Raw genomic sequence first — 49,915 nt, 5'->3', positions numbered from 1 at the left:
ATCGAGGAACCCTGGTCGCGTGCGTGGGTTCTGGCTGGGGTGGCAGAGGCGCTGGCCGGGGCGGGGCATGTCGAGGAGGCCCTCGCCACGGCTGAGCGGATCGAGGAACCCTGGTCGCGTGCGTGGGTTCTGGCTGGGGTGGCAGAGGCGCTGGCCGGGGCGGGGCATGTCGAGGAGGCCCTCGCCACGGCTGAGCGGATCGAGGAACCCTGGTCGCTTGCGTGGGTTCTGGCCGAGGTGGCACAGGCGCTGGCCCAGGCGGGTTCCATTGATGGAGCCCTGAAGATTGTTTCGGTCATGAATGATCCGACTTCTCGAAGCCGTGCGTTATCCTCAGCAATTAAGGCACTTGTGTGCAAAGGCTCTTCTGATGACGCTGTCGAGGCGATGCGCGCTGAGCTCGGCTGGGTCAGAGGGGTTGCAGAGCGTCGGGATGCCGCTGGCTGTTACGCCACACTCGCAGAGGCGTGCGCCGATGCCTCCGATCTCGTGGATTCAGAATCCACAATGCGCGGGCAGTGGCTCGGCCTAGCTCGTTCAGCGCTCGCTTGTTCTTGGTTGTACGGAGCATCTGTCTGGGGTCACTTCGGCATCCTGATGCGTGTGGCGCCAGAACTGGCAGTACAGCTCGTTGACGAGCGGATTCTCGCCGAGCCTGAGGGCGGCACACCCCCAGAGTCCGACCTCAACCGTGGGTCCGAAGGACCTGGCGGGGACGCCGGGTCGTACCGTTAGGATGGCTCTGTCACTCCTCGTATCCAAGGAAAGGTTCCCGATGTCGATTCGTCGCGTCGCCCTGCTCACCGCTGGCGGTTTCGCCCCCTGTCTGTCCGCCGCCGTCGGCGACCTCATCGAGCGCTACACGCAGGTCGCTCCCGAGGTCGAGATCATCGCCTACCAGTACGGTTACCACGGCCTGCTCACCGGCAACTACATCGTCATCGACGACGAGGGCCGCAAGAACGCCGGCATCCTGCGTGACTTCGGCGGGTCCCCGATCGGCAACTCCCGCGTCAAGCTCACCAACGCCAAGAACCTCGTCGAGCGCGGCCTCGTCGAAGAGGGCGTCAACCCCCTGGAGTTCGCCGCCGAGCAGCTGCGCAAGGACGGCGTCGATGTCCTGCACACCATCGGTGGCGACGACACCAACACCACCGCCGCTGACCTGGCCGCCTACCTCCACGAGAACGACTACGAGCTCACGGTCGTCGGCCTGCCCAAGACCATCGACAACGACGTGGTCCCGATCCGCCAGTCCCTGGGCGCCTGGACCGCGGCCGACGAGGGCGCAGGATTCGCCTTCAACGTCATCGGCGAGCACCGTTCCAACCCCCGCATGCTCATCGTCCACGAGTGCATGGGCCGCAACTGCGGCTACCTCACCGCCGAGACCGCCCGCCGCTACCACGACCTGCTCCAGACCAAGCAGTGGGTCCCCTCCCTCGGCCTGACCAAGGAGCGCTGGGACGTCCACGCCGTCTTCGTCCCCGAGATGAAGCTCGACATCGCCGCCGAGGCCGAGCGCCTCAAGGCCATCATGGACGAGCAGGGCAACGTCAACATCTTCCTGTCCGAGGGCGCCGGCGTCCCCGAGATCATCGCGGAGATGGAGGCCGCCGGTCAGGAGGTCCAGCGCGACCCCTTCGGCCACGTCAAGCTCGACACCATCAACCCCGGCCAGTGGTTCGCCAAGCAGTTCGCCGAGCTCATCGGCGCTGAGAAGGTCATGGTCCAGAAGTCCGGCTACTACTCGCGCGCCGCCCACGCCAACGCCGAGGACCTCGCCCTCATCAAGAAGATGTGCGACCTGGCCGTCGACTGCGCCCTGCGCGGCGAGTCCGGCGTCATCGGCCAGGACGAGGAGAACAACGACGAGCTCACCGCGATCGCCTTCCCACGCATTGCCGGCGCCAAGCCCTTCGACATCACCCAGGCCTGGTTCACCGACCTCATGGCCGAGCTGGGCCAGAAGGTCGAGCCCGCCGAGGTCGCCCCCGAGCACTGAGGTTGAGCCCGCACCCTGCCGCGGCCGGTGCCGTCCTCGTGACGGCACCGGCCGCTCCTCTGTGCACGTCTGTGCCCTGGAGGGTGGTGCCGGAGGCCCCACGTGTCACGTTTGGCGACTATTCGACCGGCCTGCGGAGCTTCTGGGACGGCGGCCTTCGCATCCGTGCAGGTCAGGGCGTTGCAACCAGGAGCTGCGTGCTCTGCTGCAGCCCTAAAAGTCGCCCGTAGTGACAGAATTCGTCTCCCAGCCCCGTGTTTCGCCATGCGGCACCGATCACGGGCAGTATTCCGACTGGCTTATGCTGACAGGCGTGATGAACGAGCTCTCCGTCGCCCGCACGGACGTCCCGGTCCCCGCATGGCGCCACCTGCCCGCCCTCCAGCAGCCCGCCTATCCTGATGAGGCCGCCCTGGCCGACGTGGTGGCGGATCTGCGCCGCCGGCCCCCGCTCGTCTTCGCCGGGGAGGTCGACTCCCTGCGCGAGCTCATCGCCCGGGCCAGTGCCGGGGACGCCTTCGTCCTCATGGGCGGGGACTGCGCGGAGTCCTTCACCCACAACACGGCCGACAACATCCGCCTCAAGGTCCAGACCATCCTCCAGATGGCCGCGGTCCTCACCTACGGCGCCTCCACACCCGTGGTCAAGATCGGCCGCATGGCCGGCCAGTACGCCAAGCCCCGCAGCTCGGACACCGAGACCCGCGGCGAGGTCACCCTGCCCTCCTTCCGCGGCGACTCCGTCAACGGTCATGAGTTCACCCCCGAGGCCCGCATCCCCGACCCCACGCGAATGCTGGATGCCTACCTGCGCTCGGGCACCTCCCTCAACCTCATCCGCGCCTTCACAATGGGCGGCTACGCGGACCTGCGCGAGGTCCACTCCTGGAACCGCGGCTTCACCGCCAACCCCGCCTACAAGCGCTTCGAGTCCTTCGCCGACGAGATCGACCGGGCCATGCGGTTCATGGAGGCCGCCGGAGTCGACTTCGAGGCCCTGCGCCAGGTCGACTTCTACGCCGCCCACGAGGCCCTCCTCCTGGAGTACGAGGACGCCATGATCCGCGAGGACTCCCGCTCCGGGCGCCTCTACGACACCTCCGCCCACATGCTCTGGGTGGGGGAGCGCACCCGTGAGGCCGACGGCGCCCACGTCGCCATCCTCGCCGGCGTCCACAACCCCGTGGGCGTCAAGGTCGGCCCCACCACGTCCCCCGACGACATCGCCCGGCTCATGGACCGCCTCAACCCCGAGGGCCTCCCCGGGCGCCTGTCCCTCATCACCCGCATGGGCGCCGACCGCATCCGCGAGGCCCTGCCGCCGCTGGTGGAGGCGGTGCGCGCCGACGGGCGCCCCGTCACCTGGATCGCCGACCCCATGCACGGCAACACCATCACCTCGGACAACGGCTACAAGACCCGCCGCTTCGAGACGATCCTCGACGAGATCCGCGGCTTCTTCGAGGTGCACCGATCCCTGGGCACCGCCCCGGGCGGCATCCACGTCGAGCTCACCGGCGACGACGTCACCGAGGTCCTCGGCGGCGGCGAGCACATCGACGAGGCCGGCCTGGCCGAGCACTACGAGACCCTCGTCGACCCGCGCCTCAACCACCAGCAGTCCCTCGAGGTCGCCTTCGAGATCGCCGAGATGCTCAAGGGCTGAGAACCCGCTAAGAGCCAGCCCCGCGAGGGGGCGGTGAAGCCGTGGCCCGGTCCGCTGAAGCGGTACCCGGCCACGTTCGTCAGAAGATGTTGATGGTGACCTTGGAGTCCGGCTTGACGCTGGAGCCCGGTGCGGGGTCGGTGGAGCGCACCGTCCCGAAGGGGCCGCCCAGGCGCTTGTTGACCTCCACCTTGAGTCCGGCGTCCTCCAGGGCCTTCTTGGCCTCCTCCTGGCTCTTGCCGGTCACGTCGGGGACCTTCACCTTCTCCGGCCCCTTGGAGACGGTCAGGTCCACCGAGTCTCCCTTGTAGTAGCCCGAGGCCCCGGCGATGGGGGAGGAGGAGATGACGTTCCCCTTGGCCACGGAGTCGGAGTAGCCCTTGCTGACCTTGCCCTTCTTCAGTCCGGCGTCCTCCAGGGCCTTCTTGGCCTCGTCCTCGCTCATGCCGGTCACGTCGGGGATCGTGGCCGGCTCCTTGCCCTTGGAGACCACGAGCGAGACCTTCTCAGTGTGCTTGATGACCTTGCCGGCCTTGGGATCGGAGGAGATGACCTTGCCCGACTCCACGCTGGCGGAGTATTCCTCGGTGACGTCCCCCAGGGCCAGGCCGGTCGCCGTGATCGCGGCTGTGGCCTGGTCCTTGGTCTTCCCGACGACGTCGGGAACGGTCTTGGTCTCCACGCCTCGGGAGACGGTGGCGGTGACGGCCTGGCCCAGTCCCACCTTCTGGCCCGCCTTCGGCTGGCAGGAGACGATGCTGCCGGCCGGGACCGTGTCGGAGTAGACGCGCTCGGGCGTGCCCCAGTTGAGCCCCTGCTTCTCCAGGGCGAGCTGCGCCTGGTCCTCAGACATACCGACGATGTTCGGCACGGAGACTCTTCTGCCGGGACCGGCCGTCAGGTACCAAGTGACGCTCGCCCCGGTTCCGGCCACGGCCAGCAGTCCGATGATGACCGCACGACGGCGGCTGAAGCCTCCGGTGCCCTTCTTCGGGGTGGGGACGGCGGTGGTCTTCTGGGCGTCGGCCGCCAGGGCCTTGCGGGAGAGCGCACGTGTTCTCCCCTTGGAGTCCGGGCCGATGGAGCCGATGGGAAGGGAGACGGTGCGCATACCGGCGTGCGGCGAGGCGTCCTCGGCGGAGGAGTCGTCGGCGTCGTCCTGGGGCTCATTGCCGATGGCTGAGCGTGCGGCCTGAGCATTGGCCGTCATGACCTGCTGGGTCCGGATGGAGCCGGTCCCGCCCCCGCGGCGCACGGAGAGCTCGGACTCAGTGAGCTCGTCGACGACGTTGCGCAGCAGCGCCAGCGCCTCATCGGCGTCGGCCGGACGCTCCTGCGGCTCACGGCGCGTCATGGTGGCCACGAGCTCGTCGACATCGGCCGGCATGTCGGGCACCAGCTTGGAGGGCAGGGGCACGTCCTCGTGGACGTTGCGGAAGGCGATCTGAATGGGGGAGTCCGCGCTGAAGGGCTGCTGGCCGGTGAGGAGCTCGTAGAGGACCACCCCGGCGGAGAAGACGTCGGCGCGAGAGGTGGACTCCCCGGAGGTGATGAGCTCGGGCGCCAGGTAGGCGACCGTGCCCAGCACGTTGCCCGTCGTCGTCTGTGTCACCTCCGTGACCGCCCGGGCCAGGCCGAAGTCGGCGACCTTGGCCACGGAGCCGTCCGAGGGCAGCAGGACGTTCTCCGGCTTGATGTCGCGGTGGACCAGGCCGGCCCGGTGGGCGGCGCCGAGCGGGCGCAGCAGCTGGGCCACCAGGCCCAGGGCCTCCTTGACCGACAGCGGTCCTGCCGCGATGAGGTCGCGCAGCGTGGGCCCCTCGACGTACTCCATGACGAGGTAGGCGACCCCGTCGAGGCTGCCCTGGTCGAAGACGGCCACCACCCCCGGGTTGGACAGGCGTGCCGCCGCCCGCGCCTCACGGCGGAAGCGCGAGACGAAGTCGGGGGAGTCGGCCAGGTGGGCGTGCATGAGCTTGAGCGCCACGGTCCGGTCCAGGCGACGGTCATGGGCGCGGTAGACGGTGGCCATCCCGCCACGCGCTAGGCGGTCGACGATCTCGTAGCGAGAGTCGACCAACCGACCAATGAGGGGATCTGTGACCACGCCGCGATTCTACGATGCCGGTGGGGTGGTGACAGCCGCCGGCCGGATCAGGCGGGTAGTACTGCCCACCTGGCGGGGCACCCCGCTTCCTGCACCGGATCAGGAGACTCGGTGTGTCAGCAGGTCCGCCAGCGCCGCCAGGTCCTCCAGGGATGCGGTGCTCACCACGCCCTCGTTCCCGAGCTGTTCCAGCGCCCGGTTCCCGGCCTCGCGGTGCGCGGCGATGATCTTCTCGTGGGCGGCGCGCGCGCCGCAGCCCTCAATGAGGGCGGCGACCTCGCCGATCTGCTCCTCCGTGGCCTCGGGATTGGCCAGGACGCTGCCGAGCAGCCTCCGGCCGGCCTCGTCGCAGCGCCCCCAGGTCAGGGCCAGCAGCACCGTGCGCTTGCCCTCGCGCAGATCGTCTCCGGTCGGCTTGCCAGTGGACTGCGGCGAGCCGAAGACCCCCAGCTCGTCGTCGCGCAGCTGGAAGGCGATACCGACGTCCTCGCCGAAGGCGGCCAGGTGCTCGGCGGTGGTCCCGCTCGGGTCCAGGCCGGCCAGGAGGGCACCGATGAGCAGCGGGTGACGCACCGAGTAGCGGGCCGACTTGTGACGCACGACCGACAGGGCCTCGTCGTGCATGCGCCTGGCCGCAGCGCCCGGCTCCCGGTCCCAGGGCAGGGGCAGGTTCTCGCTGCGCACGTCGAGGAACTGGCCCAGGGCCACCTCGGTGGTCATGGCGTCGAATGCGGTCCGCGCGTACTGCACCGCACTGCTTCCGGTCTTACTGGAGGCGCGCGACGGCGCCAGGGCGCTCATCTCCTCACCGGCCAGGGACAGCAGGAGGTCGCCGAGCAGGATGGCGCCATTGGCTCCGAAGGCCTGCGGGCGCCCCAGCCAGCCCCGGTCCCCGTGGTCCCGGGCGAAGACGCGGTGCGCCGCGGGCAGGCCCCGCCGAGTGTCGGCGCCGTCCATGAGATCGTCGTGGACCAGGGCACTGGCCTGGTAGAGCTCCAGTGCCGCACCCAGGTGGACGGCGTCGGATCCGGTCAGGCACTCGGCTCGCTGCTCCGGGGCGCTCAGGATCGCGCAGCCGACGGCCCCCAGGACGGCGCGCATGCGCTTGCCTCCACTCAGGACGCTCCCGGCGGCCTCCAGCAGCTCCGGTGCGGCCTGGCCCAGGTCCTCCCAGCGCCGGTGGCAGTCCTCCAGGACCTGCCTCAGACGGTGCTCGACGGCGGGACGGACACGGCCCAGGGCCGCAGGCAGCGCACTCATGACCGCCAGAGTAGTCCCGGCTCAGACGTCAGGAGGGGCGGTGACGCTCCCGGTGGCGGGTTTGCCGCGGCGCGACGCGAGCGCGAGCAAGGTGAGGTCATACTAAGTCGTCTGTGCGGAGATCCTGGGGAATAAACGCTACAATTCTGGGGTTGTCTACTGCGCCGGATCGGGTTCCCATACCCCGTCGCCGGCTGTCCGCCCGCCCACGCGAAAGGAACTCCGTGGCTTCTTCCACAGTGACGCGCTCCAGCACCGAGCTCACTGACGACGTCGACGAGACCCCGCTCGACGACGAGGACTTCGACCTCGACGACGAAGGAGACGACGACGCCGACTACGACGACGAGGACTACGACGACTCTGACGAGGACTCCTCCGATGAGGACGAGGACCAGGATGACGACTCCGGGACGCAGACCGTCCAGGAGGATGACGGCCCGGCCCCCGAGCTGCGCGACTACTACCTGGATGTGAGCCTGGAGGAGAACGGCGACGGCTCCAAGCGCAGCCCCTTCAACAACCCCGCCTCGCTCAAGGGGATCCGCCTGGCCCCGGGGGCGACTCTCTTCGTGCGCTCGCGCACGGTCGTGGAGAACCTGGAGATCGCCGGTCACGGCACCCTGGAGGAGCCCATCACGCTGGCCCCCTACGGTCACGGCCCGGTTCCCCGGTTCGTCGTGGGAGACTCCGCCCCCATGGTGGCACGCGACTACCTCGCTCAGAACGGCTACATCTTCCGCGGCTGGGTCATCAAGGGCATTAAGATGCAGCCCTCCATCGCGGCCCTGACCGGTGAGCTCGAGCGCATGCGCCGGGAGGAGGCGGAGAAGGCCGCCTCCAAGAAGTCCGGTAAGCGCGGCAAGTCCCAGGACAAGGACGGTTCCTTCACCGTCTCCGACTCCGACGAGGGCGACGAGCCCGCCCAGCGGGTCGTCACCGCCGGTGCCACCGCGGACCCGGTCAAGGACTACCTCAAGCAGATCGGTAAGGTCGCGTTGCTGAACGCCGAGCAGGAGGTCGAGCTCGCCAAGCGCATCGAGGCCGGTCTCTACGCCGAGCACCGCCTGGCTGAGGAGGGCAACGACCTGCCTGCCAAGCTGCGTCGCGAGCTGCACTGGGTGGCTCAGGATGGTCAGAGGGCCAAGAACCACCTGCTGGAGGCCAACCTGCGACTGGTGGTCTCCCTGGCCAAGCGCTACACGGGGCGCGGCATGCTCTTCCTGGACCTCATCCAGGAGGGCAACCTGGGCCTCATCCGCGCCGTGGAGAAGTTCGACTACACCAAGGGCTTCAAGTTCTCCACCTACGCCACCTGGTGGATCCGCCAGGCCATCACCCGCGCGATGGCGGACCAGGCCCGCACCATCCGCATCCCGGTGCACATGGTCGAGGTCATCAACAAGCTCGCCCGCGTGCAGCGCCAGATGCTCCAGGACCTGGGACGTGAGCCCACCCCGGAGGAGCTGGCCGTCGAGCTGGACATGACCCCGGAGAAGGTGGTCGAGGTCCAGAAGTACGGGCGCGAGCCGATCTCCCTGCACACACCCCTGGGTGAGGACGGGGACTCCGAGTTCGGTGACCTCATTGAGGACTCTGAGGCCGTGGTCCCGGCTGACGCGGTGAGCTTCACCCTCCTGCAGGAGCAGCTTCACGCCGTGCTGGACACCCTCTCAGAGCGCGAGGCCGGCGTGGTCTCCATGCGCTTCGGTCTGACCGATGGCCAGCCCAAGACCCTCGATGAGATCGGCAAGGTCTACGGGGTCACCCGGGAGCGCATCCGCCAGATCGAGTCCAAGACCATGTCCAAGCTGCGCCACCCCTCGCGCAGTCAGGTCCTTCGCGACTACCTGGACTGAGCGGGCTGACCCTGGCGAAGGAGCCCTGCCGGTCCCGCGTGTCAACGGCGTCGGCCCCGGAACCCCTGCGGTTTCCGGGGCCGACGCCGTTATCTACTTCCTCGTGCTCAGACTCATCGGCTGACCGACCGGTAAGAACGGTGGTAGGTTACTGCTGCTGGAAAATAGGTGACAACCACGTCATGTCGGGAGCGTTCAATGAAGAGAAGTGCTCGTTTTCGCAGAGCAATGAGTACTGGTGCAGCACTCATGCTACTGGTGGCAGGAGTGATTCCACTGTCCCTGGCTGCCGCGTCAACCGCTGATGCTGAGCCGGGACGGGGTGGGGGAGCGGAAGACTCCTCGACGGCGGTGACCGCGCCCACCAGCTTCGGTAGGAGCGCCGAGCCGATTCCCGAGGAGCGGCCGGCGGCCGAGGTGAATCATGCGGCTGACCAGAGCGTTCTGAGTTACTGGACGCACGAGCGCATGGCTGCCGCCCAGCCCCTGGACACGGGTATGGCCGATGACCCCGCCCAGGAGCGGCCGGTCGCCGCAGGGGGCGACGGGGACAGCTCCAGCTCGACTGATCCGGATGGAATGACCGAGCCCGTTGCTCCGGTTGCTGATGGGGGAACGATCCTGCCCGCCAGGGCCAAGGGGAAGCTGTTCTTCAACGGCTATGCCTCTGACAATGCCTACTGCAGCGCCTCAGTTCTCAATACTCCGTCCAAGAGCGTGGTCATTACGGCGGCCCACTGTGTCTACAGTACTGAAAAAGGGTGGGTGAAGGATGCGGTGTTCGTTCCGGACTACGACCGCACCCAGGCAGACCCGGATCCGGTGGGCGTATGGACGGCCCGGTCTATACGCACTTTCAACAGCTGGCGGGCCGATCAGACTGACTACAGCAGCGACGTCGCCTACGTGACGCTCAACAACGGCGGAGATGCGAACAAACCTGTTGCCGATGTCGTGGGTGGCTACGGGCTGGCCTGGGGAGGCAGCTACGTTTTCCAGGCAACGATCTTCGGATACCCGACCAACAAGACCAACCCGGACGGTCGCGGCACCATCCACTCCTGTGTCCGAACCGCGCAGGAGTCGGAGGGCAAGGTTCGGGTCGAGGGCTGCGACTTCGGCTTCGGCGGCTCGGGAGGACCCTGGCTCTACCGCTACAACGAGTCCACCGGGCTCGGCCACGTGAGGTCGGTGACCTCCCTGTGGCGGCCCCTTGGCGGCATCAACCGAGGCCCTTACTTCACTGAGGCGATGAAGAATATGCTGGATGCCACCGCCGGGGACTGAGACGGTGGGTGGTGCACAGCCCGGGCTCGTAGACTGAGGACCGGAGATTTCCCTAGGCCAGGAGCACTGAGATGGTTCCCGCACGCACTGTCCTCGCCCAGTCCGACACCCTCCGTCTCGTCTGGCCCCAGTGGCAGGGGGCGGGAGAGGCCGCGGTGCGCAGCCTCCTGCCGGAGTTGCCCTACGGGGAGGCGCGGCGTGTCTATGCACTGGGAACCCGGGTGCTGACGGCTCTCCTGCCCGAGCACGCCGGTCCCACGGAGATCGTCCCCGTTAGTGATGAACCTGCCGGTGAGGAGGCGCTCGTCACCAACGGAATGGAGTCGCGTGCCCAGATCCTGGCCGGGATTCGTGACGCCCGCGAGGCGATCTCCCGGCACGATCCTCCCAGGATCCTCACCCTGGGTGGGGACTGCGCTGTTTCTGTCGTCCCCTTCACCGAGCTCGCCGCCCGTTACGGAGACGATCTGGCCGTCGTCTGGATCGACTCCCACCCCGACGTCGGCACCTCGCACTCCCAGTACCCCGGCTACCATGCCATGGCGGTCTCCCACATCATTGGTACCGGTGACGTTGAGGTGATGGAGGAGCTGGCGGCCTTCGTCTCCCCGAGTCGCCTGGCCCTGGCGGGTCTGCACTCCTGGACCGAGGACGACTATCCGAACATCGCCAAGTGGGGGCTGCGCACCTTTGCTCCGGCCGACCTGCGCGACTCGACGACGCCCCTGCTGAAGTGGTTGGAGACCACCGGGTGTAGCCGTGTGGCGATCCACCTGGACGTCGATACCGTGGACGCCGACGAGGTCCGGTTGGGGCTGGGCTATGACCGCGGCGGCTTGAGTGTGGCCCAGACCAACCGCGTGGCCAGGGACCTGGGACGGGCGGCCGACGTCGTCGGCCTGACGATCGCCGAGTACGTGCCCCAGCAGGTCGTCGTCCTCGCCCACCTCTTGGAGGGACTGCCTCTTTTATGAGTGATCAGGGCGAGGACATCCGAGCTCGCCGCCGGGGCACGGACGTCAGCCGGCGACGACGTTGGCCCCGGTGGTCTTCTTGGCGGCGTCGAGGGTTCCCAGCTCGGTGACGCCGGAGAAGCCTGCGTTGCGCATGACGGCACTGGCCATCTTGGGCTGGTCGGCGGAGCCGTAGAGCTGGTACTGGGAGCTGCGGTCCAGACTCGAGATCTGGCTGGAGAAATCACCCGAGGAGAAGTCGTAGTTAACGGCCCCCTCCAGGTGCCCCTTCTTGAACTCCTCAGCTGAACGCAGGTCGACGATGACGACGGGGCCGGTGGCCTTCGCGTCCGCCGGGGCGGTGTGCGCTGAGGGGGAGGCGCCGGAGCCGGTGGATCCGGAGCATCCTGAAAGCGCTAACGCGCCGCAGAAGACGAGCAGGGCAGAGGCGGTCATGGCGCGGAGAGGGCGTTTCACAGACAGTTCCTTGAGGGGTCACGCGGCTTCGTCGAGCCTGGATGAGGGGCGGGTTGCTTAATTCAGCGCAAGGCTCTGTGCCGGGGGACTCGGGGCGGGAACAGGAGCAGGGCCTCAGGAACGAGGATATGCGGCATCCGGTAGAAAAAGACTGTGATGCTCAGTGAGTCGCAGTGCCGATCTCGGTGAAGAAGTCCACGTCGGCTGGGTCGACAGGCGCCGTCAGCTGCCGGCGGCCAGGCTCGCGGTCTCGTCCTGGAACAGCAGGGCGACCTCCTTGAGCTTCTCTCCGTGCTTGCGGGCGTGGTGGCCGCAGAAGAAGAGCTCGCCGGTCAGCATGACGACTCGGACGTAGGCCTGTGCGTCGCAGACGTCGCAGCGGTCGGCTGTGGTCAGCGGGCGCTCGGCGGAGTCGGAGGTAGGGGTGGTCTGCTCGTCCAGGGTGGTCACCGCCTGCGCGGCGGTTGAGGTTCCGGTTGTGCTCATGGACGGCATTGCATCATGACGCAGGCGCTTCCACCCGTCCGAGACGGCCGTTTCCGCCTGAGGCGCACGCGCTTTCGCCCACGGCGCACCGGCGTCATGGCGCACGTCACCACGGAGCCGACCGATCGGGTGAATGCTGGAGGAGGGCAAGGCGGACCGTGGGATCGGCAGCGCCAGGGTGGCTCCCGCCCTCCCACTTGAGTGGGCGCCTCAACGATGGCATGGGGCCGGCGGTTGCATGAGGTATGACGCCACACGCCTGCCGCGGCGGGGCACAAGGCGCCAGCGGCACTGATCGGCTAGATTCCCAGCGTGCCCTCATCTGAGAACAAGACCAGCCGGGGCGACTACTCCGCCCGCCACCTCTCCGTCCTGGAGGGGCTCGAGGCCGTGCGCAAGCGCCCGGGAATGTACATCGGCTCCACCGACCAGCGCGGTCTCATGCACTGCGTGTGGGAGATCGTCGACAACGCCGTCGACGAGGCCCTCGAGGGACACGGCGACGACATCTCGGTGACCGTCCACGACGACGGCTCCATCGAGGTGCGCGACAACGGGCGTGGCGTGCCAGTGGACATCGAGCCCTCCTCCGGCCTGACCGGCGTCGAGCTCGTCTACACCAAGCTGCACGCCGGCGGGAAGTTCGGCGGAGGCTCCTACGGCGCCGCCGGCGGCCTGCACGGCGTGGGGGCGTCCGTCGTCAACGCCCTGGCCGAGCGCATGGACGTCGAGGTCGACCGCGGCGGCAAGACCTACGCCATGAGCTTCCACCGCGGCGAGCCCGGCATCTTCGATGACTCCGCCGGGCGCACCCCCTCCTCACCCTTCACCGGGTTCACGAAGGCCTCCGAGCTGCGCGTCATCGGCAAGGTGCGCCGCGGCGTGACCGGCACCCGGGTCCGCTACTGGGCCGACCCCCAGATCTTCCCCAGGCCCACCGAGTACGACGCCGCCGCCCTGCGCGCCCGCCTGCGTCAGACCAGCTTCCTCGTCCCGGGCCTCACCCTGCGCCTGGAGGACAAGCGCCCCGAGGCAGAGGCCGTCGCCGCCTCCACCACGCCGGCCGCCGACGCCGGCGAGACCGACGACGCCGTCCACGAGGTCACCCTGCGGGCGGCCGCCAAGAACGCCACCGAGAACCGCGGCGACCTGTTCGACACCGGCGACGACGAGGGCGTCGAGGTCTTCCAGGCCCTGGGCGGCACCGCCGACTTCGTCGACTTCCTGGCCTCCGACGGCTCGGTCACCGACACCTTCCGCCTCACCGGTGAGGGCACCTACACCGAGACCGTCCAGCAGCTCGACCGCGCCAGCGGGCACCTGCGGCCCGTCGAGGTCGAGCGCACCTGCATGGTCGACGTCGCCCTGCGATGGGGGATCGGCTACGACACCACGGAGCGCTCCTTCGTCAACATCATCGCCACCCCCATGGGCGGCACCCACCTGACCGGATTCGAGCAGGCCCTCACCAAGGTGCTGCGCAAGCGCATCGAGGCCGACTCCCGGGCCCTGAAGCTGACCTCCAAGGACGGCCGCGTCGAGAAGGACGACATCATGGCGGGCCTGACCGCCGTCATCACCGTGCGCGTGCCCGAGCCCCAGTTCGAAGGGCAGACCAAGGAGGTCCTGGGCACCGGGCCCGTGCGCCAGATCGTCTCCAAGGTGGTCGAGCGCGAGCTCACCGCCCTGCTGACCTCCTCCAAGCGGGACCTCAAGGCCCAGGCGCGCGCCCTGGAGGAGAAGATCGTCGGCGAGATGCGCGCCCGCGTCTCAGCGCGCCTGCACAAGGAGATCACCCGCCGCAAGACGGCCCTGGAGACCTCCTCCCTGCCGGCCAAGCTCGCCGACTGCCGCAGCGACGACGTCGCCGCCTCCGAGCTGTTCATCGTCGAGGGTGACTCCGCCCTGGGAACCGCCAAGAACGCGCGCAACTCCGAGTTTCAGGCGCTCCTGCCGATCCGCGGCAAGATCCTCAACGTGCAGAAGGCCTCTCAGGCCGACATGCTGCGCAACGTCGAGTGCTCGGCCATCATCCAGGTGGTCGGCGCCGGCAGCGGACGCACCTTCGACCTGGAGGCCGCCCGCTACGGCAAGGTCATCCTCATGACCGACGCCGACGTCGACGGCGCCCACATCCGCACCCTCCTGCTGACCCTCTTCTTCCGCTACATGCGCCCCATGATCGAGGCGGGCCGGGTCTTCGCCGCCGTCCCGCCCCTGCACCGCATCGAGGTCTCCGGCTCGGGGCGGCGCAAGAAGGAGATCATCTACACCTACTCCGACGAGGAGCTCGTCGCCACTCTGCGCCGCCTGGAGCGCGCGGGCCGCAGCTTCAAGGAGCCCCAGCGCTACAAGGGCCTGGGGGAGATGGACGCCCACCAGCTCGCCGAGACCACCATGGAGCCCCAGCACCGCACCCTGCGGCGCATTACCCTGGGGGATGAGGCCCAGATCATGGAGGCCGAGTCCGTGTTCGAGCTCCTCATGGGCTCATCGGTTGAGCCCCGCCGCGACTTCATCGTCGAAGGCGCCCGTGATGTTGATCGCGAGCGCATCGACGCCTGATCCCCGCGTCAGGTCTCGGCCACTCCTTCAGGTAGGGTCAGTAACCTTCGTGTCACGGCCCGCCGCAGGTCGAGGCGCGCTGCTTACTGACTGATCGTCTTTCTTCATCCTCATGAGGGAGGTGCACTCATGGCACCCGGTTACGGTATCCGCCGGGCGGGGTCCTCACCGTGGCCCATCCTGCGCCCGGGTCCCCGTTCGTCCCTGTCGCGGGAGCTGTCCTGGCGGCCGCTGGGCCCGGAGGACAACCACGAGCTGGCCGCGCTCATCGCTCGGGCCGAGGACGTCGACAACCCGCCCTACCGCACCAGTGAGCAGGAGACGGCCGAGTACTTCCTCGACCCCACCTACTCCGGTGTCGCCGGGCGCGACGCTGACGGCGTCATGCGCGCCTTCGGCTTGGTGCGCCTGCGCCCAGCCGGGGAGATCTACGCCTCCATGACCGGCACCGTGGACCCGGCCGTACGCAAACGCGGCATCGGACGTGCCCTCCTGCACTGGCAGGCCGAGCGTGCCCGCCACCTGGTGGGTGCCGAACGAGCCGGCACCGTGGCGGGCAAGGGCTCGACCCGGGTCCCAGCCCACGTGGTCACCACCGTCATGGAGGATGACAAGCGCATGCAGGGGCACCTGGCGGACATGGGTTTTGAACCGACGCGCTGGTACCGGGAGGTGCGCCGTTTCCTCGGCGACGAGATCCCCGAGGTGGACCTGGACGGCTTCATCACCATCGACCCGTGGACCCCCGAGATCGACGACGACGTCCGCCGTGCCTACAACCAGGCCATGGCCGAGACCTGGAAGGCGGAGAACATCACCCCCGAGGACTGGACCGCAGGCAGTGCCTACTTCGCCCCCCAGTGGAGCTTCGTGGCCATGGACCGCTCCGGGGACCGGGCCCGCGTCGCCGGCTACCTGCGTTCGGGCCGCTACGAGCAGGACTGGCAGGCACTGGGCTGGCGGGAGGGCTACACCGACGTGCTCGGGGTCCTCAGCGACTACCGCCACCGCCGGATCGGGCCCGCGCTGCTGGTGGCCGCCATGCGCGCCTACGCCGCCGACGGCATGGAGTACGCCGCCGCCGGCGTCGACACCGACAACCCCAGCGGTGCCGTGGACCTGTACGAGTCCCTGGGCTACGTGCCCACTCGTGGCACCATCCTCTACGCCCTCGACGTTTGAGCGGGGCGCTCACCACCTGGGCGATTCACCCTCGCAGGTGGGCCACAGCGCCGGCCACCATGGTGGCCACTGGGCGAGCACCCGCCAGCTCCTCGGCCCCGAGGCGCAGGGGGTCCGCGGCCAGGAGCACCAGGTCGGCCGGAGAGCCCACCGCCACCGGACCGGCCCCGTTGACACTGGCGGCCAGCGCCTCCTCCGCCGTCAGCCGCTGCTCCGGCGACCACACCGAGCCATCCGGCGTCCGGCGCCCCACGGCCGCCGACATGGCCAGCCACGGGTCCAGGGGCGCCACCGGCGCATCCGAGCCCAGCTGGAGCAGGGCCCCGGCGGCCACCATGTCTGCGAAGGCGTAGGTGCGCCCCTCCAGCCCCGGCCACACCCGGCCCACGGCCGCCCAGTCGTCAATGAGGTGGGCCGGCTGGACCGACAGCTCGACACCGCAGCCCACCAGGCGACTGAGCGCCCCGTCAGGCTCGTCGAGGGCGTCGGCCGGCAGCAGCTGGGCGTGCTCCAGGCGTCCGGCGGCACCCGAGTGCGCGAAGGCCGCGGCGACATCGTCGACGGCGGCGTCCCCGATGGCGTGGATGGCCATCTCATAACCCTGCCGGGAGGCGTGGGCCATGAGGTCGGTGAGCTCGGCCCGGTCGATGTTGACCACGCCGTAGGCGTGCTTCAGGCCCAGCTCGGACGGGTAGGGCTGGCACATGTGCGCGCTGCCCGAGCCCATCGAGCCGTCGGCGATCACCTTGAGCGGCCCCTGAACCAGCACCGGGGAGCCGTCGGGCAGGCGCGGGGAGCCGGCCAGCGCGGTCCCGGTGCGCAGGCCCCTGGCGATCCACCGCTCCAGCTTGTCGCGGTAGACCCCGATGCGGATACGGGGCAGCACCTGGGGAAGAACGCCCTGGTCCGCCATGGCCCGAAGCCGCCGCGGCCAGTCATCGGGATCCTCCGACCAGCTCATGTCCACCACGCCGGTGATGCCCCGGGCCAGCATGTCGGCCAGGACCTGCCGGTAGCCGGACTCCCGCAGCTCGCGCGTCCCGGGCACCTCATCGAGGCGGTCCAGCAGGGCGAACCACGGGTCCTCCTTCATCGGTTCCCCCGGGTCCTGGGCGCTGGCCCCCGGCAGACCGAGAGCCCGCAGCGCCGCCGAGTTCAGCCACCCGGAGTGCACGTCCCCGGAGATGAGCAGCGTGGGAGTCTCCCCGGTGACGGCGTCGAGCTCGGCAACCGTGGGCACCCGGGGCCAGTTGGACAGACGGTGCCCGAAGCCCTGGATCGTGGCCGGCCGCGAACCCGCCGGATGATCCCGCAGCGCCCGGGCCACCAGCTCCAGGGCCTCCTCGGCGCTGCGGGTGGCCAGCGTGTCGATGCGTGCCGAGCGCGCCGCCTCCATGTCCAGGTGGGCGTGAGCGTCCCACAGACCGGGAATGAGGAAGGAACCATCGGCCTGCAGGACCCGTACCCCGGGAGCACTCAGCCCCCGCCCCACCTCGACGACCCGGCCGGCCTCGATGCGTACATCCACGGGCTCGCCCGGGGGTGGCGGCGCGGCCAAGGCACCGGGGGTCGAAGTATCACGGCGCAGCGCACCCAGCTCGGTGCGGGACCGGAAGGGGACGACGCGCGCGTCCCTGATGAGCAGGTCTGCAGAGGGCTGATCGGCCATGGACCACTGTAGGCACATTCGCCCTGCTCGCGGGTGGCTGTCCGGGGTGCTCCTGCCAGGAAGCCCCCGTCAGCCGATTCCGATGATGGGGGCCGGCAGCGGTGAGCCGGAGCCGTCGCGCCGCTCGTCGGGCTCGGGCAGCACGACGGGCTGACCTCCCTCGCGCAGCGCCCGCGGCGGGGCCACGCCCACCCAGGCCACCACCAGCTCGTCCTCACCGCGCAGGAAACGGTGCGAACGGACCCCGCCCGTGGCCCGTCCCTTCGCCGGGTAGCGATCCAAGGGGGTGACCTTGACACTGCCTCCTCCGGTGCCCGGAAGCGAGCCCTCGGACCCCGCCACCGTCACCACGACGGCCTCGGCCAGGAGCTCCTCAGGAACCGCCGCACCGGCGATGACCCGGGCGCCCTCGTGCAGCGAGATCCCCGCCATGCCGCCGGCACCCCGGCCCTGCGGGCGCACCTTGGCGGCCTGGAACCGCAGCAGCTGGGCGTCGGAGGTCACCAGCGCCAGGAAGTCCGTGTCCGCCGCGGTACCCGCGAAGACCACCCGGTCGCCCTCGGACAGGGAGATGACCTCCCAGCTCTCGGCGTTCCTGGGCTCGTCACCGGGCTTGACCCGCTTGATGACGCCGTCGGCCGTGGCCAGGACGATGGGCGGGTTGTCAACCGACCCCACCGGGACCATCCCCACCACCGTCTCCTCCGGCTCGATATCCACCAGCTGGCGAACCGGAGTCGCACCGGCCAGTCCCAGGGCCCCCTCGGTGCGGGGCACCTCCGTGGTGGAGACGACGTCGAGCAGCACCAGCCTCCCGGTGTCGGTGACCGCGCCGATCCGCCCACGCGCCGTGGTGGCCACCTGGGAGGTCAGGGCGTCATGGGGCCGGCGCCCACCGGTGCGGGCCACCGGCTCGGTGCCGGCAGTGCGCGCCACCAGTCCGGTGGCCGACAGCACCACCCGGCACGGGTCGTCGGGGACGGTCAGCGGCACCGGGGAGGCGCTGGGCATGAGCGTCATCGGCTGAGCGGAGGCGGCGGCCCGCTTCGCACCCCCACCTGAGGCGGAGGCATCGTCGGGAGTCGCAGCGCTACCGGCCGACGACGTCACCGGCTCACCGGAGGCCTCCAGCAGCACCGTGCGCCGAGGGGTGCCGAACTGCTCGGCCACGGCCGCCAGCTCACGGGAGACCACGCGCCGCAGCAGCACGTCATCGGCCAGGATCGCCTCGAGGGCCTCGATCTCCCGGGCCAGCTCGTCGCGCTCCTTCTCCAGCTCGATGACCGAGAACTTCGTGAGCCTGCGCAGCTGGAGCTCAAGGATGTAGCCGGCCTGCGGCTCGGTGAGGTCGAAGACCTGCATGAGCCTGGTGCGCGCCGTGGCGGCGTCGTCGGAGGAGCGGATGACGGCGATGACCTCGTCGATGTCGAGGATCGCGATGAGCAGGCCGTCCACCAGGTGGGCGCGCTCGCGACGCTTGCCCAGACGGAACCGGGTGCGCCGGGTGACCACCGTGAGGCGGTGACGCACGAACACCTCCAGCAGCTCGCGCAGCCCCAGGGTGTGGGGCTGACCGTCCACGAGGGAGACGTTGTTGATGCCGAAGGAGTCCTCCAGCGGCGTGTGCTTGTAGAGCTGGGCCAGGACGGCCTCGGGGTTGTATCCGTTCTTGACGCTGATGACCAGGCGGGTGCCGTGCCTGCGGTCGGTGAGGTCGGCGACGTCGGTGATGCCCTGGAGCTTCTTGGAGCCCACCGCCTCCTTGATACGGGCGATGACCTTCTCCGGTCCCACCATGTAGGGCAGCTCCGTGACCACGATGCCCTTGCGACGCGGGGAGACGGACTCCACGTGAGCGGTGGCCCGCGTGAGGAACTTGCCCCGCCCCGTGCGGTAGGCCTCCCGGATCCCGTCCAGGCCCACGATCATGCCGCCGGCGGGCAGATCCGGCCCCGGCACGAAGGCCGTGAGGTCCTCCAGGCTCGCCTCCGGGTGAGTCAGCAGGTGCCGGGCGGCGGCCACCACCTCCACGAGGTTGTGCGGCGGCATGTTCGTGGCCATGCCCACCGCGATGCCCGCCGCACCGTTGACCAGCAGGTTCGGGAAGGCGGCCGGCAGCACCTCGGGCTCGGTGAGCGTGTAGTCGTAGTTGGGGGAGAAGTCGACCGTGTCCTCATCCAGGTCCGCCGTCAGCGCCAGGGCCGAGGCGGCCAGGCGCGCCTCGGTGTAACGGGGGGCCGCCGGGCCGTCGTCCAGGGAGCCGAAGTTTCCGTGGCCGTCGATGAGCGGCAGGCGCATCGTGAAGGGCTGGGCCAGGCGCACCAGCGCCTCATAGATCGCGGTGTCCCCGTGGGGGTGGAGCCGACCCATGACATCGCCCACGACCCGGGAGGACTTCACGTGCGGACGATCCGGGCGCAGCCCCATCCGATCCATCTGGAACAGGATACGGCGCTGAACCGGCTTGAGCCCGTCGCGGGCGTCAGGCAGGGCGCGCGCGTAGATGACGGAGTAGGCGTACTCCAGGAAGCTGGTGCGCATCTCCGTGGACAGGTCGAGGTCGACGATCTCCCCGTCGGTCGGGGGAGGAGTCCGGGTGGTGGCAGACTTCGGCATGGGCGCATTCTCCGAGGAATCGGGCTGAAAACAAACCACGACACCCGGGCGTGACAGGTCAGACGCACCCGCTCGGCGCGATCGGCCCGCCTCGAGCATGGGCATACCGGCGCTCGACGACGAAGGGGCGGACGATGGCACAATGGCGACCATGACGACCCACTCAGGCCGCAGCTCGGCCGCCGGTCCCGCCTCGTGCGAGGCGTCGCAGGAGGCCTTCACAGACTTGGTGCAGCAGGTGGAGCTCGCCGGCTACTACCCCGAGCTGGTGCTCGACACCCTCCGTCTGGCCGCGGGCGAGGAGGAGATCCTCTCCGGCATGGTCCAGGCCGAGACCACCTTCGCCGAGGCGGTCCACCGCCACCTGACCGTCCTGGCCCTGACCCCCAGCCGCCTCATCATCGTCCACGTCGACGACACCCCCCGCGACGACGGCAGCCCCGGCGCCCTGGCCACCAGCGAGGCGGTTCCGCTCAGCCGTATCCGCTCCATGGCCCTGACACGGGGCGTGGCCGACCCGGCCCAGGGCGGCGGAACCCTCACCGAGATGACGATCGCGATCTCCTGGGGCTCGGTGCGCCGTATCGACATGGAGCCGGCCACCTGCGGCGACCCCGACTGCCAGGCCGACCACGGCATGACCGGCGTGTCCGTGCCCGACGACGTCGTCATCCGTGTGGCCGCGGGCGTGGAGGGCGCCGACGCCCTGGCCCGCGCCGAGACCTTCGCCGGTCGGCTCTCACAGATGGCGGCCCGCGCCGCCTCCCTGTGACGGGGCCGGTGATGGGAACCCGGACCGCCGGCGGGCGGCCCGCACCGCCTCCCGCCCCGGACTCCCCGCAGGATCCGGCGCTCCGCTACGTCCTGGCGGTCGGCGCCGTCAGCGCCGGACTGACCCTCGCTGACACCGGGCACGACGGCGATACCGACCTCAGCCCCACCGGCGACCCCGCTGAACCAGTCGTCTGCGACGCCCGGGCCCGTACGGTCGCCCGCAGCTGGGGGATCGACGTGGCCGGTGAGCCCGAGGAATCCGGTGGTCCGGGAACCGTCGTCGTCCTCGTGGACGGTCTGGGCCTGGAGATGCTCCGTCAGCGTCGCGGACACACCCCCACCCTGCGCCAGTGGCTGGGACGGCGCGAGACCGCCACTGCCGGCTCCGGTGCAGGAATCCTCACCTGCCGGCCCTCGACGACGGCTGCGGCCCTGACCATGCTGGGAACCTCCGCCCTGCCCGGCACCACCGGCATGGTCGGCTACTCGGTGCTCAACCCCCGTCTGGGGCCCGCTCTCGACGCCTCCGCCGTCCCCGGCCCCGACCAGGTCCTCAGCCTCATCACCTGGAAGGGCGACAACGTCCCCAGCCCCAGGTCCTGGCAGGAGGTGCCCACAATCTTCGAACGGCTCCCGGCTGGGAGCGCGGTGAGCATCGGACCGACCCGCTTCGCCGGATCCGGCCTGACCGAGGCCGCCCTACGAGGCGCCTCACACCTGGGAGCCGACCGGCTGGAGGACCGGCCCGGCCTGGCCTCCGGAGCCCTGCGCCGCGGCACCCCGCTGGTCTACCTCTACGTCGGCGAGCTGGACAAGACCGGTCACAAGCACGGGTGGCTCAGCGAGCAGTGGCTGACCCAGCTCGAGCGCCTCGACGCCGCCATGGCGGAGCTGGCCCGGCGCGTCCCCGCCGGAACCAGGATTCTCCTCAGCGCCGATCACGGCATGGTCGACACCGATCCCGACCACCGCATCGACCTGAGCGCCCATCGTGAGCTGGTCCGCGACGTCGTCGCCGTGGCCGGCGAGCCCAGGCTGACGCACCTGCACGTCGCCGACGGCGACGTGGACCTGGCCGCCGAGGTGGCCCAGCGCTACCGCCGCGTCCTGGGGGAGCGGGCGATGTGGATCGGGACCAGGCAGCAGGCCGGTGAGCACCTGGGCGTCCTCGGCGCGCGAGCACGGGGCGTTGTCGGCGACGTCGTCGTGGCCATGGCCGAGAACTGGGTCCTCGTGGACCCCCGGGTCCACTCCGAGTCCGCCATCGCCATGCCCGGCGTCCACGGCTCCTTCACCCCGGCCGAGACCGAGGTGCCGCTGCTCATCACCGAGGCCTGAGGCCCGGGCTACTCGGGGGCTACTCGGGCCTGGCGCCGAAGACGATCTCGTCCCAGGAGGGTACGGAGCGCCGTGAGCGACGGCGAGACTTCTTCTTGACCGGAGGCGTCCTGGGCATGTCGGGCAGAGGCTCCTGCGTACCCGCCGCAGAGGCGGCCGACGGGCTGTGTGAGGCCTTGGCCAGGAGCTCGGAGCGCGAGGGCATGGGAATCTCCGGCACCGGCTCGGTGGGACTGTCCGCCCCCAGCGGTGCTCGACGTCCCACGGGGACGCGCTCCACCGCGGGACTCGGGGCCGACGGCGCCGCCGAGGGGGCGCTGGAGGCCGTCACCAGCCTGGTGCCGGCCGGGTGGTTGCCGGTGTGCAGGCGCCTGCGCTCCGACATCGAGTAGACCTGCGCACTCAGGCCCGCGGCCTGCTCCAAGGGCTCATCGGCGGCTCTGGCGCCGGCCTGGGTGCGGCGCTCCTCCATGCCCCGGGCCGGAGGCGAGGGGACCTCGGGGCTCTCAGGGCTGCTGGTGTAGTCGATGCCGTGAGGGTCGGTGAAGGCGTCCTCATCACCGTTCCCTACGCCCGCAAAGCCGTTCAGGTCGTCGTCCTGGGGCATCTCCACCTCGACTCGCCGGCCCCGGCTGGAGGCCAGGTCGGCCAGCAGCGCATCAGTGTCATCGGCCGACATGGTGCCACTGGTAGGGCGGCCGTACTCCCGAACCGGGAGCATCCCGGCGGGCATCTCGACGGCCAGCCCGGTGGACTCGCCGGAGGCCGCAGCCGGGGCGGAGACGGCCGAGACCGCGCTGCTGGCCGCTGAGCCCGCGGCCGCGGGGGAGTGCCCCGACTGGGCCGACGGCGCTGAGGCGGAGGCTCCGGGAGCCTTCGAGTCCTGGTCGAAGACGGCCGGGCGCTTGGCCCCCGCTCCGGCCTCGGTGAGCCAGCGCGCCTCATCGTCCAGGGCGTGAACCGCGCGGGCGGTCAGGTCCAGTGACCAGCGCGCCTGCTTCTCCTCGGCGGACTGGACGAAGGTCACCATGATGAGCCAGGGGTCGCGGCCCTCGCGCAGCGCGTCCCACTCCAGGCTGGAGGGGTCGACGCCGCGCGTGGCCAGCCGGTCCACCACCAGCTCGCCGAGCAGGGGGGAGTCCTTCTCCCAGCCGATCCGGCAGGACTGGGCCTGCGAGACGGCCCATTGGCGCTCGGCGAGCACCGGCCCCTCGAAACGGCGCACGTGCTCCACGTCCATGCCCGTGCTGATCGCGACCTCGGCCGCGGTCGCGCCGGCGCGCATATAGGCCTGGAGCTGCCGGGGGCGCAGGGGTGCCGGCGCCTCGGCGACCGTCCCCGACGGGGGCAGGATCGCTCCGCGGTCACGGCGCACCGCGGCCCTGAGGGCGTCGTCGACGACGATGCTGTAACGCTCGCCGTCCTCGTCGGTCATGACAATCGTGTCACCGTTGGCACCCAGCAGCTCGAGTTCGACCATGGGTGGGGCCTCCTTCATCCCGTGTCAGCACGATATGCTCCACTGTGCCTCACAGCCTGCCATCCGCAGGCGCCGAGCCGTGGGAGGCGCAGCGGTGTGCCACATGTGAAGCACGTGTGAATACCCTCGTGAAAACCCTCGGGTCGGACGCACTGCAAGCGAATCGTGCTCCTTGGTCGGGCGATTTGGCTTGACGGGTCGCCTGGCGGTGCTATTGTGCGCGTGCCTTCCGGGACGGGGGTGCCGAATCCTCGGCACGACGCCGGTGCGCAGTGCACGGCTCGGCTCCCGCCTTCCGAAGGGCACCCGAGAGCCGTCGACAGAAAGAGTGACGAGGCCATGGCGACCGACTACGACGCCCCGCGCAAGAATGATGACGAGCCCGAGGCCGATTCCATCGAAGAGCTGACCTCGCGGCAGAAGGATCAGTCATCCGCCGCGATCGAGGAGGACGAGAACGAGGCCGCCGAGGGCTTCGAGCTTCCCGGGGCGGACCTGTCCCGTGAGGAGCTGAGCGTTCACGTCGTTCCTCAGCTCGAGGACGAGTTCACCTGCTCGGAGTGCTTCCTCGTCCATCACCGCAGCCAGCTGGCCTTCGTCGACGAGGCGACCGGTCTTCCGGTGTGCGCCGACTGCGCCGGCTGACGCTCCCACCCGACTCAGGAGATCCCCATGGGACTGTTCTCGCGCCGTCGTGACGACGCAACCATCGATTCCGACGAGTCCGCCCTCGGGCGCGACCCCGACAGCGACGACCTCGACGAGACCGCCGCCTCTGGCCCCTGGGACCTCAGTGAGCTGCCCGAGGACCAGGAGGAGGTGCCTCGCATCGACCTGGGTGCGCTGCAGGTCCCGGCCGTTGACGGGATGCAGCTGCGTCTGGACCCTGCGCCCGACGGCACCGTCACCGCCGTCGTCCTGGCTCTGGGCGGCTCGGCGCTCGAGCTGCGGGCCTTCGCCGCACCGCGCACCGAGGGCATCTGGGACGAGCTGCGCGGCGACATCGCTGGCGAGCTCGCCGGGAACGGTGCCCGCTACGAGGAGAGCCACGGGGAGCACGGCATCGAGCTGGTCGCTCACCTGCCCATGCGCGGCCCCGACGGCACGATGGCGACCAGCACGATCAGATTCCTGGGGATCGACGGCCCCCGCTGGTTCCTGCGCGGCGTCCTTCAGGGACCGGCCGCCTCCTCCGAGCACTCCGCCCAGGCACTGCGGGAGGTACTGCGCGGAATCGTCGTCGTGCGCGACGGCCAGGCCCGCCCGCCCCGCGAGATCCTGCCCCTGCACGCGCCCGGAGTCGCGACCGGACCCGAGGCCGAGGACCTGCCCGGCATCGACCCGCTGGCGCCCGGCCCGACCGTCGCCGAAGTGCGTTAGATGGGGGCGCTGTCGGCCCGGGTGAAGCGGCTCTACGAATCGCTGCGCACCAGTCGCGAGCACCTCAAGGCCGAGGAGGAGGAGCGCTCCGCCAGCAGGCGGGGCACCGATCCGATCGGTTCGCTGACCTCGCGCCAGCGGACCTGCGTCTCAGGTGTGCTGCAGGCGGTCACCTACCGTTCGAGCCAGGACAAGCCCATCCTCGTCGGGCAGCTCTACGACGGCACCGGCAGCATCGACCTGGTGTGGTGGGGCCGGCGACGCATCCCCGGCATCAAGCCGGGGGCCCATCTCCTCGCTGAGGGGCGGGTCGCCGACGGCACCCACCGCCAGCAGATCCACAACCCTGCCTATCGCCTGCTGGGGCCGGGGCAGTAGCAACCGGCAGCCACCTGCGGGAAGGACCATCGAATGAGCAGCCGTTCCACTGGAACCACCCGTACGGGCCTGGGAGCCATCGACTCCGAGCGCTTCGACGCCATGGCCGCCGTGGGCGGGTGGCGCGGCATCCTCGAGTCGGTCGTGCCCACTCTCATGTTCGTCCTGGTCATGGCGGTGCGGCCCACCGCACTGGTGGCGGCGCTGATCTCCTCCCTGGCCATCAGCGCCATCTGCCTCGTGGCCCGTCTGGTGCAGCGCCAGTCCCCGGTCCAGGTCGTCGGCGGGGTCGTGCTGGTCCTGGTCTCGGCCCTGTGGGCCTGGCGCAGCGGCGACGCCTCCAACTTCTACGCCACCGGCCTCATGATCAACGCGGCCTGGTTGGTCGCCTGCCTGGTCTCCCTGCTCATCGGCTGGCCGATCGTGGGCGCCCTCATGACTCTGTGGCACCGCGTCACCGACGAGTCGGACCGCAGTGAGGACTGTGGCGCGAGCAAGGACTCGGGCAGCGCCCAGGCGCCGCAGGCCCACGACGATCCCGCCGCACGCCCCTCGGCCTGGCGCACCGAGCCGGCCCTGCGCCTTGTCCGGCGCCGCTACCACGCGGGCACCTGGGTCCTGACGCTCATGTTCGCCCTGCGGCTCGTCGTCGAGGTGCCCCTCTACCTGGCCGGCGCCCAGGCCGTGTCCTACCTCGGGGCGGCCCGCCTCATCCTGGGCGTGCCGTTGTACGCCGTGACCCTGTGGTTCATCTGGCTGCTGGTGGCCCCCAGCCAGATCGCCCAGGCCCAGGCTCCCGCCGAGCGGTAGCGCCGCCCAGCGTCACGTGAAGATGAGGGGCAGCTCCTCCAGGCTGGACTCCCCCTCCCTCGCCGTGAGGAAGATGAGCTCGTCGCCGCGCTCGAAGCGCTCGTCGCGGTCCGGTGTGATGGGGCGGTAGTCGCGCAGGATCGCCGCCAGCACCGTGTGGGGCGGCAGCTCGATGTCGGTGACGAGCTCGCCGATGACCGGTGAGTCCTCCGGCAGGGTCAGCTCGTGCATGGAGGCGCCCGACTGGTGGAAGTGGAAGATGCTCACCAGGCTGCCGACACTGACGGCCTCCTCCACCAGGGCCGTCATGAAGCGCGGGGTCGACACGGCCACGTCCACGCCCCAGGTCTCGTCGAAGAGCCACTCGCTCTTGGGGTTGTTGACGCGCGCGACCGTACGGGGCACCCCGTACTCGGTCTTGGCCAGCAGGGAGATGACCAGGTTGGCCTTGTCGTCCCCGGTGGCGGCCACAATGACGTCGCAGGTCTCGGCCCCGGCGCGCTCCAGGGCGTCGATGTCGCAGGCGTCGGCCAGCTGCCAGTCGGCCTGCGGGACCGAGGCGATGCGCATGGCCTCGGTGGAACGGTCGACGAGGGTGACCTCGTGGCCGTGACTGATGAGCTCTCGGGCGATGGAACGGCCCACGGATCCGGCTCCGGCGATCACGATCTGCATGGCTCAGACCTCCTGGGTCGGGGCGTGTGACAGGGCGCGGCGGACCTGACCGATACGGTCGGTGCTCACCGCCAGGTGCAGTCGGTCGTGCTCCTGGATGACGGTGGCGGCCTCGGGCAGCAGCGCCGTGGCATCACGCGAGATCCAGGCCACCCGCACCCTCAGGCGGTCCTCCAGGACCCCGATCGTCGTACCGACCCACTGCGGGGAGGCGTTGGGCTGGATGAGAGCCACCGTGCCCGAGGGATCCTCGAGCTCGCGGGCACTGGAGCCCGGCAGGATACGGCGCATCATCTGGTCGGCCGTCTGACGCACGGTGGCCACCGTGGGGATGCCCAGGCGCTCGTAGACGTCGGCTCGCCGCGAGTCGTAGATCCGGGCGACGACGTTGTCCACGCCGAAGCTCTCCCGGGCCACGCGCGCAGCCACGATGTTGGAGTTGTCCCCGTTGGAGACGGCGACGAAGGCGTAAGCCTCGTCGATACCCGCCTGCTCCAGGGCATCGCGGTCGTAGCCGACCCCTTTGACCTTGCGGCCGTTGAAGTCCGAGGGCAGACGGCGGAAGGAGTCCGAGGAGCGGTCGATGACGGACACCGAGTGCCCCATACGGTCGAGCTGAACAGCCATGGACGCTCCGACGCGTCCACAGCCCATGATGACGAAGTGCACGAGGAGGACGGTACTCCGTTGTCGGGCCAGGGACGTAATATCTGGAGACGTGCGTGACTTCGCAGACCGCATCAAGCGGCTTCTCGTCGGCCGTCCTGTCCCCAGCGGAGCTCTGGGGGAGACGCTCCTACCCAAGAGGATCGCCCTTCCGGTATTCGCCTCCGACGCCCTGTCCTCCGTGGGCTACGCCCCAGATGAGGTGCTCATCACCCTGGCCGTGGCGGGCGTCGCCGCCATCTCTCTGTCCCCGTGGGTCGCCCTGGCCGTCGTCGGCGTCCTGGTCGTGGTCGTGGCCTCCTACCGCCAGACCGTCCACGCCTACCCCTCGGGCGGCGGCGACTACGAGGTGGTCTCGGCCAACCTCGGCTCCCACGCCGGTCTCCTGGTGGCCTCGGCCCTGCTGAGCGACTATGTCCTGACCGTCGCGGTCTCGGTGTCCTCGGGCGCCTCCTACCTCGCGGCCGCCCTGCCCTCCCTGGTCCCCTACAAGGTGGAGATCGCCGTCGCGGTCGTCACCGTCCTGGCCGTGCTCAACATGCGCGGCTCGCGCGAGTCGGGCCGGGCCTTCGCCATTCCCACCTACCTGTACATGGGTGTCATCGGCGTCATGGCCGTCGTCGGCCTCATCCAGGAGCTGACCGGGACCCTCGGGCGGGCCGAGTCCGCCGGCTTCGACGTCGTCACCCACGCCGGCTGGGAGCAGGGCCTGACCGGCCTGGCCGGAGGCTTCCTGGTCCTGCGGGCCTTCTCCTCCGGGTGCGCTGCCCTGACCGGCGTGGAGGCGATCTCCAACGGCGTGCCCAGCTTCCAGCGCCCCAAGTCCCGCAACGCCGCCACCACGCTGCTGCTCCTGGGGGGAATCGCCGCGCTGATGCTCATGAGCGTCATCCACCTGGCCGGCGCCGTCGGCGTGCGCATGGTGGAGGACCCGGCCCACCAGCTCCTGCGCAACGGCGTCCCGGTCGGGGACAGCTACCATCAGGACCCCGCGATCGGACAGATCGCCGCCACCGTCTTCTCCGGCTTCCGCCCGATGTTCTACCTGGTCGCCACCGTCACCGGGCTGATCCTGGTCCTGGCCGCCAACACCGCCTTCAACGGGTTCCCGGTCCTGGCCAGCGTCCTGGCCCGTGACGAGTTCCTGCCCCGCCAGCTCTCTCAGCGCGGCGACCGCCTGGCCTTCTCCAACGGCATCATCGTCCTGTGGCTGGGGGCCGTGGCCTTCCTCATCGGATTCGAGGCCAACACGACTCGCCTCATCCAGCTCTACATCGTGGGTGTGTTCATCTCCTTCTCGCTCTCCCAGGTGGGCATGGTGCGTCACTGGACGCGCGAGCTGACCATCGCCACCGAGCCGCGGGCCCGCTCACGCATGCACCGCGCCCGCATCATCAACTCCATCGGCGTGCTGGGCACCGGGACGGTCCTGGTCATCGTTCTGCTCACCAAGCTCACCCGAGGAGCCTGGATCACCCTGACGATCATGGCGCTGCTCTACCTGGTGATGAACCGGATCCGCCGCCACTACCGCCGAGTCAGCGAGGAGGTGGCCATCTCCGACCTCCACGACGCCCGCGTCCTGCCGGCCCACGTCCACGCCATCGTCCTGGCCTCCCGCCTCCACCAGCCCACGCTGCGGGCCCTGACCTACGCCCAGTCGACTCACCCCACCGCCCTGGAGGCCCTGACGGTGGACACCGGCGACGGCGGCGCCGAGCGCCTCCTGGACGCCTGGGAGGAGGCCGACATCGCCGTGCCCCTGACGGTTCTGGACTCCCCTTACCGGGACATCACCCGCCCGGTCATCAACTACGTCCGCTCGGTGCGCCGTGAGTCCCCCCGCGACCTCGTCGTCGTCTTCCTTCCCGAGTACATCGTGCGCCACTGGTGGGAGCAGATCCTCCACAACCAGACCGCCCTGCGCCTCAAGACCGTCCTGCTGTTCACCCCCGGCGTCGTCGTGGCCTCCGTGCCCTGGCAGCTGGGACTGCCCGGACAACGGCACATCCACCACGGCGTGCGCGCCCGCACCGCTGAGGGAATCATCGACGCCGACGTCGCCATGCGCCGTCACGTCGACAGCCACCTCAGCCACCTCGACCAGCACAGCGCCCCCAGCACCGGCGGCGTCGGTGCAGACCCCCAGGAGAGTCGATGACCCCCCAGCCCAGCCGGACCGGAGACCAGCCCGCCCCCAGCCGCGGCGAGCCGCGCGAGCTGACCCTGGCGGTGGGGGCCCCTGCACACGGCGGGCACTGCGTGGCCCGACCCGTGGACGACCCGGGCGGCCGCGTCATCTTCGTGCGCCACTCCCTGCCCGGTGAGACGGTGCGGGCCCGCCTGACCGAGATGACCTCGCGGACCTGGCGCGCCGACGCCGTTGAGATCCTCCAGGCGTCCCCGGACCGCGTCGAGTCCGTCTGGCCCGAGGCCGGCCCGGCCGGCGTGGGCGGGGGAGAGCTCGCCCACGTGGCCCTGGACGCCCAGCGCACCTGGAAGCGCTGGGTCCTGGCCGACTGCCTGCGCCGGATCGGCGGGCAGGAGGTGGCCGACGCCGTCGCCTGCCTGCCCGAGGCCTCCGCCGCAGCCGCCGTGCCGATCGAGCCCATGCCCACTGACGCCGCGGCCCAGGCCTCCAGCAGCGCCAGCCGGCGCGCCCTGGCCGGAACCGCCACCCGCACCCGCATCAGCCTGACGGTCTGTGAGGACGGCAGGCCCGGCATGCACGCCTTCCGCTCCGGGACGGTCCTGCCCCTGCGCCGCCTGCCTCTGGCGGTTGGCGCCATCACCGAGATCGGGCTGCTGGAGCGCTCCCGCTGGCGCGCCCACTACCGGCCCGGCATGCGCATCGAGGCCATCGCCCCCAGCGGGGGTGAGCCCGTCGTCCTGCTCGACGAGCGGCTCCTGACCGCCCAGGCCCGCAGCACCGGACGGCGCCGGGTCCGGGAGGTCGTGGACGCCTCCGCCCTAGGACTGGGGGAGCTGACCTACTCCGTCCACGCCGAGGGCTTCTGGCAGGTTCACGTCGACGCCCCCCGAGTGCTGGTCGAGCGCGTCGTACGAGGCGCCCTGGGGGAGAACCTCGAAGGCGCTGCGGGCAGCCGCGTCCTGGAGCTCTACTCGGGGGCCGGTCTGTTCACCCTGCCGCTGGCCGCCCTGGTGGGGGCCGGCGGTCAGGTCCTGTCCCTGGAGGGCAATGAGCAGGCCGTTCGCGACGCCCGCCGCACACTGCACGACCACCCCGCCGCACGCCTGGCCTCGGGCCGTGTGAGCGCCCGCTCGGTGCGCGAGCTCGCCGTTTCCTTCACCGGTGGCCGCCCCGACGTCGTCGTCCTCGACCCGCCGAGGCAGGGAGCCGGGCGCGAGGTCATCGAGGCCGTCGGCGCCCTGGGGGCCCAGCGGATCGTCCTGGTGGCCTGCGACCCGGCGGCCCTGGCCCGGGACCTGGGAACCCTGCTGCGGGCCGGCTACGCGCTGGGCTCCATGAGCGCGCTGGACATGTTCCCGCACACTCACCACTTCGAGACGATCGCGGTGCTCGAGCGCTCCTGAACGGGGTTGCGTGCGGCCGGCGTCACCAAATGCGCTCCCCAGGTGCCGACCCGCTTACCGGCTTTGGTCAGGCATTCCTGCGTATTGACAACGGATGACATGCCGTGGGCTACGGTCCACACCGGAGCATCCGCGCAGCTCTCCGCCTAGCCGTCACCGCAGGTCCGCGTGCACAGGCCCGAGGCGGTGCAGCATGCCGGAACAGTACGACAACTGGAAGTGAGCCCCGGTGACCAGCCTCAACACCTTCGCCTCGCGCAGCACCCTCGACGTCGACGGCCGCGACTACGAGATCTACCGCCTCGACGCCGTCCCCGGCCTGGAGCGTCTGCCCTACAGCCTCAAGGTGCTGGCCGAGAACCTGCTGCGTACCGAGGACGGCGCCAACATCACCGCCGACCACGTGCGCGCCCTGGCCGCCTGGGACCCGGCCGCCGAGCCCGACACGGAGATCCAGTTCACCCCGGCCCGTGTCGTCATGCAGGACTTCACGGGTGTGCCCTGCATCGTGGACCTCGCCACCATGCGCGAGGCGGTCTCCGACCTCGGCGGCGACCCCGAGGTCATCAACCCCCTGGCGCCGGCCGAGATGGTCATCGACCACTCCGTGCAGATCGACTCCTTCGGACTGCCCGGATCCCTGGAGCGCAACAAGGAGCGCGAGTACGAGCGCAACGCCGAGCGCTACCAGTTCCTGCGCTGGGGGCAGGGGGCGCTGGCCAACTTCCGTGTCGTCCCCCCGGGCACCGGCATCGTCCACCAGGTCAACATCGAGTACCTGGCCCGCATCGTCTTCACCCACGAGGCCGACGGCGTCACCCGGGCCTACCCCGACACCTGCGTGGGCACCGACTCCCACACCACCATGGTCAACGGCCTGGGCGTCCTGGGCTGGGGCGTGGGCGGCATCGAGGCTGAGGCCGCCATGCTGGGCCAGCCCGTCTCCATGCTCATCCCCAAGGTGGTGGGCTTCAAGCTCTCCGGCGCCATCCCCGCCGGCGCCACTGCCACCGACGTGGTCCTGACCATCACCGAGATGCTGCGCGCCCACGGCGTGGTGGGCAAGTTCGTCGAGTTCTACGGCGAGGGCGTCGCCGAGGTGCCGCTGGCCAACCGCGCCACCATCGGCAACATGAGCCCCGAGTTCGGCTCCACCGCCGCGATCTTCCCGATCGACGAGGTCACCCTGGACTACCTGCGCCTGACCGGCCGCTCCGAGGAGCGCGTGCGCCTCGTGGAGGCCTACACCAAGGCCCAGGGCATGTGGCACGACCCGTCCCGCGAGCCCGTCTACTCCGAGTACCTCGAGCTCGACCTGTCCACCGTGGTGCCCTCCATCGCCGGCCCCAAGCGTCCCCAGGACCGCATCGTCCTGTCACGGGCCAAGGAGTCCTTCCAGGAGGTCCTGCCCGCCTACGCCTCCCAGTCCTCCAAGCCGACGCCGGTGACCCTGGCCGACGGCACCGCCACCGAGCTGGACCACGGGCACGTCGCCATCGCCTCGATCACCTCGTGCACCAACACCTCCAACCCCTCGGTGATGATGGCCGCCGGGCTGCTGGCCCGTAACGCCGTCGCCCGGGGCCTGCGCTCCAAGCCCTGGGTGAAGACCTCCACCGCCCCGGGCAGCCAGGTCGTCACCGACTACTACGAGAAGGCCGGGCTGTGGCCCGCCCTCAACGAGCTGGGCTTCAACGTCGTCGGCTACGGCTGCGCCACCTGTATCGGCAACTCCGGGCCCCTGCCGGCCGAGGTCTCCCAGGCGGTCAACGACGCCGACCTCGCCGTGGTCTCGGTGCTCTCGGGCAACCGCAACTTCGAGGGACGCATCAACCCCGACGTCAAGATGAACTACCTGGCCTCCCCGCCTTTGGTCATCGCCTACGCCCTGGCCGGGACCATGGACATCGACTTCGCCACCGAGCCGCTGGGTCAGGACCCCGAGGGCCGCGACGTCTTCCTGTCCGACATCTGGCCCGACCCCACCGAGGTCCAGGCCGTCATCGACGCCACCATCGACCGCGAGATGTACACGCGCGACTACGCCGACGTCTTCGCCGGTGACGAGCGCTGGCAGGGCCTGGACACCCCCGAGGGGGACACCTTCGCCTGGGACGAGGAGTCCACCTACGTGCGCAAGGCCCCCTTCTTCGAGGGACTGTCCATGGAGCTCACCCCGGTCACCGACATCGAGGACGCCCGGGTGCTCGCCCTGCTGGGAGACTCGGTGACCACCGACCACATCTCCCCTGCCGGCGCCATCAAGGCCGACTCCCCGGCCGGGCGCTACCTGGCAGAGCACGGCGTGGCCCGCGCGGACTTCAACTCCTACGGCTCGCGCCGCGGCAACCACGAGGTCATGATCCGCGGCACCTTCGCCAACATCCGTCTGCGCAACCGGCTGCTCGACGGCGTCGAGGGCGGCTACACCCGCAACTTCCTCACCGGCGAGCAGGAGTCGATCTTCGACGCCTCCCAGGCCTACCAGGCCGCAGGCATCCCGCTGGTGGTCCTGGGCGGCAAGGAGTACGGCTCGGGATCCTCACGCGACTGGGCGGCCAAGGGCACGGCCCTGCTGGGCGTCAAGGCCGTCATCGCCGAGTCCTTCGAGCGCATTCACCGCTCCAACCTCATCGGCATGGGCGTGGTGCCCCTCCAGTTCCCGGCCGGACAGAGCGCCGAGTCGCTCGGCCTGGACGGCACCGAGACCTTCTCCATCACGGGCCTGACCGTGCTCAACGAGGGCTCCACCCCGCGCACCGTCGCGGTCAAGGCGCAGAAGGCCGACGGCTCGGAGGTCTCCTTCGACGCCGTCGTGCGCATCGACACCCCCGGCGAGGCCGACTACTTCCGCCACGGCGGCATCCTGCAGTACGTGCTGCGTCAGCTCGCCGGCTCCTGACTGGATCGACGTGGCTACTTGGTCTCGTTGGGGTGAGCGGTGTGAACCTGCTCCAGGTAGACGGTACTGCCGTCGATATAGAACCAGATGCGGGCAGTACCCTTCGCAGTAGGTTTGTGCTGCCATCGCTGAAAAGTGCGACCGCCTCGGGTCACTGCGCCTAGGGATCCCTCGAGCGGGTAGTTGGTCGGAGTCGTCGTGAGAGGTGATTGAGTCAGGAAGTCCCAGGTGTCGCTCATGGGATTCCTCATCGTGGCTACGAGGTCACGCCACCCTTTCTCGGACTGCTTCGTGGCGAACTTCAGGACGTACTCCGACTTTTTCGTGGGCCGTGGAACCAAGCTCTCCTTGGACATGATCAGGGACGGTCGACGACTGCTTCAGCATCGTCGTCGAGCCACTCGACCGGATGCGGACTCAGACCCGCAGCGATTGCCGCGGCTGTCTCGCGCCAGCTGGTCAACTTGGTGATCGCCAGGTGCGGCTGGAGTGTGGAGAAGGAGGCTCGCGCAGCGTCGATAAGGTCTCGAGCGCACTGTTCTTGATCCTGAGGCGTCAGTGCATACATCCACGGGTATCGGCTGGCCATCCGTTTAGTGAGTGGGCCATCCTCAAGGGACACCGTGATGAGGGTGGCGGCTATGTTCAAGAGCTCAGTGCGAGCGTCTGCCTCGCGCTGAGACATGAGGACAAGGGACTCCCCGTCGCGGCGGGTCACAGTGACGGGGTGGTCCTCCGCCTCGGCGAAGACCTCGGCCGAATGCTTGCTCAGGTCGGACGAGCGCCGCACCGCTGTGGGGTAATCAACAGTTAGTCCCATACGAACATGGTATTCGGATCGTATTCGGAAGTCTAATGGTCGATTCCAGTGCGTTGATCGACCGCCGTCCACGAGGGCTTTGCTATGGGCGCACCCATTGACGTGAGTTTTGCCACGCGCGTCGACCCTCTGGATGCCGCTCTGGAATAGGGGCCCTCCGCTTCCCGTTGCCCTGGCGTTCAGATCACGCCGAGCGGCGACCGCCGAAGGAGATACACACCCATGTCCCAGCCCACCGTCAACAGCGACGCAACCAATCAGGCAGACGTCCCGGTCGAGGAGGTCGACCTTCTCGTCGTCGGAGGCGGCAAGGCGGGCAAGTCCTTGGCGATGCTGCGCGCCAAGGCCGGTGACAAGGTCGTCATGGTGGAGCGGGACAAGGTGGGCGGCACCTGCATCAACGTCGCCTGCATCCCCACCAAGACCCTCATCTCCGCCGCCCGCGTTCTCCATGAGGTCCAGGGCTCGGGTGCTTATGGCGTCACCCTGCCTGAGCAGGACGGTGGCGCCGAGGCCCTGGCCCAGGCCCGCATTGAGCTGGCCGCCTTCCGTGCCCGCAAGGAGGCCGTCGTGGGTGGCATGGTAGCGGCGCACGAGAAGATGTTCCCGGCCTCCGGCATGGACTTCGTCAAGGGCACCGCCCGCTTCGTGGGGGAGCGCACCGTTGAGATCACCCTGAACGACGGCGGCCTGCGGCGCGTGCGCGGCGCCAAGGTCCTCATCAACACCGGCACCACGCCGTCGGTCCCCCCGATCGAGGGCCTGGCCGACGTACGCTACTGGACCAGCGAGGACCTGCTCACCCTGCCCGAGCTGCCCAGCGGTCTCATCGTCCTGGGTGGCGGCGTCATCGGCGTCGAGATGGCCTCCCTCATGGGGCTCCTCGGTGTCCCGGTCACCATCGTCCACGCCGGGGAGCACGTCCTGGACCGCGAGGACGAGGATGTCGCCGCTGAGGTGACCGCCGGCCTGGAGGCCCTGGGGGCCACGGTCCTGGCCGGTGCACGCGCCTCGAAGGTCGCCACTACGGCCGACGGGAACGGCGTCGTCGTCACCACCGCCGACGGGCGCGAGGTGAGCGGATCCCACCTGCTCGTGGCCCTGGGGCGCACCCCCGTCACCGCCGGCCTCGGCCTGGAGGCCGCGGGGGTGGAGCTGACCGAGCGCGGCTTCGTGCGCGTCGACGACCACCTGCGCACCACCGCCGAGAACGTCTACGCCGCCGGTGACGTGGCCGGCACGCCCCAGTTCACCCACGCCTCCTGGAACGACTTCCGCGTCCTGCGCGACCTCTTCGCCGGCAAGGATGCCTCCACCACCGGGCGCCTCATCCCGTGGGCCGTCTTCACCACACCCGAGCTCGGGCACGTGGGCATGAGCGAGGCCGAGGCCCGCGAGGCCGGCTACGAGGTGCGCGTCGCCAAGACCCCGACGGCGGCCGTCCCTCGCGCCAAGACCCTGGGCCGCACCGAGGGCTTCTTCAAGGTCATCGTCGACGCACGCACCGACCTCATCCTGGGTGCAGCCATCATCGGCGCCGAGGCCAGCGAGGTCGTCACCAGCATCCAGATGGCGATGCTGGGTGACCTGACCTGGCAGCAGGTGCGCGACGCCGTCATCACCCACCCCACCATGAGCGAGGGACTCAACATCGTCCTGGACTCACTGGGCTGAGAGCCTGAAGGCTGGCCCCGCCTGAACGGTCCGACCGACCCGCTCAGGCGGGGCGCACGCCCAGGTTCTCGACGCGCTCGGCCCCCGGCAGTGCCACGAGCAGCGCCCCGGGCACCAGGAGCTTGGAGCGGCGCACGCCCGAGCCGATGAGCACCGTGGCCCGGTCCGCCACAGCGCCGTCGATGAAGAGCCTCCAGGTCTCGGGCAGGCCGACCGGCGTGATCCCGCCGTACTCCATGCCACTCATCTCCACGGCCCGCTCCACCGGCAGGAACGAGGCCTTGCGCACATCCATGCGCTTCTTGACGACGTGGTTGACGTCGGCGAAGTCGGTGGCACGCACGACGCAGGCGGCGATGCGCTCCTGGCCGGTGCGCTTGCCGGCCACGAGCACACAGTTCCCGGTCGCCTCGGGGTCCAGGGCGTAGTGCGCGTTGAGGGCGTCGGTGTCGGAGTGGGACGGGTCAATGGGAACCACCTGAGCCTGCCGGGCCAGGTCCGCTCCCTCGGGCGAGGCCGCCTCCAGCGCCCGCAGCGCGGCGGCCACGGGCTCGGCGAGCAGGTCGGTACGCTCCAGTGCTGGCTGCCAGCCGATCTCCGCGGCGAAGACCTCAGCCGGGTCACCCAGGTCAGTCATTCCTTCTCATCCTTTCGACGACGTCGAGCGCCTCTCGATACGCTCGACCAGACGGGTCCTGACCCCGGGCCACTGCTCCGGGGTGGGGGACGGGGTGCGCGGTGGAGCCGAGCTCATGCCTCGAGCATGGCAGGCGGAGCGCAGACATCGTCGGGATGCCCCAGCATGTGGTCTCATTGTCCCCGTGCTGCACGTCATCTTCTTCTCCCCGCGCATCCCGGGCAACACCGGGGCGGCGATCCGCCTGAGCGCCAACACCGGCTCCATGCTCCACCTCGTGGACCCCCTGTTCGACATGGACGACGCCAAGCTGCGTCGTGCCGGCCTGGACTACCACGAGCTGGCCAACACGCGCGTTCACGCCACCTGGCAGGAGTGCCTCGAGCAGGTCCCTGGACGCATCTTCGCCTTCACCTCCCACACCGAGCGCCTCTACACCCAGGTCGACTGGCGCGGTGACGACGCCCTCCTGTTCGGTCCCGAGCCCACCGGCCTGCCCCAGGAGATTCTCGACCACCCGAGGGTGAGCGCCCACCTGCGCATCCCCATGGTGGAGGGCAACCGCTCCCTCAACCTGGCCAACTCCGCCGCCATCGGCCTGTACGAGGCCTGGCGGTCCCTGGACTTTGCCGGAGGGGTCTGATCCCTCTGTATCAGTCGCCTTCTCAGAGCATGCCGGCGGGGCGGATCGCCAGGTCCTCCACGACCGCGTCCATCGAGGTGTTCACGGCCAGGCGCACGGCCGCGGCCACCGACTGCGGCGCCATATGGTCCGCAGCCCGGTAGGCGGGGGTGGCCATGATCCCCTCGGTGCGCAGGCGCGCCGCGTTGAAGGCGTGCAACCGCTCCTGCATAGGGGTGTCCACCCGTCCCGGGTAGATCGAGGTGACCCGCACCTTGCCCGCCTCCTCCTGGCGCAGCGTGTCAGCCAGGGACTTCAGCCCCGCCTTGGAGGCGGAGTAGAGGGCATTGCCCGAACGAGGGGTCACTCCGGCGCCGGAGTTGATGAACACCGTCAGCCCGCTCGCCTCCCGCAGTGCCGGCAGCAGCAGGCTCGTCAGATACGCCGTCGCCACCAGGTTGAGGTTGAGGACCGCTCGCCAGCGCGTGGGCGTGATCTTGTCAACGGTACCGGGCGCCTCCATGCCGGCGCTGTGCACCAGCACGTCGAGGCTCTCGATATCGATCCGGCTGACCAGCCTGGCCAGGGCCGTGTCATCGGTCAGGTCGACCGGGCAGATGAGAACCGCCGTCTGGGACTCCTCCTCCAGCGCGAGCGCCAGCTCCTCCAGGTCGTTGACGGAGCGGGCCAGCAGGATGAGGTCGTGGTCCCGGGCCAGGTCCCTGGCCACGGCCAGTCCGATCCCGGAGGTCGCCCCGGTGATCAGGGCGATGGGGCGGCGCTGGTGGCGGCCGGAGCCGGCGCGCGTAAAACCGTGAGCGGGGGTGAAGGGGACGGACTCCCCCTGACGGCGACGCCGGCCCGCCTTGGAGGACGAGGCGTCGACCTGGGCGATCTGTGGGCTCACTGGCCGTCCCTGAGGAAGGCGGCGGCCCCGGGCTCCCCGGGCACGGAGTAGGTGGTGGTGAGCGTGGCCCGGGCGATGCAGTGCGGCACCAGGGTGAAGGCCGCCATGGCGGGACTGGCCTCGTCATCCAGCCCCAGAGTGTCCACGTCCAGGGCGGAGACGGTGAAGACATAGCGGTGATCGCCGTCGCCCGCCGGCGGGTAGGGGCCGAACCAGGCGTGGTCGCCCGAGTCCCCGGCCAGGTGGAAGGCGGCGCCGTCGAGCTGAAGGTCACTGGCCCCCGCACCCCGCTCCAGCGAGGTGACCGAGGCGTCCAGGTCCACGATGGTCCAGTGCCACCAGCCCGACATGGTCGGAGCATCCGGGTCGAAGCAGGACACGACGAAGGACTGCGTCTGCTCGGGGAAGCCCGACCAGCTCAAGGCGGGGGAGACGTTGTCGTGGATGCCGGTGAAGATGTCCGGGATCCGCCCCTGCTCAGTCAGGTCCGCGGAGGTCAGCGTGAAGGAGGGGACCGAGGGCAGGAGGCCGGTAGGGGCCGGCGGGCGGGGGCGAGTGAGGTCGGCTGTCATAGGTGTACCTCCAGGCAGGTGATGGATAGGGAAGGTGGCCTTCCATGAGGGCACAGCCCCAACTGTAGACGCCCCTGCGCAGACCCGCCCCTGTGGATCTCCTGTGGGGGAGCTCCGTGGGCTCGTCGTGCAGGGCCCTGAGACCTCCGTGCTGCCGGCGCCCTCGAATGATGTCGTAGCGGAGCGTTATCCTGAACCACATCCGTCGAACATACGTACAGAAAGGGGGTGTCATGAGAGCCTCGACCACGCGCGCGCCATCGGAGGCCCAGAACCGCCTCGACCGGGCCCGCCTCGCCCTGAGACTGGCCGAGGAACGCACCGGACTGCGCGACTCAGCGGCCCTGACGGTGCAGCGCGCCCTGTCCGCGGCATCAACCAGCGACCTGCTGAGCGCGTCAGCCGACTCGCCTCCGGCTGCATCCCCCGCATCCCCCACGGAGCTCTCGGCCTGGCAGGACTCCGGTGTCCTCACTCTCCACGGATCCACCACCCTCCTTCTGGCCGCCCTCGCCCTGCGCCAGGGCACCGCCGGTTGGTGCGGCGTCATCGGGGGAGACGAGCTGGGCTGGTGCGCAGCCACCGAGGTCGGCCTCGACCTCAACCGGGTCCTCACCGTTCCAACGCCCCTCCTCGATGACGCCTCGACCCTGACGGTCACCTCCACGCTGCTCGACGGCGTCGACACCCTCCTCATCGGTGCCACTGTCGCCGAGGGCCTGCGCCCCCAGCACCGCAGACGCCTGCTGTCCCGGGCGCGCGAACGCGGCCACCTCATCCTGACCCCCGCCCGCTGGGAAGGCGCCCGCATCCTCCAAGCCGACCCCCTGGCCCCGGACACCGGAACCAAGAACGCGCCTCCCGCCCAGGCCCCGGTGGAGGCCCTCGGCATGCCCTCCACCGACGGCGTCGTCATCCCCATCGGGCGAGGAGCCCCACCCGCCCCGGTGCGAGCCGTTGAGATGCCGGCCGGCTACCTGCGACGCCTCACCTGGACCCTGACCGACCCGCAGCGCCCACGGCTCACCACCACCGAAGAGCTCACGCTCTCACTGTCCGCCGAAGGGCTGCGCACAGGCTCCCGCAACACCGTCGACACCGTCGACCCGGCCCCCAACCCGCAGGAGGCAGCCGGATGAACCCGCCACCACCGACCCCGCCGCCCGGCCCGCCCGCCTCCAGGCTCGTGGCCATCTGGGTCCCCGACTGGCCTGTCGTCGCCCTCACCATGGAGGCCCGCCAGCAGCGCCGACACCCCCGAGCGCACCAAGGAGCCCCTCACCTGCCGGACCCGGCCACCGAACCCGTCGCCGTCGTCGGCGCTCGCGGAGTCCTCGCCGCCTCAGCCCCGGCCCGCCGTGCCGGCATCACCACCGGCATGCGACTGCGCACCGCCCGGTCCCTGTGCCCCGAGCTCACCGTCCTGCCTCCCCAGGAGGAGTGCCAGGCCCGAGCCTTCGAAACCGTCATGGAGGCCCTCACCTCCCTCCTGGCGGACCCCATGGTGGCCCGCCCCGGACTGGCCCTGTCCGGCGTCAAAGGACCCGCCGCCTGGATCGGCGGAGAAGAACCCCTCGCCTCAGCCCTCGTGGAGACCATCACCCAGGAGGCCGACGTCGAGTGCCAGGTCGGCATCGCCGACTCCCTGCCCGGAGCCGTCCTGGCCGCCCGCCAAGGCATCATCGTCGAACCGGGACGAACCCCGGAGTTCCTCGCCCCCTGGCCCCTGGACGCACTCCTGACCTGCCTGCCCCTCAACCGCCTACAGTGCGATGCCCGCCCCCTGCTGGAGACCTTCACCCGACTCGGCCTGCGCACCTTGGCGGACCTGGCGGCCCTGCCCCGAAAAGACGTCACCGCCCGCTTCGGCCCCCTGGGGGACAGGCTCCACCACCTAGCCTCCGGCACCCACCACGAGGCCCCTGCCATGCCCCGGCCGACCCAGGACATCACCGTCACCTCCGACCTCGACCCTCCCATCGAACGCGCCGACACCGCGGCCTTCGCCGCCCGGCACCTCGCCGAGAACCTGGCGACCCGCCTCCTGTCCGCAGGACTCTCCGCCGGACACCTCTGCGTTGCCGCCCGCTGCGAGGACGGCACCGACCTGGCCCGAACTTGGATGCTGGAGGCCACCCCCACCCCCACCGAGCTCATCGACCGCGTGCGCTGGCAGCTCGAGGGATGGCTCTGCGGGCGCTCCGGACGCCCACCCTCCTCCGGCCTGACCCACCTGAGCCTGACAGCCCTCGAGCTGAACCCGGCCACGACCTCCCAGGCGGGACTGTGGCAAGCGCCGGGCCACCAGGCTCAGGCACGCGCCCACCGCGCCGCCGAGCGCGTGGAGTCCCTCCTGGGGGCCGGAAGCATCCAGGTTCCCAAGGTCGTTCCCGGGCGCGACCCGCGCTCGCGGGTGCACCTGATCCCCTGGGGTGAGAGCGAAGGCGCTGGTGGGTCCACGGGTGATGAACCGGCGTCCTGGAGTGGTGCTCTGCCCGAGCCCTCACCCTCCGTCGTCCTGCCCCGGCCGGTTCCCGCGCGCCTCACCGATCTTCAGGGGCGAGAGCTCGGCGTCGACATCCACGGTCAGCTCGACGGCGTCCCCGGCTTCCTCAGCGTCGGCGACGGCTCAGGCGGCGTTGATGAGGGTGCTGTGGGGACTTCCTCCCAGATGGAGTCCGTGCTCCTGTGGGCCGGGCCCTGGCCGGTCGACGAGGGCTGGTGGACCACGTGCGGGCCTTCGCGTCGCGCCTACCTCCAGGTGGTCACCGACGTCGGACCACCCCGCCTGCTGGTGCGATCAGGCCGGTGGTGGCTCGATGCCCTCTACTCCTGAGGAACTGTCTGATGGTACGGCCGCAGAGGGCAGGGCCTGGCGTCGTCGTCCCTTCAGCCACAGAAGCGCCAACGTCACCAGGCACAGCCAGGCCAGCCCCAGGGACCAGCCGGCCAAGACATCGGTCATCCAGTGGTAGCCCAGGTAGACACGGGAGGTTCCCACCAGCAGGGTCGCCCCCGCCGCCGCCATGATCGCCAAGGCCCGGTACAGGGCCGCCACGGTGGATACCAGAACCATCCCCGCCAGCAGGCCTGCGAAGACAGCCGTGTTGAAGGAGTGCCCCGAGGGGAAGGAGGTGGTCGAGGCGGGAGCGCCCAGAAGAGTGTCGGTCGAGGGGCGTGCGCGCCTGAAGATCTCTTTGAGCGCTACCGTCAGCAGGCTGGAGCTGATCATCGTGAGGCTCAGGACCAGCGCGCGCATGCGGCGGCCCCGCATGAAGAGGAGAGTGGCGCAGATCGCGGTCAGGATCGTCAGCCCCACAGTGGAACCCAGAGCGGTGAAAACCTGCATGATGATGGTCAGGGCAGGGTGGCGCTCATCCACGGCCCAGGTGGTGACACTCTGGTCATGAGGCGCCAGACCCGTCCCGGAGCTCGTGGTCAGAGCCAGCCAGGAGAACAGCGACAGTGTGATGACGGCGGTCGTGGCCAGCGTGCCGGCTCGCCTGGTGCGCCAGGTGTGAGGCAGGTGGTCGAGTGAGAGCATGAGGGGAGGTTATCCGTGCTGGGCTGGATGAGGCTATGCGTGCGCCATGGAGCGGCTGAGCGGCGTCGTCACGTCTTGTCCGCGCCCGGGACGCTCGGCGGGTAGCATCCGCCCGAGTGATTCGATCCGGCTCAGGAGGACCTGCGTGGCCAAGCTCTACTTCCGCTACGGCGCCATGAACTCCGGCAAGTCCACGGGGCTTCTCCAGACCGCCTACAACTACGAGGAGCGCGATCAGCGCGTCCTGCTTCTCAAGGCGGTGGTCGACACCAAGGGTGAGGACTCAGTGGTCTCCCGGCTCGGGGTGTCGCGCCGCGTCGACCTCCTCGTTGACACCGACGACGACCTGCGCGCCCTGGTGCACCGGCGGGCCCTGAGCGGTGCGCGACCCGTCCGCGACAAGAACGGTGCGCCGCGGGAGGCGGTGCCCTTGCGTGAGGTTCTTGACTGCGTGCTCGTCGACGAGGCCCAGTTCCTCACGGCTCTTCAGGTGGACCAGCTCATGGAGATCGCGCTGATCGACGACGTGCCCGTCCTGGCCTACGGGATCCGTACCGACTTCCGCACAGTCAGCTTTCCCGGGTCGCGGAGGCTGCTGGAGATCGCCCACTCCCTGGAGGAGCTCAAGACCATCTGCCGCTGCGGACGCAAGGCCATCTTCAATGCCCGCAAGGTGGGGGAGTCCTTCGTCTTCGACGGCGATCAGGTGGCCATCGACTCCGGGGACGTCACGTACGAGTCGTTGTGCGGCCAGTGCTACCTCGCCGCCGGTGGGAGGCTTCCCGGTCGGTGAACCGCGCTCCGGGACTGAGCTTGTGCTGGCGGGAGTACAAGGTTGACTGAGGGGATGGGGCGAGGAAGCGCCCCTAGCTCCGAGATGTTCCTTGTAATTCTGGTATTACAAGCATTATCGTGAAGCTGTGAATGTCTCCTACGCACTCATCGCAGACATCATCCGCTCGCGCGAGCTCCCTGATCGCAGGCGTGCTCAGTGCGTCATTCACGAGACTCTGGACCGAGCCGCTGAAGGGCTGGCGCTGACGCAGCGTCCGTACGCCACGGTCGGCGACGAGCTGCAGGCGGTCTCGGCAACCCTCGCCGACGCTCTCGCTCTCACCTTGCGCACGCACCTCCTTCTACCTGAAGGGTTGGGCCTGCGCTTCGGTATCGGCGCCGGAGCGATCTCCGAGGTTGAGGGCGCGATGGGAAGCGGTGCGGACGGTGTGCCAGGGCGTCTCATTCAGGACGGCTCGGCATGGTGGGCCGCACGTGAGGCGATCGAGAAGGCGCACCATCTCCAGGATGAGGGGAGGACGTTCGTTCGCACCTGGCTGCGCATCCATCCGGATGCGGTCAGCGGATCCGGAGGGGGGCGGGGCGAGCATGAGAGGTTCGTCAACTCCGTCCTCATCCTGCGTGACCAGACGATATTCCGCTTTCAGCCCCGTCAGCGCCGCATCATGGCCGGACTTCTCATGGGGATGACCCAGATTGAGATCGCCCGTCAGGAGAAGGTGAGTCAGCAAGCCGTCTCTGAATTCGCTCGCAGTGCCGGTTCCTCCTTGCTGGAGGTGCAAAAGCTACTCGACGGGTTGAATGGGAAAGGTGAAGGGAAATGACTGCCCTGCTCGTCCTTCTGCTTGCCGCCGCCTCCGTGGTTGACGGCTCCGACCGGGTGAGTAGGGGATTGTCCCGGATGCCCACCGGGGTGGGACTGCTGGTGGGGGTGCCTGCAGTCGTTGCTCTTGGCGTCCTGGTCGGGTGGCCCGTTCTTCATCTTGGGTCGGGAAGCGTCGTCATCATCATCCTAGTGGCCACTGCATGGTTGTGCTGCGGCCTGGTTTCACGGGCCTGGTGGGAGAAGCTGTTGAGGGCCCGCCAGCGGGAGCGGGCGGGGCAGGGCGCCTCCGAGAGCGGTGCGGATCGGCTGGAACGATTTATCCGCCTTGCCTGCGCGGGGCTGTTGCTCCTCGCCGTGGCGCTCTGTGTCGTTGTGTCTCAACCGCTTGGGTCTCGGGCTGCCAAGATGAGCGCTGTCGTCGGAGTCGTCGTCCTCCTGACTGTTCCCGCCAATCGAGTCGTCGCCGACATTCTTGCTGTTGCTCGCCACTCCTCGCAGGGGAATGGAACGGCTGTTGTCGTTGGTTGCGAGCCTTCGCAGGAGAGTGGGAAGCAGAATGGGTCGGGGAGCTCGATGCGCGGCGGTCGCTGGATCGGTCCGCTTGAGCGAATCCTCATTCTCCTGCTTGCCTCCGTTGAGGCGCCCGCTGCTATTGCCGCAATTGTTGCCGCCAAGGGTGTGATTCGGTTCCCCGAGATCAGTCAGGATAAAGCGGGGCAGAAGGCTGAGGAGTTCCTCATCGGCTCCTTCGCCTCTTGGATCCTGGCGGTCCTGGGTGCCGTCGTCATTCATGTCTCCTGAATGGGAGGGTAGACAGTGCCCATATAGTGCACTATGATGCACTATGTGGAAGTGAGTGCAGAGTCGTTGACCCACGAGATCGGTGTGCGGATCAAGCAGGAGCGCAGCAGTCGCAGTTGGACACTCGACCATCTCGCAGAGGTCGCCGGGGTGAGCCGGCGAATGCTCGTGAAGGTTGAACAGGGGGCGGTCAATCCGAGCATCGGCACGCTGCTGCGGCTCTCGGACGCGCTCGGTATCGGGCTTCCGGCACTCGTTGAGCCCCCGATGTCGCGCGCGGCCAAGCTCGTGCGCCGCGGTGAAGGGGCTCGTTTGTGGAGCGGCAACCATGGAGGATCTGGTGTCCTCGTCGCCGGCACGCAGCCGCCCGATGTTGTTGAGCTGTGGGACTGGACCCTCAATCCAGGAGAACGTCATGTGAGCGAGGCCCATGCTGCTGGTACTTGCGAGCTGCTGCACGTCCAGGCCGGATCGATCCTTGTCGCGGTCGCTGATGATGTCTACGAGCTCCACGTCGGAGACGCTTTGACGTTCTACGGCGATGTCAACCACTCCTATGACAACCCGAACCAGCAACCCGCACGGTTCTCACTCTCGGTCTTCGAGCCGGGGGTTGGAACCACGCCCAGAACGGAGACCTTGAATGACTAACCCCATGAGCCCGAACGAGTTCCTTGACGCCTGTGCCATCGATCCGGCTGTACTCGAGCTACGCCCCGACTATCGCGTGCAGTTACTTGTTGTCGATGGTCTTTCACCAAACCTGGGATCCGATGTCGCAGATGACCTCATTCGGGCCGCCCAGGATCATGCTCAAGCCCTGCTCGCCGAGTCGACGGTCGATCAGCTGCCGCACATCGCAGCCTGGCGTGAGGCCTACCGGGCATTCGGAGCCAAGCCCCAGCGTACCCGCAACAGCCTCGAGGCCTTGACCCGTCGTGCGGACAAGGGGCTGCCCCGGGTCAATGCACTCACCGACATCTACAACGCGATCTCGGTGCTGCATCAGATCCCGCTCGGCGGTGAGGACTTCGCCCTGTACGCGGGGCCAGCGCGCCTGATCCGCGCCACCGGCCGGGAACAGTTCGACACCACCGCGAACGGTGAGGTCGTCGTCGAGCATCCCGATCCCGGGGAGGTCGTGTGGTGCGACGACGCAGGAGTGACCTGCCGGCGCTGGAACTGGCGTCAGGCCCGCCGCACCGGTCTGAGTGATGCTACCCGGACGGCCTTCTTCATCCTCGATGCTCTCGCTCCGGTCGCCGACACCGAGCTGAGCGCTGCTGCTGACGCTCTCTCTCAGGCGCTCAGTGCCCTCGGCTCAGACGTGAGCGTCTCCCGACGAGTGATTGGCACGTCATGAAGCGACCGCACCAGGAGGGCGGTCCCGCCCCGAGCCGTCTTGCCGGGCTGAGTGCTTTTCCCCTCACACCGCTTCGCGACGACGCCGTTGATGAGCGCGCCTTCATAGGTCTCATCAAGAGGTTGACTACGGCTGGAGTCGATTCCATCACCGCCCTCGGTTCGACCGGGTCCTATGCCTACCTCACAGCGGCCGAGCGTGCCCGGGTGGCCCGCCTCGCCGTTGAGTACGCCGGACCGACTCCGGTGTTCGTCGGGGTCGGCGATCTGCGTACCTCTCGCGTCCTCGCTCATGTGGACAGCGCGCAGGAGGCTGGTGCGGCCGGCCTGCTGCTGGCCCCGATGACCTACCAGAGCCTCAGTGACGACGAGGTGTTCGGACTGTTCCGCACTGTCACCGAGCACACCGACCTCCCGGTCATCGTCTACGACAACCCTGGCACCACGCACTTCACGTTCACCACGGAACTGTATGCCCGCATAGCCGAGCTGCCCGGCGTCGTATCGATCAAGATCCCCGGCGTCCCCGCCGACCCCGCTGTAGCGTGTGAGCACGTTGCGATGATTCGGGCCGCGATTCCTGAGCACGTCACGATCGGCGTATCCGGCGACGCGCTTGCAGCCACTGGCTTGAATGCCGGCTGCGACGCCTGGTACTCGGTGATCGGGGGAACCCTCCCAGCTCCTGCGCTATCGATCACCCGAGCTGCCCAGGCGGGACGGGCCCAGGAGGCTGTCGTGGAGTCGCGACGACTCGCGCCTCTGTGGGACCTGTTCGCTGAGCTCGGCGGGAGCCTGCGCGTGACTGCGGCGATCGCCGAGCACCTCGGTCTCGTTCCACCGTCCTGCCTGCCGCTGCCGATTCAGGGGCTCACCGACTCGCAGCGCGGGCAGGTCATCGACGTGGTGGCCGGGCTCGATCTTGTCTGAGCGTCGTGAGGATTCTGGTGCGCCAGGTCGGACGACCTGGGCGCTGGCGCGGTACGTGTTCGCGGCCACGCTCGTACGCTTGGCTGATGGAGGTGCGGTAGTCGCCGTCGTGCTGCTTGCCCAGTCCTCCGGAAAGCCCGGATGGATGTCCGGCATGCTGGGAGCGGCAATCATCGCACCGCATCTGCTTGGTCCGTTCATCGCCCGCCGCCTCGACACTGCAGATGATGGCAGGAGGATTATCGCCATCTCGGCCCTCGCTCACGGTCTACTGCTCGGGGCTGCCGGGCTGCTGCTGCCGGTGACGTGGACCGTCGTCCCGGCATTGCTTCTGGTCCTCTCGGGAGTATTCGGGCCCATGCTCACCGGAGGAGTGAGTAGTCGGCTGCCGTCGATCGCGGGGCCGTCGCAAAAGAGCCAGCGGCGCGCACAGAGTTGGGACGTCGCCAGCTACGGCGTCAGCGGCACGCTCGGGCCCGCTGTTGTCGCATGGATCTCGGCCGCTACTGATCCGCTGGGAGCGATGCTGGTCCTTGCCGTCTCGGCACTCATTGGCGCCGGGGCTGTGCTCGCGCTCCCGAAGCAGGCACCGGCGCTGCTGAGCCGGGTGCTGTGACCTCGTCAGCGTACGTCCTGATGACGATCTGGCGATCCCGACCGCTGCGCTGCACGCTGGGGCTCACGGTCGTGGTTGCGTTCTCGGTTGCGGCGCTACCGATCTACGCCGTTGCCGTCGCCCCGACTCTTGGTGGGACTGCTTTGGCCGGCACTCTGGTTGCTGGGTATGGAGGTGGTGGTCTCGCTGGATCCGCGCTGTTGATGGTGTGGCCGCTCAAGGGAGACGCCGACAGGCTCGCGTCGCTGCTTGCCGGAGTGGTCGCCGTGGCGCTGGGTGTCGTCATATCGGTGTCGAACCCCGTCCTGACGATGATTGCGTTCACCGTTGTCGGCGTTGCTAACTCCCTGTTCTTTGCTGCGACATTGGCGGCTCGCAGCGAGTACTCGCCTCTTGAGCTGCGGGGGCAGGTGTTCATCTGGGTTGGGGCCCTGAAAATCGCGGCGGGTTCGGCTGGTACAGCGGTTGCCGGTGCACTTGCCGGCGCTGCGGTGTGGCTTCCGATCGCTGTCGCTGCCGTCCTATCGGCTGCAAGTTCCCTCTGGTGCGTCATGGAGCGCCGACGGGCTGGGGCGGGCTGACAGAGGGAGCGGTTTCGGTTTCTCGATTATTCGTTGTTATTGCAGCGGTTTCTGGATGACTGCTTCAGCGTGCGGGTGGTCGGGGATCGGGCTATACTGTACGTATGTTCGAAGGTGGTGTGCTTCCTCTCGCCCCGGCCGGTGGTACGGCCGGGGCGCTGGGGGTGCCTGGCGGGGAGCTGGCGCCGGGGCCTGTGACCTTCCCTGAGGACGTGGCGGGCCTGCTGGCGTCCCTGGGTGCGGGCGGAGCGCTGGCCGGTGTGGTGGAGGGGCTGCTGGCCCGTCTGCTGGTGACCGCCCAGAGCCACAACGACGGCGACGGCGGTGGTGGCGGCGAGGACTCTGATGCCGAGAGTGCCGGCAGTGCTGATGGTGAGGGCTTGTTTGATGGCGAGTCTGGGACTGACGCGACGCTGGTGGCCGCCTCCGAACAGCGCCGGACGATGGGCGTGGAGGAGGCCGGTGATAGTGGGCTGCTTGGCCTGGGGGCCTCGGGTTTGGGGGAGCTGGCGGCGGCCTGTCACCGCCTGGCGGCCTGGGCCGCCTGGGGTGAGGCGCTGGCCGCGGCCTGCCTGACCGGGTGCCCTGAGCTGTCGAGTCATCCGGGTCAGTGGGGCCCGCATGGTGAGGTCTCTCCGGTGGTGGGTTATGAGGAGCGGCGGTTCAATGCCACCTGTCTGCTCTCCACCCGCCTGGGCATCTCTCGGACTCGGGCCGGTCAGATGGTGGATCACGGCCAGGCCCTCATGAGCATGGGCTTCGGCCCCACTGAGGTGATGGAACGCTGCGGGGTCCTGGACTCAGCCAAGGCCTCCCTGGTGACCCGCCGCCTGGAAGACGTACCCGTGCCGGTGGCGCTGGCGGTCCAGGACAAGGTTCTGCCTCAGGCGCCTAGGCGCAGCGTGTCCCAGGTGGGGCGCGACATTGAGAGGGCCCTGATGGAGACAGACCCCACCGGACACACCGAACGAGTCCGGGTCAATGTCTCCAGGCGGTGCGTGACGCGCCCCAAGCCCGCCGGCGAAGGAATCTCCCAGGTCCGGCTCGTGCTGCCCACCATGGACGCCCTGCTGCTGGACGCCACCCTGGACGCGATCGCCGCTTCGGCGCGGGCCTGCGGTGAGAAGCGCTCCCTGGG

Annotated in this window: 44 protein-coding genes and 1 pseudogene; 30 read left to right on the top strand and 15 right to left on the bottom strand. The window is 69.4% G+C overall.

The window, feature by feature from the left end; translation table 11 throughout:
* From BKH32_RS13695 to BKH32_RS11035, 3 genes are all read left to right on the top strand, one after another.
* Positions 1–735: hypothetical protein (locus BKH32_RS13695; RefSeq protein ID WP_218638469.1), on the top strand; the 735-nt coding region annotated here is incomplete at its 5' end.
* A 40-nt stretch (positions 736–775) separates the two neighbouring features.
* Positions 776–2,005, top strand: coding sequence for a pyrophosphate--fructose-6-phosphate 1-phosphotransferase (locus tag BKH32_RS11040; protein WP_075250083.1), 1,230 nt, complete (start codon positions 776–778; stop codon positions 2,003–2,005).
* 316 nt (positions 2,006–2,321) lie between these two features.
* The gene (locus tag BKH32_RS11035; protein WP_256691699.1) at positions 2,322–3,671 is read left to right on the top strand and encodes a class II 3-deoxy-7-phosphoheptulonate synthase; all 1,350 of its coding nucleotides are present in this window, start codon (positions 2,322–2,324) and stop codon (positions 3,669–3,671) included.
* Between the two features lie 79 nt (positions 3,672–3,750).
* Here BKH32_RS11035 and pknB read toward each other — a convergent pair whose 3' ends face one another.
* Positions 3,751–5,778, bottom strand: a complete 2,028-nt coding sequence (pknB, locus tag BKH32_RS11030) for a Stk1 family PASTA domain-containing Ser/Thr kinase (RefSeq protein ID WP_075250081.1) — start codon at positions 5,776–5,778, stop codon at positions 3,751–3,753.
* 99 nt (positions 5,779–5,877) lie between these two features.
* Positions 5,878–7,038 (bottom strand): polyprenyl synthetase family protein, encoded by a 1,161-nt coding sequence (locus tag BKH32_RS11025; protein ID WP_075250080.1) that lies wholly within the window; start codon positions 7,036–7,038, stop codon positions 5,878–5,880.
* A gap of 224 nt (positions 7,039–7,262) precedes the next feature.
* Here BKH32_RS11025 and BKH32_RS11020 point away from each other — a divergent pair, with 224 nt between their 5' ends.
* The 3 genes from BKH32_RS11020 (at position 7,263) to BKH32_RS11010 (ending at position 11,158) form a co-directional block, all read left to right on the top strand.
* Positions 7,263–8,897 carry an RNA polymerase sigma factor gene (locus tag BKH32_RS11020; RefSeq protein ID WP_075250079.1) on the top strand — a complete coding sequence of 545 codons (1,635 nt, stop codon included), beginning with the start codon at positions 7,263–7,265 and terminating at the stop codon, positions 8,895–8,897.
* Between the two features lie 228 nt (positions 8,898–9,125).
* Positions 9,126–10,184 (top strand): trypsin-like serine peptidase, encoded by a 1,059-nt coding sequence (locus BKH32_RS11015; RefSeq protein WP_256691694.1) that lies wholly within the window; start codon positions 9,126–9,128, stop codon positions 10,182–10,184.
* Positions 10,185–10,255: 71 nt separating this feature from the next.
* On the top strand, positions 10,256–11,158 hold the full coding sequence (locus BKH32_RS11010; RefSeq protein ID WP_075250077.1) for an arginase family protein: 903 nt from the start codon (positions 10,256–10,258) through the stop codon (positions 11,156–11,158).
* Positions 11,159–11,203: 45 nt separating this feature from the next.
* Here BKH32_RS11010 and BKH32_RS11005 read toward each other — a convergent pair whose 3' ends face one another.
* Together BKH32_RS11005 and BKH32_RS11000 are read right to left on the bottom strand one after the other, a co-directional pair.
* The gene (locus BKH32_RS11005) at positions 11,204–11,614 is read right to left on the bottom strand and encodes a rhodanese-like domain-containing protein (protein WP_075250076.1); all 411 of its coding nucleotides are present in this window, start codon (positions 11,612–11,614) and stop codon (positions 11,204–11,206) included.
* A gap of 222 nt (positions 11,615–11,836) precedes the next feature.
* On the bottom strand, positions 11,837–12,109 hold the full coding sequence (locus BKH32_RS11000) for a DUF7455 domain-containing protein (RefSeq protein WP_178384634.1): 273 nt from the start codon (positions 12,107–12,109) through the stop codon (positions 11,837–11,839).
* Positions 12,110–12,412: 303 nt separating this feature from the next.
* Here BKH32_RS11000 and BKH32_RS10995 point away from each other — a divergent pair, with 303 nt between their 5' ends.
* Positions 12,413–14,665, top strand: coding sequence for a DNA gyrase/topoisomerase IV subunit B (locus tag BKH32_RS10995; protein ID WP_075250075.1), 2,253 nt, complete (start codon positions 12,413–12,415; stop codon positions 14,663–14,665).
* A 129-nt stretch (positions 14,666–14,794) separates the two neighbouring features.
* Positions 14,795–15,847, top strand: coding sequence for a GNAT family N-acetyltransferase (locus tag BKH32_RS10990; protein ID WP_075250074.1), 1,053 nt, complete (start codon positions 14,795–14,797; stop codon positions 15,845–15,847).
* A gap of 25 nt (positions 15,848–15,872) precedes the next feature.
* Here BKH32_RS10990 and BKH32_RS10985 read toward each other — a convergent pair whose 3' ends face one another.
* Both BKH32_RS10985 and BKH32_RS10980 read right to left on the bottom strand, forming a co-directional pair.
* On the bottom strand, positions 15,873–17,516 hold the full coding sequence (locus BKH32_RS10985; protein WP_178384632.1) for an amidohydrolase: 1,644 nt from the start codon (positions 17,514–17,516) through the stop codon (positions 15,873–15,875).
* A 69-nt stretch (positions 17,517–17,585) separates the two neighbouring features.
* Positions 17,586–20,132, bottom strand: coding sequence for a DNA gyrase/topoisomerase IV subunit A (locus BKH32_RS10980; RefSeq protein ID WP_075250073.1), 2,547 nt, complete (start codon positions 20,130–20,132; stop codon positions 17,586–17,588).
* 151 nt (positions 20,133–20,283) lie between these two features.
* On the opposite strand from BKH32_RS10980, the gene BKH32_RS10975 reads away from it, so the two are divergent.
* Together BKH32_RS10975 and BKH32_RS10970 are read left to right on the top strand one after the other, a co-directional pair.
* Complete coding sequence (locus BKH32_RS10975) at positions 20,284–20,904, top strand: DUF5998 family protein (protein WP_178384630.1); 621 nt, start codon at positions 20,284–20,286, stop codon at positions 20,902–20,904.
* Positions 20,905–20,915: 11 nt separating this feature from the next.
* On the top strand, positions 20,916–22,244 hold the full coding sequence (locus BKH32_RS10970) for an alkaline phosphatase family protein (protein WP_143222807.1): 1,329 nt from the start codon (positions 20,916–20,918) through the stop codon (positions 22,242–22,244).
* Positions 22,245–22,263: 19 nt separating this feature from the next.
* Here the strand turns inward: BKH32_RS10970 and sepH are convergent, their stop codons facing one another.
* Positions 22,264–23,724, bottom strand: a complete 1,461-nt coding sequence (sepH, locus tag BKH32_RS10965; protein ID WP_430383803.1) for a septation protein SepH — start codon at positions 23,722–23,724, stop codon at positions 22,264–22,266.
* A 339-nt stretch (positions 23,725–24,063) separates the two neighbouring features.
* Here sepH and BKH32_RS10960 point away from each other — a divergent pair, with 339 nt between their 5' ends.
* The 4 genes from BKH32_RS10960 to BKH32_RS10945 are packed head-to-tail and all read left to right on the top strand — an operon-like array spanning position 24,064 to position 26,292.
* Positions 24,064–24,369, top strand: a complete 306-nt coding sequence (locus tag BKH32_RS10960) for a DUF4193 domain-containing protein (protein ID WP_004565030.1) — start codon at positions 24,064–24,066, stop codon at positions 24,367–24,369.
* A 27-nt stretch (positions 24,370–24,396) separates the two neighbouring features.
* The gene (locus tag BKH32_RS10955; RefSeq protein ID WP_075250071.1) at positions 24,397–25,104 is read left to right on the top strand and encodes a DUF3710 domain-containing protein; all 708 of its coding nucleotides are present in this window, start codon (positions 24,397–24,399) and stop codon (positions 25,102–25,104) included.
* The gene (locus BKH32_RS10950; RefSeq protein ID WP_075250070.1) at positions 25,105–25,482 is read left to right on the top strand and encodes an OB-fold nucleic acid binding domain-containing protein; all 378 of its coding nucleotides are present in this window, start codon (positions 25,105–25,107) and stop codon (positions 25,480–25,482) included.
* Between the two features lie 33 nt (positions 25,483–25,515).
* Positions 25,516–26,292 carry a DUF3159 domain-containing protein gene (locus BKH32_RS10945; protein WP_075250069.1) on the top strand — a complete coding sequence of 259 codons (777 nt, stop codon included), beginning with the start codon at positions 25,516–25,518 and terminating at the stop codon, positions 26,290–26,292.
* Between the two features lie 12 nt (positions 26,293–26,304).
* Here BKH32_RS10945 and BKH32_RS10940 read toward each other — a convergent pair whose 3' ends face one another.
* Entirely contained in the window at positions 26,305–26,967 is a 663-nt protein-coding gene (locus BKH32_RS10940; protein WP_065362316.1) for a potassium channel family protein, read from the bottom strand.
* A 3-nt stretch (positions 26,968–26,970) separates the two neighbouring features.
* The gene (locus BKH32_RS10935) at positions 26,971–27,594 is read right to left on the bottom strand and encodes a potassium channel family protein (protein ID WP_256691682.1); all 624 of its coding nucleotides are present in this window, start codon (positions 27,592–27,594) and stop codon (positions 26,971–26,973) included.
* Between the two features lie 91 nt (positions 27,595–27,685).
* Between BKH32_RS10935 and BKH32_RS10930 the strand changes: the two genes are divergently transcribed.
* The 3 genes from BKH32_RS10930 to acnA all read left to right on the top strand — a co-directional run bounded on the left by BKH32_RS10930 (position 27,686) and on the right by acnA (position 34,090).
* The gene (locus BKH32_RS10930; protein WP_075250067.1) at positions 27,686–29,794 is read left to right on the top strand and encodes an APC family permease; all 2,109 of its coding nucleotides are present in this window, start codon (positions 27,686–27,688) and stop codon (positions 29,792–29,794) included.
* Complete coding sequence (locus tag BKH32_RS10925; protein ID WP_075250066.1) at positions 29,791–31,188, top strand: class I SAM-dependent RNA methyltransferase; 1,398 nt, start codon at positions 29,791–29,793, stop codon at positions 31,186–31,188. Before BKH32_RS10930 ends, BKH32_RS10925 begins: the two co-directional genes overlap by 4 nt.
* A gap of 229 nt (positions 31,189–31,417) precedes the next feature.
* A complete protein-coding gene (gene acnA, locus BKH32_RS10920) occupies positions 31,418–34,090 on the top strand; it encodes an aconitate hydratase AcnA (RefSeq protein ID WP_075250065.1) in 2,673 nt (890 codons plus the stop codon).
* Positions 34,091–34,448: 358 nt separating this feature from the next.
* On the opposite strand, the gene BKH32_RS10910 is transcribed toward acnA, so the two are convergent.
* Positions 34,449–34,910: a type II toxin-antitoxin system Phd/YefM family antitoxin gene (locus tag BKH32_RS10910; RefSeq protein WP_075250063.1), complete on the bottom strand. Its 462-nt coding sequence runs from the start codon at positions 34,908–34,910 to the stop codon at positions 34,449–34,451.
* Between the two features lie 222 nt (positions 34,911–35,132).
* Between BKH32_RS10910 and BKH32_RS10905 the strand changes: the two genes are divergently transcribed.
* Complete coding sequence (locus tag BKH32_RS10905) at positions 35,133–36,584, top strand: dihydrolipoyl dehydrogenase family protein (RefSeq protein ID WP_075250062.1); 1,452 nt, start codon at positions 35,133–35,135, stop codon at positions 36,582–36,584.
* 43 nt (positions 36,585–36,627) lie between these two features.
* On the opposite strand, the gene BKH32_RS10900 is transcribed toward BKH32_RS10905, so the two are convergent.
* Complete coding sequence (locus BKH32_RS10900; RefSeq protein ID WP_075250061.1) at positions 36,628–37,221, bottom strand: YbaK/EbsC family protein; 594 nt, start codon at positions 37,219–37,221, stop codon at positions 36,628–36,630.
* A 6-nt stretch (positions 37,222–37,227) separates the two neighbouring features.
* Positions 37,228–37,305 (bottom strand): annotated as a pseudogene (locus tag BKH32_RS14505) (GNAT family N-acetyltransferase); the annotation flags it as partial.
* 100 nt (positions 37,306–37,405) lie between these two features.
* Between BKH32_RS14505 and BKH32_RS10895 the strand changes: the two are divergent.
* Positions 37,406–37,864 carry a tRNA (cytidine(34)-2'-O)-methyltransferase gene (locus tag BKH32_RS10895; protein WP_075250060.1) on the top strand — a complete coding sequence of 153 codons (459 nt, stop codon included), beginning with the start codon at positions 37,406–37,408 and terminating at the stop codon, positions 37,862–37,864.
* A gap of 22 nt (positions 37,865–37,886) precedes the next feature.
* On the opposite strand, the gene BKH32_RS10890 is transcribed toward BKH32_RS10895, so the two are convergent.
* Complete coding sequence (locus BKH32_RS10890; RefSeq protein WP_075250059.1) at positions 37,887–38,750, bottom strand: SDR family oxidoreductase; 864 nt, start codon at positions 38,748–38,750, stop codon at positions 37,887–37,889.
* Entirely contained in the window at positions 38,747–39,322 is a 576-nt protein-coding gene (locus BKH32_RS10885) for a YbhB/YbcL family Raf kinase inhibitor-like protein (protein ID WP_075250058.1), read from the bottom strand. Before BKH32_RS10885 ends, BKH32_RS10890 begins: the two co-directional genes overlap by 4 nt.
* Before the next feature lie 233 nt (positions 39,323–39,555).
* On the opposite strand from BKH32_RS10885, the gene BKH32_RS14640 reads away from it, so the two are divergent.
* The gene (locus BKH32_RS14640) at positions 39,556–40,461 is read left to right on the top strand and encodes a hypothetical protein (RefSeq protein WP_075250057.1); all 906 of its coding nucleotides are present in this window, start codon (positions 39,556–39,558) and stop codon (positions 40,459–40,461) included.
* Positions 40,458–42,158, top strand: a complete 1,701-nt coding sequence (locus BKH32_RS10875; protein ID WP_075250056.1) for a DNA polymerase Y family protein — start codon at positions 40,458–40,460, stop codon at positions 42,156–42,158. The genes BKH32_RS14640 and BKH32_RS10875 overlap by 4 nt, the downstream gene beginning before the upstream one ends.
* On the opposite strand, the gene BKH32_RS10870 is transcribed toward BKH32_RS10875, so the two are convergent.
* Complete coding sequence (locus BKH32_RS10870; RefSeq protein ID WP_075250055.1) at positions 42,123–42,866, bottom strand: phosphatase PAP2 family protein; 744 nt, start codon at positions 42,864–42,866, stop codon at positions 42,123–42,125. The genes BKH32_RS10875 and BKH32_RS10870 overlap by 36 nt on opposite strands.
* A gap of 145 nt (positions 42,867–43,011) precedes the next feature.
* Between BKH32_RS10870 and BKH32_RS10865 the strand changes: the two genes are divergently transcribed.
* The 9 genes from BKH32_RS10865 to BKH32_RS10830 form a co-directional block, all read left to right on the top strand.
* Positions 43,012–43,659: a thymidine kinase gene (locus BKH32_RS10865; protein ID WP_075250054.1), complete on the top strand. Its 648-nt coding sequence runs from the start codon at positions 43,012–43,014 to the stop codon at positions 43,657–43,659.
* Positions 43,660–43,786: 127 nt separating this feature from the next.
* Positions 43,787–44,485: a SatD family protein gene (locus BKH32_RS10860; protein ID WP_075250053.1), complete on the top strand. Its 699-nt coding sequence runs from the start codon at positions 43,787–43,789 to the stop codon at positions 44,483–44,485.
* Complete coding sequence (locus BKH32_RS10855; RefSeq protein WP_081376786.1) at positions 44,482–45,288, top strand: hypothetical protein; 807 nt, start codon at positions 44,482–44,484, stop codon at positions 45,286–45,288. The genes BKH32_RS10860 and BKH32_RS10855 overlap by 4 nt, the downstream gene beginning before the upstream one ends.
* Positions 45,289–45,321: 33 nt before the next feature.
* Complete coding sequence (locus BKH32_RS10850) at positions 45,322–45,939, top strand: helix-turn-helix domain-containing protein (protein WP_081376785.1); 618 nt, start codon at positions 45,322–45,324, stop codon at positions 45,937–45,939.
* Positions 45,940–45,943: 4 nt separating this feature from the next.
* Positions 45,944–46,651 (top strand): B3/B4 domain-containing protein, encoded by a 708-nt coding sequence (locus tag BKH32_RS10845; protein WP_075250052.1) that lies wholly within the window; start codon positions 45,944–45,946, stop codon positions 46,649–46,651.
* Complete coding sequence (locus BKH32_RS10840) at positions 46,648–47,580, top strand: dihydrodipicolinate synthase family protein (RefSeq protein WP_075250051.1); 933 nt, start codon at positions 46,648–46,650, stop codon at positions 47,578–47,580. Before BKH32_RS10845 ends, BKH32_RS10840 begins: the two co-directional genes overlap by 4 nt.
* 109 nt (positions 47,581–47,689) lie before the next feature.
* Complete coding sequence (locus tag BKH32_RS14105; protein WP_218638468.1) at positions 47,690–48,196, top strand: YbfB/YjiJ family MFS transporter; 507 nt, start codon at positions 47,690–47,692, stop codon at positions 48,194–48,196.
* Positions 48,197–48,216: 20 nt separating this feature from the next.
* Positions 48,217–48,777, top strand: coding sequence for a hypothetical protein (locus BKH32_RS14100; RefSeq protein WP_218638467.1), 561 nt, complete (start codon positions 48,217–48,219; stop codon positions 48,775–48,777).
* A 104-nt stretch (positions 48,778–48,881) separates the two neighbouring features.
* Positions 48,882–49,915, top strand: a 1,034-nt coding sequence (locus tag BKH32_RS10830) for a DUF222 domain-containing protein (protein WP_143222806.1), incomplete at its 3' end; no start/stop codon positions are given.

The sequence above is a fragment of the Actinomyces oris genome, from assembly GCF_001929375.1.
Lineage (GTDB): Bacteria > Actinomycetota > Actinomycetes > Actinomycetales > Actinomycetaceae > Actinomyces > Actinomyces oris_B.
This window is presented reverse-complemented; position numbering and strand designations above follow the sequence as displayed.

Bases quoted from the DNA above. Each gene is read 5' to 3' on its own strand.
- BKH32_RS10980 (WP_075250073.1), bottom strand. From the start codon at position 20,132: ATGCCGAAGTCTGCCACCACCCGGACTCCTCCCCCGACCGACGGGGAG.
- BKH32_RS10960 (WP_004565030.1), top strand. From the start codon at position 24,064: ATGGCGACCGACTACGACGCCCCGCGCAAGAATGATGACGAGCCCGAG.
- BKH32_RS10910 (WP_075250063.1), bottom strand. From the start codon at position 34,910: ATGGGACTAACTGTTGATTACCCCACAGCGGTGCGGCGCTCGTCCGAC.
- BKH32_RS11010 (WP_075250077.1), top strand. From the start codon at position 10,256: ATGGTTCCCGCACGCACTGTCCTCGCCCAGTCCGACACCCTCCGTCTC.
- BKH32_RS10950 (WP_075250070.1), top strand. From the start codon at position 25,105: ATGGGGGCGCTGTCGGCCCGGGTGAAGCGGCTCTACGAATCGCTGCGC.
- BKH32_RS10840 (WP_075250051.1), top strand. From the start codon at position 46,648: ATGAAGCGACCGCACCAGGAGGGCGGTCCCGCCCCGAGCCGTCTTGCC.
- BKH32_RS10940 (WP_065362316.1), bottom strand. From the start codon at position 26,967: ATGCAGATCGTGATCGCCGGAGCCGGATCCGTGGGCCGTTCCATCGCC.
- BKH32_RS10935 (WP_256691682.1), bottom strand. From the start codon at position 27,594: ATGGCTGTTCAGCTCGACCGTATGGGGCACTCGGTGTCCGTCATCGAC.
- BKH32_RS10955 (WP_075250071.1), top strand. From the start codon at position 24,397: ATGGGACTGTTCTCGCGCCGTCGTGACGACGCAACCATCGATTCCGAC.
- BKH32_RS10925 (WP_075250066.1), top strand. From the start codon at position 29,791: ATGACCCCCCAGCCCAGCCGGACCGGAGACCAGCCCGCCCCCAGCCGC.
- BKH32_RS10845 (WP_075250052.1), top strand. From the start codon at position 45,944: ATGAGCCCGAACGAGTTCCTTGACGCCTGTGCCATCGATCCGGCTGTA.
- BKH32_RS11035 (WP_256691699.1), top strand. From the start codon at position 2,322: ATGAACGAGCTCTCCGTCGCCCGCACGGACGTCCCGGTCCCCGCATGG.
- BKH32_RS10975 (WP_178384630.1), top strand. From the start codon at position 20,284: ATGACGACCCACTCAGGCCGCAGCTCGGCCGCCGGTCCCGCCTCGTGC.
- BKH32_RS10990 (WP_075250074.1), top strand. From the start codon at position 14,795: ATGGCACCCGGTTACGGTATCCGCCGGGCGGGGTCCTCACCGTGGCCC.
- BKH32_RS11015 (WP_256691694.1), top strand. From the start codon at position 9,126: ATGAGTACTGGTGCAGCACTCATGCTACTGGTGGCAGGAGTGATTCCA.
- BKH32_RS10870 (WP_075250055.1), bottom strand. From the start codon at position 42,866: ATGCTCTCACTCGACCACCTGCCTCACACCTGGCGCACCAGGCGAGCC.
- BKH32_RS11025 (WP_075250080.1), bottom strand. From the start codon at position 7,038: ATGAGTGCGCTGCCTGCGGCCCTGGGCCGTGTCCGTCCCGCCGTCGAG.
- BKH32_RS10885 (WP_075250058.1), bottom strand. From the start codon at position 39,322: ATGACAGCCGACCTCACTCGCCCCCGCCCGCCGGCCCCTACCGGCCTC.
- BKH32_RS11000 (WP_178384634.1), bottom strand. From the start codon at position 12,109: ATGCCGTCCATGAGCACAACCGGAACCTCAACCGCCGCGCAGGCGGTG.
- BKH32_RS10900 (WP_075250061.1), bottom strand. From the start codon at position 37,221: ATGACTGACCTGGGTGACCCGGCTGAGGTCTTCGCCGCGGAGATCGGC.
- BKH32_RS10945 (WP_075250069.1), top strand. From the start codon at position 25,516: ATGAGCAGCCGTTCCACTGGAACCACCCGTACGGGCCTGGGAGCCATC.
- BKH32_RS10970 (WP_143222807.1), top strand. From the start codon at position 20,916: ATGGGAACCCGGACCGCCGGCGGGCGGCCCGCACCGCCTCCCGCCCCG.
- BKH32_RS10905 (WP_075250062.1), top strand. From the start codon at position 35,133: ATGTCCCAGCCCACCGTCAACAGCGACGCAACCAATCAGGCAGACGTC.
- BKH32_RS10985 (WP_178384632.1), bottom strand. From the start codon at position 17,516: ATGGCCGATCAGCCCTCTGCAGACCTGCTCATCAGGGACGCGCGCGTC.
- sepH (WP_430383803.1), bottom strand. From the start codon at position 23,724: ATGGTCGAACTCGAGCTGCTGGGTGCCAACGGTGACACGATTGTCATG.
- BKH32_RS14640 (WP_075250057.1), top strand. From the start codon at position 39,556: ATGAGAGCCTCGACCACGCGCGCGCCATCGGAGGCCCAGAACCGCCTC.
- BKH32_RS11040 (WP_075250083.1), top strand. From the start codon at position 776: ATGTCGATTCGTCGCGTCGCCCTGCTCACCGCTGGCGGTTTCGCCCCC.
- BKH32_RS14100 (WP_218638467.1), top strand. From the start codon at position 48,217: ATGACGATCTGGCGATCCCGACCGCTGCGCTGCACGCTGGGGCTCACG.
- BKH32_RS10875 (WP_075250056.1), top strand. From the start codon at position 40,458: ATGAACCCGCCACCACCGACCCCGCCGCCCGGCCCGCCCGCCTCCAGG.
- BKH32_RS10855 (WP_081376786.1), top strand. From the start codon at position 44,482: ATGACTGCCCTGCTCGTCCTTCTGCTTGCCGCCGCCTCCGTGGTTGAC.
- BKH32_RS10850 (WP_081376785.1), top strand. From the start codon at position 45,322: ATGATGCACTATGTGGAAGTGAGTGCAGAGTCGTTGACCCACGAGATC.